Source organism: Frankia sp. Allo2 (assembly GCF_000733325.1).
Lineage (GTDB): Bacteria > Actinomycetota > Actinomycetes > Frankiales > Frankiaceae > Frankia > Frankia casuarinae.
Genome location: NZ_JPHT01000030.1, coordinates 1 through 57,671, shown reverse-complemented (window position 1 = coordinate 57,671; position 57,671 = coordinate 1). Strand labels below are relative to the sequence as shown.

The following is a 57,671-nucleotide window of genomic DNA, read 5'->3' as shown; positions in this document are numbered from 1 at the left end:
GTTCCACGGCGAGTGCCGCGTCATCGCCGTCATGGAGCTCGGCGCGGATGTCCTCCCAGTCATGGAACTCGGTCATGANCCCTCCCGCCGTTTCCGTTCGACGGCCAGCCAGCCGTCGTAGACAACCTCTGCCGCAGGAATCGCAGCCCTGTACCAGTGCGACCAGTCGCCGGCCTTGTTCCCCGCGACCAGCAGCACGGCCTGCGACCATGGATCGAACACGAAGATCACTCGGATGGCCACCTCGCGGCCCGACCGCGGTCGGAGCTCCTTGAGGTTGCTGATCGTTGATCCCTTGAGGGTGTCGACCAGCGGGCGCCCGAGCGCCGGCCCGGCCTCGGCGAGCATGTCGATTGCCGCGTTGACGGATCGGTAGCTGTCCGGCTCCTCCCGGCGCAGCGAACGCAGCCACTCTCGCACCTCGGAGGTGGCCTTGATCGTCCACCGGGCGGGCGTTGCGGCCATTGGTCAACTATAGCTCAAGCTAAACATGGATCCGGGTGAGTGCAGGTGACGATTGATCGAATATTTCCAATCAACACCACTGAGCTCTGGTCGCCGACAGTATGATCGCGTGTGTGATCCGCAACCGTGCTGGTGGGGGTGTTTGTGGTGCGTTGCCGAGCGCACCCTGCTTGACCTGCGGTTTTTCTCCTATTCGATCTTCTTGTGACCTGTCGGGTGTGCGCGGGGTGTGCGCGGCCCGAGTGGGTGGAGTGCGGGGGACGAGTCGGGCGGCGCCTTCGGCGGCTTCCCGGGCGAGTTCTTCCAGGACCGAGGTGTAGGTGTTGACCGTCACCTCGTGGCTGGAGTGGCCGAGGGTCTCCTGGATGACCTTCAGGTCCGCGCCGCCGCCGTGCATGAGGGTGGCGGCGACGTGCCGGGCATCGTGAAGGCGGATCGGGGGTACCCCGGCTCTCGCGATCTGGTCCTGGAACTCGGCGGAGACGGCGGCGGGATGCAGAGGATCGCCGTCGAGGGTCGTGAACACCGGTCCTGAGGGGTCCCAGTCGAGGCCCATGGCGCGGCGCTCGTCGTGCTGCCGTTCCCGATGACGGTTAGAACTCCTCGACAGTGAGGTCGTCGAGGAGCAGTTCCCGCACTCCCGCGTCGGTCTTGGGCCTGGTGCGCTGCACCTTCCAGCCGACGACGACGAGCTGCCACTGGATGAGGATCTTCTTTTGGTCGAGGTCGACGTCCGGCCAGTTCAGAGCGCATGTCTCTTCACGGCGCGGCCCTCTGTAGGTCACGAGGTGATAGTGAAGCGATCCCGGCGGGTAGGCACGGATGTTCCCGCAGCCGCGGTCGAGGGTGAACACGATCCGGTTCTCGGCAACCGCAGCAGCGAGCACCNCCGGATCGGAGCGGCCCGACAGGTTCTCCGCAAGCACGGTATCGGCATCGATCCCGTGCTTGGCGAGTCGCTCGGCAAGGGAGACCGGGAGACCCTCGTCCAGCTTGACCTTCACGGCGCGGTACGAAGCGGCACGAGATCCTCCCGCGCCAGACGCGCCCCGTAGGCAGCGGCCGCACGGATCCCCGACACGGTCAGCGACGGGTACTCCGCGATGATCTCACCGTCGGACATACCGTCGGCAAGGCAGTCGAGCACGACACTCACCGGCACCCGGGTCCCCCGGATACACGCCTGCCCATGACCGACTGTCGGGTCGGCCACGACGAGCGCCAGAAGATCTTCCGCCATGCCTCCCAGTATGCTCCCGGATCTCAGCGTCGAGCGCCCGTCACGTGGTCCAAGCCGTGGCACGAGTGACAGCCAAGTTGACAGCCAAGCCGCTGGACGCGGGTGGACGTCGACGGATACCGGTGGACGGAACGCTCATGGTCAGCAGACAGGGCGGACGTTGACAGACGTCGACGGAAGATCCAAATCTAACTACGGATCAGAAGGTTGGGGGTTCGAGTCCCTCGGCGGTTGCAACGCGTCGGTGTTCGGGCGGTTCGACGTCTGCGAGCCGGCGGGCCAGGCGCTGTTCGGCGCGGGCGAGTGCCTCGTCGCGTGCCGGGAGTACCTGGTGGGCGCCGAGGCGTGCAGGTCTGGCGGAGCGGGGCGTCGCTGGTGGCGAACGCGCAGGGCCGCCGCCGCCCGCAGACCGAGCAGACCGCTTCCGGGAGTGTGAAGCAGTTCACGCAGATGTCGGGCTGGTCGTCGTGCGCGCGCAGACCGGCACCGCCGCGGTAATCACGTCGGCGGGCAGCGACGGGTCGGCGGCCGCGACCGCGGCGGNCACCNCCNCCCNGCGGGCCGCCGCCGTCGCGAGCCGTGACGCCCAGGGGCTGGTCATGACCCGACCCCCGGGCCGGGGATGGCGGTGATGTCGGCGCGCCGGGGCCGGCCCCAATAGGGCTCGACCAGGTCTCCGGGCGCGCAGCCGAGGATGTCGCAGAGCGCGGCGAGTGTGGCCAGCGACAGCCGCTCCGGGATGCCGGTCACCAACCGGTAGACCTGCTCGCGGGAGAGCCGGACACCCCGCTCGGCGAGCAGCGGGACCAGCGCCGTCGTCGCGAACAGCCCACGCTCGGCCATCAGCTTCCGCAGATGCCAGTGGTAGCCGACCTGCGCGCTTCAGTCGGTGGCCAACAGCCCATTCAGTCGCGACAGCGTGGGTTCGTCCGGCACGGTGGAGCTGCCGCCCGCCCAGGCGCCGATGCGCGGCCGCAGCCACTCCCGGAGCTCGACCGCGGCGACGGCGATGCGGTCGAGCTCCTCGGATCCGAACCGGGCAGGCAGCGCCTCTCGTTCGGCCGTGCCGACAAGCCCCGTGAGCTGGAGCCAGCGCAGGTAGCTCCAGCCATCGGCGATCAACTCGATCGGGCCGTCCGCCGAGAAGGCGAGGCTGTTGACGAAGTCCAGCACCGGATGATCGCCCAACCCGATCAGCACGTCCGGGTTCATCGGAGACCTCCCCTCGAGCCGATCACCCAAATAACCACTCCACTTCCTCTTGAGAGGTTACTCCCTCGTCAAAGTAATCGTCTTAGATATCTTTTTTAGATAGCTTTTATGGACCACCGGGGCCGCTGCGCCCGCTGAGCCCCCTGCGCCCGACGGGGCCCGCCGCTGACCGGCGGAAGCCCGTCGGGACGGTCGGTCAGGAGTTGGCCACGTCGGTCAGGAGTTGGCCACGGCGGTCAGGAGTTGGCCACGGCGGTCAGGAGTTGGCCACCGGAAGGTAGATCCGATTGCCGGCGGCGTTGAACTCGGCGGCCTTCTCGCGCAGGCCGGCGGTGACCGCCTCGTCGCCGGCCGGGTCCGCGCCATGCCCGGCCGGGTCCAGCCCGTCCCCGCCCGCGTGTGCCCGCACCTGGTGGGAAATCTTCATCGAGCAGAAGTGCGGGCCGCACATCGAACAGAAGTGCGCCGACTTCGCGGCCGGGGCCGGCAGCGTCTCGTCGTGGAACGCGCGTGCGGTGTCGGGGTCGAGCGCGAGGTGGAACTGGTCGGCCCAGCGGAATTCGAACCGGGCGTCCGACAGGGCGTCATCCCAGGCCTGCGCGCCGGGATGCCCCTTAGCGAGGTCGGCGGCGTGCGCGGCGATCTTGTAGGCGATAACGCCGGCCTTGACGTCGTCCCGGTCGGGCAGGCCGAGATGCTCCTTCGGGGTGACGTAACAGAGCATGGCGGTACCGGCCCATCCGATCATCGCCGCCCCGATCGCGGAGGTGATGTGGTCGTAGCCGGGGGCGATGTCGGTGGTCAGCGGCCCGAGGGTGTAGAACGGCGCGTCGTGGCACAGCTCCCGCTGCAGCTGCACGTTCTCCTCGATCTTGTTCATGGGCACGTGCCCGGGTCCCTCGATCATCACCTGGACGTCGTGCTCCCACGCCACCTGCGTCAACTCGCCCAGGGTGGCGAGCTCGGCGAGCTGGGCCTCATCGTTCGCGTCCGCGATGGACCCGGGCCGCAGGCCGTCGCCCAGAGAGAACGTGACGTCGTACGCGGCGAAGATCTCGCACAGCTCGGCGAAGTGGGTGTAGAGGAAGTTCTCCTCGTGATGGGCCAGGCACCAGGAGGCCAGGATCGAGCCGCCGCGCGAGACGATCCCGGTCCTGCGCCGCGCGGTCAGCGGCACGTAGCGCAGCAGCACCCCCGCGTGGACCGTCATGTAGTCCACACCCTGCTCGCACTGCTCGATCACGGTGTCCCGGTAGACCTCCCAGGACAGCTTCTCCGGCCGGCCACCGACCTTCTCCAACGCCTGGTAGATCGGCACGGTCCCGACCGGCACCGGCGCGTTACGGATGATCCACTCACGGGTCAGGGCGATGTCCGACCCGGTCGAGAGGTCCATCACGGTGTCCGCGCCCCAGCGGGTCGCCCACACCATCTTCTCGACCTCCTCCTCGATCGAGGAGGTAACGGCCGAGTTGCCGAGGTTCGCATTGATCTTCACGAGAAACGCACGGCCGATCGCCATCGGCTCGGACTCGGGATGGTTCACGTTCGCCGGCAGCACGGCCCGCCCCGCGGCGATCTCCGCCCGCACCGTCTCGACGGGAAGACCCTCCCGCAGGGCGACGAACTCCATCTCCCGAGTGATCTGACCGCGGCGGGCGTAGCCCAGCTGGGTTATGGAAGGCCGTCCCGGCACCGCCCGACGGGGCACTCGCACCCGCCCGTCGAGATCCGTCCCGCCGAGACCGAGCGGCCCAGAACCGGGCGTCCCAGAACCGGGCGTCCCAGAACCGGGCGTCCCAGAACCGAGCGTCCCAGGACCCGATGTCCCGGTCCCGGGAACGGTCCGCCGCTCATCCGGCGCGGTGTCGCCACGCTGGGCGATCCAGCTGTCCCGCGTCGCCGGCAGACCCCGGCGCACATCGATCGTCACCCCCGGATCGGTATATGGACCGGAGGTGTCGTACACCACGACGGTGTCACCCGTGGTCAGCACGATCTCCCGCATCGGCACCCGCAGATCGGGATCCGCTCCGACCAGCCAGGTCTTGCGGCTGCCCGTCAGCGGACCCGTCGAGACCGCCGTCATCCCCGCGGCCGAGACGGACGACGAGGAGGACGAGGACGAGACGGACGGGGAGGATGCGGCGGACGACAAGGATGAGGTGGACGGGGACGAGGTGACGGCCTTCGAGGTGGACGAGGACGAACGGTCGGTACGCGACACCATGTAAGACTCCCTACGCCGGCATTACCCGGACAGGTTCCTGCGGTCGGCGGCCCCAGCCGCCCTCTCAGCCCCTTGGCGGAGCTCCCGCGATCAACTTCGACGCTTGTCGACAGTAAGACACCGCCGGCCCGCTCGCCACCCCTTCCGGTTCATCCGACGCATGCCCTACACCATCGGGCGACGTGAAGAGCCCTGTTCCGCCGGACCCCGGTTTCTCTGCGTGGCGGGGAACGCCGGACCAGCTCAGCGGTCCGGGGCCGCCGCCGGCCCGGAACTCCCGCCCAGGTAGGCCGTCTCGATGAGCTCGGGATGCGCGATGAGATCCGCCGCGCTCGCCGACAGCGCGATCCGGCCCCGGTCGAGAACGTAGCCACGGTCGGCCACCTGCAACGCGAGCGAGACGAACTGCTCGACCAGCAGCACGCCGGTCGACGTCTCGAGGGCGATCGTGCGCAGCAGGGCGAGCAGCTGCGGCGCAATCCCGGGTGCCAGGCCGAACGACAGCTCGTCCACCAGCAGCAGACGCGGTCTGCGCACCAGAGCGACGGCCAACGCGAGCCGTTGCCGCTCGCCCCCGGACAGTTCTCCGGCCGACCGGTCGAGCAGGCCGCGCAGCACCGGGAACCAGTCCAACACCCGCCCGATCTCGCCGGATGAGCGCCGGCCGGCCGCCAGGCGCAGGTTCTCGCGGACGGTCAACCGCCCGAGTGATCCTCGTCCCTGCGGTACGACCGCCATCCCCCGGCGGGCGAGTGTGCTCGGCGCGGCCCGGCGCGACCGGTCATCGAGGACCTTGACCCGTCCCCTCGACGGCGTCAGCAGCCCCGCCGCCGTGCGGATCAGCGTCGTCTTGCCCGCGCCGTTCGCTCCGAGCAGCGCCACGATCTCCCCGGCACCGACGGTGAGCGACACGTCCCGGAGCACCGGAACTCCGTCGTATCCGCTCGTGACCCGGTCGAGTACGAGCAGATCGCCCCCGCCTCGGCCGGGGGCCGGCGCCGGGGTGGAGGCGGGCACGGAGTCGAGAGCAGGCACGGAGTCGAGAGCAGGCACGGAGTCGAGAGCAGGCACGGAGTCGAGAGCAGACACGGAGTCGAGAGCAGACACGGAGTCGAGAGCAGAGGCCGAGCCGGGCCCGGGTCCCGGGGCGGTCCCGGCGCGGTCGCCGCCGTCGGGCCCACCACCGCCCAGATAGGCAGCGCGGACCGCCGGATCGGCGCGCACCTCGGCGGATCGACCGCGCGCGACGACGCGGCCCCCGTCCAGGACGAGGACGTGGTCGCATACGTCGAAGACGAGCTTCACGTCGTGGNCAACGAGCAGCACGGCGATGCCGTCGGCGGCGATGCGGCGCAGCCGGTCGGCGAGCGTCCGGCGGGCGGCCGGGNCGAGACCCGCGGCCGGTTCGTCCAGCAGCAGGACCTTCGGCCTGGCGACGAGGGCGCGGCCGAGAGCCACCGAGGACCGCTCGTCGTGGGAGAGCGTCGACGGCAGGCGATCGGCGATCGTGGCGAGCCCGAGCGACCGGGCCGGATCTGGCCCGGTCGCGGGTCCGGGTGCCCGGGGCGTGACGACGGCCAGGTTCTCCCCGACCTCCAGACTGTCGAAGAGTTCCAGCGCCTGGAAGGTGCGGGCGAGCCCCAACCGCAGCCGCTCATGCGCCGGCAGTCCGACGAGCACGGCACCGTCCAGCGTGACGGTACCCGCGCTGATCGACGCAAACCCGGTGAGGGCGTCGATCAACGTCGTCTTTCCGGCTCCGTTGGGTCCGATGAGCCCGGTGATGGTGCCTGCCGACAGAGTGAAGGAGACATCCTCGAGGATGCGCGTGCGGCCCTGGTCGGCGGCGAGCATGTCGACCGCCAGCAACGCCGTCACGGGGCTCCGCCCGGGTTGACCGGATGCGGGGTCAGGCTCGGCCGGCCCTGGTCCGGCGGCTGCGGGTGTCGCACGTGATCTCCTCGACGCGTTCGCTGCCCAGGACCGGTCCGATGCGTGCCACCCGACCGATCCGCGCGGCCCTGATGATCGGCGCGAGCCGTCCGATGCGGTCGGTACGCGAGCCCGGCCGGACGTAGCACCGCCAGCACCACGACGGCGATCCCGCACAGCACGGACTGGTACTTGCCGAGCCCGGCAACCTGGTCCAGCACGATGAACACGATTNCGCCCGGCACCAGCAGACCGCCCAGCAACGCTCCGCCGACACTCGTCACCCCGCCGGCGGCCGCGATCGCCAGGAAGAACAGCGAGGCCGTGACGCCGAACGAGTCGAAGGACAGACGTCCCTGGCCGTAGCCGATGAGGCAGCCGCCGAGACCGGCGATCGCGGCGGAGAGGGTGAAGGCGAGCACCTTCGTACGACGGACGTCGATCCCGGCCGCGGCAGCGGCCCGTTCGTTCGCGCGCACGGCCAGCATGCGCCGGCCCAGGTCCGCGGTGCGCAGCCGGGCGACTCCGTAGCAGCACGCGGCGAGCACGGCCAACGCCAGCAGCCCGTACTGCGGCCGGGGGAACCCGGCACCGGCGAGCCCGAGATCGAGGCCGAAGATCTTCGGACTCGGTACTACCGACCCGGCCAACCCGCCGGTGACCAGCGGGTTTCCGAACACCACCTCCTGGATCGCGACGCCGGCGACCAGAGTGATCAATGCCAGGTCGATTCCACGCAGCCGCCGTGACAGCNCCCCCAGCAGCAGGCCCGCCACGGCGGCGGCACCCGTGGCGAGCAGGGGTGCGATCGGGAACGGCACGCCCAGCTCACCCTGGAGTCTGGCCAACAGGAAGCCGGCGACACCGGCGAGGGTCATCTGTGCCAACGAGAGCTGTCCGACGTACCCGGTCAACACGACGAACGACAGACACACCACGGCGCCGGCAAGGCTGCGTTCGAGGCCGAGCCGGTAGGGGCCGGCCAGCACGAGGATCGCGACCACCCCGAACGGCACACCGACCGCGAGGTGGCGCAGGGGAGACTCCGGCGGGTCGACCACCGGCATCGGAGCCGACACGGCGACGCCCGCGGCGCGACCGGGAATGAGATCCCCGCGCCGGCCCGCCACCGCGATGACCAGAAGCATCGGAAGCAGCGCGCGCAGTCCCGGCTGGTTCAACCAGGAGACGTCCTGTTGCAGCGGGATCAGGACGGCCTGGGTCATGCCGAGGCCGAGAGCTCCGACGACGGTCAGACCGAACGAGGACAGGCCACCGAGCAGAGCGGCGGCGAGCGCGGGAACGACGAACAGCGAGTAGCTCGTCGGATTCAGCGCACTGATCGGCGCCACGAGGATCCCGGCGAGGGCGGCGAGCACGGCCGCCATGACCCAGTTGACGGCGGCGATCCAGCCGGGCCGCCGGCCGAGAAGCGCGGTGGTCTGCTCATCCTCGGCGACGGCGCGGGTAGCCAGGCCGAACAACGTCCAGCGCGACATCGCCCACAGACCGGCGGCGACCACGATGACCGACGCGGCGAGCAGCAGCCGGTCACTCGCCACGGTCACGCCCAGCAGGGACAGCGGTGACTGCGGCAGCACCGGGCTGAGGAACCTGTTGTCAGATCCGAACTGGAGCACGGCGACGGCCTGCAGCGCGATCGTGAGGCCGACCGCCGCCACGACCGTCATCAGCGGCTGGGCACGCCGCAAGGGCCGAAAAACCACCAGATAGGATGCCAGTGCTAGAATTGCCGCCATTGCGAGGGATACTGACAGGGCTAGCCCGAAGGTGGGCGTGTCGGTGAGATGAATTCTTGGCGGNATCCCGACGACGGGCAGTACGAGGTCCCCGACCTCCCGTAGTTCTGCGTACTGGTAGGTGGCGTACATAGCGAACGCCCCATGGGCGATGTTCACCACGCCGGACGCGCGGTAGGTGAGCACGAGCCCTAGCCCGAGCGCCGCGTACACGGCCCCCGGGCCAAGGCCGAGCAGCAATGCTGCTATATACGTTGTCACCGGGCCCCCGTAGACGCATCTATTGCAGATAGAGAGATCCGAACTGCGATGAAGACCGGACGCATGGTCACACAACAGTCCCCGTCCGGCCGGTCGACGGTCAAGCCCCCAGAACTGGACGACAGAAGTGTAGCTTCACGAGCCGTGAGACAAGCCTCCCGCATCCTCCTCGCGTTCTCCGTAGCCTTGTCCGTCGTTGTCGCCGGGTGCACGAGTCAGCGCGGTGGCTCGTCCGGCGCAGCTGCCGGTGGCAGCGCGGCGGCGAGCCGCCTGACCGGGCCTGCGGTCACTGTCGGCTTCGTAACGGTTGAGAACAGCACTGTCGGGTCATACCCGGAGACCCGGAAGGCCGCTCAGGCCGCCGTGGACTACGCCAACACCTCTCTGGGCGGGCTCGACGGTCGACCGCTCCGGCTGATCAGCTGCGCAACCGACGGCTCGCCGGAGTCCTCCCAGAACTGCGCCAACCGGCTTGTCGCCACGAAACCACTCGCGGTGGTCGGCGGGATCGATTTCGGCGCGGAGGCGGCGATGCCGATATACGAGACCGCCCACATCCCGTACGTCACCGGCTCTCCTCAACTGAGCGGAGAACTCGGCTCACACAACGCCTTCGCATTTTCCGGCGGTTCGCTCAGCGAGCTGCTCGGCCTCACCGACTATCTGACGAACATCCGGCATGTGCGCAGCGTGCATGCCCTGTACCTCGACCTGCCCGGCCTGCTGTCCGCCGCTATCCAGGGATCGCAGAACGTCCTGCACCATAAAGGTGTGTCCGACGTCAAACTGGTGCCGGAGAAATCCGACGCGGCAGACTTCGCGCCGGCCCTGACCCAGGTCGCGGCGGGCAAGCCGGACGCGATCATCGTGGTGTTCCAGGCGGCGACGTGCACCCGGATCGTCCAGGCCGCGGCGGCGCTGAACATCCGCAGCGACATCTACTTNATCGGTCCCTGCNCCACCCCCGCGGTGCCGCGCGCGGCCAGCGGCCGGACCGACAACCTCTACTTCGCATCCAGCTACCTACCGGTCGGGACGAGCGATGGTGACGCCGACACGGCGGCGTTCCGTAAGGCGATCCCGGAGGCCGATCGGTCCTCGTCGTCGCAGGGATCCTTCTCCGCCGTCCTCAACATCCGGTCGCTGCTGGCCGGTACCGCCCAGCCGACCTCGGCCGCCCTGCTCACGGCGCTTCGCGCCTCCCACGACCGCCCGAACGTCATGGCCCATCCGTTCACCTGCGACGGCAAGCAGATCGACATCTTCCCGGCGATCTGCAACACGGCGGTGCGGCTGCTGGCGTGGAAGAACAACACGTTCACCGATGTCACCGGCAACTGGCTCGACGGGCGCCAGCTCATCAAACTGATCAACTGACCACGTTCGCCTAACAAGCCGTCCGGCTCGTGCTCATCCCCGCTGTCACACGCACGGGCCGGTGGCGCAACCGCTCACGCAGATCTCGACCGTCAGATCTCGACGGTCAGATCTCGACGACGGCCTGGGCGAACTGGGACTGGTACAGCCGGGAGTATGGGCCATCGGCGGCCAGGAGCTCGGTGTGGGTGCCCTGTTCGACGATGGCTCCGTTCTCCATCACGAGAATGGTGTCCGCGTCCCGGATGGTCGACAGCCGATGCGCGATGACGAACGCGGTCCGCCCCGCCCGCAGGGTCGACATCGCCCGTTGGATGAGGACCTCGGTACGGGTGTCCACCGAGCTCGTCGCCTCGTCGAGAACCAGGATCAGAGGTTCCACGAGGAAGGCGCGGGCGATGGTGATCAGCTGCTTCTCCCCGCCGCTCACGCCGACCCCCTCGTCGTCGAGCACGGTGTCGTAACCCGCGGGAAGAGTGCGGACGAACCGGTCGACGTGCGCGGCGCGGGCCGCCGCCACAATCTGCTCGTGGGTGGCGCCCTCCGCACCGTAGGCGATGTTCTCCGCGATCGTTCCGCCGAACAGCCAGGTGTCCTGCAGGACCATGCCGATGCTGGCCCGCAGTTCATCCCGCGACATCGCCGCGACATCGACCCCGTCCAAGGTGATCCGTCCGCCGGTGACCTCGTAGAAGCGCATCAGCAGGTTGATCAGAGTGGTCTTGCCGGCGCCGGTCGGCCCGACGATCGCGACGGTGTGACCAGGTTCCGCGACAAGTGACAGGTCCTCGATCAACGGCTTGTTCGGTTCGTAGCGGAAGGAGACGCGTTCGAAGGCCACCCGGCCACGAAGCCGCTCCGGATGCGCCGGAACCGCCCGGTCGGGTTCCTGCTCGACGGTGTCGAGCAGGTCGAACACCCGCTCCGCGGAGGCCACCCCGGACTGCACCAGGTTCGCCATGCTGGCAACCTGGGACAACGGCTGGCTGAACTGCCGAGAATATTGGATGAACGCCTGGACGTCACCGATCGACAGCGAGCCGGACGCGACCCGCAGGCCGCCGATCACAGCTACCAGCACGTAGTTCAGGTTTCCGATGAACAACATCGAGGGCTGCATGAGACCGGAGATGAACTGCGCGCGCCAACTNGCGGCGTAGAGCCGCTCGTTCTGCTCACGAAAGATCTCCGCGGATTCCTCCTGCCGGCCGAACGCCCGCACGAGCGTGTGCCCGGTGTACATCTCCTCGATATGGGCGTTGAGACCACCGGTGATCCGCCACTGGGCGACAAACTGGGGCTGAGCCAGCTTGCCGACCCGGGTCGCCATCATGATCGACACTGGCACCGTGACCAGCGCGATCAGGGCGAGGATCCAGGAGATCCAGAGCATCATCGATAGCACGCCCACGATCGTCAGCGTCGACGCGACAATCTGCGACATGCTCTGCTGCAGGCTCTGCCCGAAGTTGTCGATGTCGTTGGTGACCCGGCTGAGCACCTCGCCTCGCGGCTGACCGTCGAAGTAACGGACGGGCAACCGCGAGATCTTCGCCTGGACGTCGCGGCGCAGATCACTGATCACTCTCTGCAGGGCCAGGTTCGCCAGCCGGGCCTGGAGCACACCGCACAATCCGGACACCGCGTAGACGACCACGACCCCCAGCAGCACGACACCGATGGCATCGAAGTCCATGCCATGACCGGGGGTCACGTCGAGCGAGGCGAGCAGGTCCGCCTGGGTACCGTGGCCGGTGGCACGCAGCTGCGCGACCGCCTGTTCCTTCGTGCTGCCGGCTGGCAGCCGCCGACTGAAGATCCCCGCGAACACCAGGTCGGTGGCGTGGCCGAGCAGGCGAGGACCGATCACGCTCAGGCCGACGCTCAACGTCGCCAGGACCACGACGGCGATCAGCAGGTGACGCTGCGGTCGCAGCAGTCCGAGCAGCCGGCGGCTCGACGCGGCGAAGTCCATCGACTTCTCCGTCGCGCCCGGGCCCACGAAGAACCGAGCGGGCCCGGCCGTCGGGGCCGGGCCGCGGCGCGGTGCCGGTACCGGGCTGCTCATGCCGCCTCCTCCTCGGTGAGCTGGGAGAGCACAATCTCGCGGTACGTGGNGTTGTCGGCCATCAGCTGCTGGTGGGTGCCGACGCCGGCCACCTCACCGTGGTCCAGCACGATGATCTGATCCGCATCCCGGATGGTGGCGACCCGCTGAGCGACGATCACCACGGTCGCGGCGGAGGTCTCGTGGGCGAGCGCCCTGCGCAGGCGGGCGTCGGTGGCGTAGTCGAGGGCCGAGAAGGAGTCGTCGAACAGGTAGATCTCCGGGCCGTGAACGAGCACGCGGGCGATGGAGAGCCGTTGGCGCTGGCCGCCGGAGACGTTCGTGCCACCCTGGGCGATCGCGGTGTCGAGACCGTCCGGCATGGNTTCGACGAAGTCCTTCGCCTGCGCGATCTCCAGCGCGCGCCACAGTTCGTCGTCGGTGGCGTCCGGATTTCCGTAGCGCAGATTGGTCGCGACGGTGCCGGAGAACAGATACGGCCTCTGTGGAACCAGGCCGACGGTCCGGGCGAGCAGCGCCGGGTCGAGATCGCGGACGTCGACGCCGTCGACGAGGACGGCGCCCTCGGTGGCGTCGGCCAACCGCGGGACCAGACCGAGCAGCGTTGTCTTGCCGCTACCGGTGCTGCCGATGATGGCTGTGGTCTGACCCGGCCGGGCGCGCAGGCTGATTGCGCGCAGGACCGGCGCCTCCGCGCCCGGGTAGTGGAACCCGACGCCCCGCAGTTCCAGGTCACCGTGGCGGCGCAGCTCCCGCACCGGGTTCTGCGGTGGCAGGACCGTGGAGTCGGTCTCGAGCACCTCCTGGATGCGCTCCGCGCACACCTCGGCGCGGGGAATCATCATGAACATGAAGGTGGCCATCATCACCGACATCAGGATCTGCATCAGGTAGCTGAGGAAGGCTGTCAGCGCGCCGATCTGCATCTGGCCGGCGTCGATACGGTGGGCACCGAACCACAGCACGGCCACGCTCGAGAAGTTGACCACGGTGAGCACGAGCGGGAACATCAACGCCATGAGTCGACCGAACCGCAACGAGATGTCGGTCAGTTCGGCGTCAGCCACCGCGAACCGGCGCCGCTCATAGTCGTCCTGGACAAAAGCGCGGATCACCCGGAGCCCGGTGATCTGCTCCCGCAGGATCCGGTTGACGGCGTCCAAGCGCTCCTGCATCGCCCGGCCCAGCGGCCGCATCCGTCGCACGATCAAGCTGATGATCACTGCGAGGACCGGAGTGATCGCGACGAGCAGGAGCGAGAGCCCGGCATCCTGGTTGACCGCCAGGATGATGCCGCCCAGGCACATGATCGGCGCGGAGACCATGAGCGTGAAGCTCATTAACATCAGCATCTGCACCTGCTGCACGTCGTTCGTGGCCCGGGTGATCAGAGAGGGCGCGCCGAAGCGGCCGACCTCCCGGGCCGAGAACGACTGGACCCGGTCGAACACCGACGCCCGGATGTCCCGACCGAGCGCCATCGCCGTCCGGGCTCCGAAGAAGACGGCGGCGCCGGCACAGACGATCTGCACGACGCTGACACCGAGCATGAGTCCACCGATACGCATGATGTAGCCGGTGTCGCCGATGACCACTCCACGATCAATGATGTCGGCGTTGAGGGTGGGGAGGTAGAGCATGGCGATCGTCGCCACCAGCTGCAGAAGGACCAGTATCGAGATCGGCCGGCCGTAGGGGCCGAGGTGAGCCCGCAGAAGTCGGATCAGCATACGGTCCCTCTCGGTGGCGGCTGGTGGTCGAACCGGTAGATCGCGACAACGGTGGGTAAGCACACTGCAGACGTGTTGCGACCCTACGACGTCAACCCAACATCAGGTCAAGGCATTTTCAGTGCCGCGCACTGGAGAGTCGAGGGTCAGTGCCGCGCACTGGAGAGTCGAGGGTCAGTGCCGCGCACTGGAGACATGGCGGCTACCTCATGTCGGATACCTGCCGGGGATGTCGGCGAGCGGTGCGGGTCCGCCGAAGAGGCTGCCCTGGCCAAGGCCGCAGCCGCTGTGCGCGAGGGTGGCGGCCTGCTTCGCGTCAGCGATGCCGGTGCCCAGCAGTGAAATGCCCAGTCCGCGGATGGTGGCGAGGAACGCCGTGCGCAGCGTGCCGTCGTTTTCTTCTTCCCCGGGGGTGCGGCCGTCGGTCAGCGATTCGGTCAGGTGCCGGGTGGCGGCGGCGTCGAGCACGATGATCTGGACGGGAAGCGGCAGAAGGGGATCGAACGAGAGGTCCTCGGCGTCGGGATAGGTGATCGCGAGCCTGATACCTCGTGCGGCCAGTCCGCGCAGCGCCCGCAGGGCAGCCTGATCGGTGTGGTGCGTCGCGCCGGCGACGCGGAGCACGAGAGCATCGGGTGNCAGGTGGTGGACGGTCAGAGCATTGACCACCTCGGTCGTGAACCGGGCGTCAGCGGCATCGAGGATCGAGACGGGGATGTGGAGGGCCACCTCCGGATGGCCCGTGCTTCGGTATCGGCCGAGGTCACGGCAGGCCCGGTCGAGCAGGATGTGCTCCAGTGCGGGGGCCAGCCCGGTCTGCTGGGCGGTGAGGGTGAGACGGTGGTGGGGAACGGATCGGGAGGACGGGTCGTCCCACCGAAGCGCCGCCTCGACACCGACGGTCCGACCGGTGTGGAGCTCGATGATCGGCTGATAGCTGACGTTGAGGGTACCGCCGCCATCCTCGCCGCGTACGGCGTGGGTGAGGCTGGTGCGCAGGGCGTCCTCGGCGCTGGCGGGGCACAGCTCCGGCCGGTACACCACCAGGGTGCCCTTNCCCCGCCGTTTTGCGGCGTACATGGCGGAGTCCGCCTGTTTCAGCACGCTTTCCGCGGTGGCCTGAGTGCCGGGGTCGACAACGACCAGCCCAATGCTGGCCTGGGTTGTATGAACCGTTCCGGCGAGTACCAAGGGTACGCGGAGTGTTTCCAGGATCCGCCGCCCGATGGACTCGGGGTCGACGCAGCCGCCTTCCAGCAGGACCGCGAACTCGTCGCCGCTGATGCGGGCAACCGTGTCGGTGCTACGGGCGCAACTCGTCAGCCGACCCGCGGTTACGCGAAGCAGGTCGTCGCCGGCCGCGTGCCCGAATCTGTCGTTGACGCTCTTGAAGTCGTCGAGGTCGCAGAACAGTAGTGCAAGCTGCGTGTCGTCCTGCGTATTGTCGTGGAGGCGCCGGGCAAGTCCGCGTTGCAGTCGGGCCGTCAACAGCGTGCGGTTCGCCAGGTCGGTCAGCGGATCGTGCAGGGCCTGGTGGTGCAGCTGTCGTTCGCGGGTGTAGCGGTGGGCGTTGTCCAGGCACAGCGCCGCGCGGGCGGCCAACTCCTCGGCCAGGGCCAGGTCGTCGTCCTCGTAGGGCTCTGGTTGCCGGGAGCGGCAGAAACTGGCCACCCCGAACATCACGTCGCGGGCGCACAGGGGGACGGTGATGAGCGAGTGGATCCCCTGCGCGAGGAGTTGCTCGACGCGTTCGGGGTCCTGGGCCTGCCAACCGGGAGCCGCGTGCAGGTCGGCCTCGAGCACCGCTCGCCCGCTGGCCAGGCACCGAGCCTGCGGCGTGGAGGGCAGGAAGCTGATCTGGTGACCGGCCGGGTAGAGAGCGAGGCCTTCCTGGATGCCGTGCAGGGCGGCGCGGCGCAGCAGTGCGGTCGGACGCAGCGAGTCCTCGCCCCGCAGAACAGACTCCGACAGGTCCACCGTGACGACGTCGGCGAGTTCGGGCACGGCTGCCTGGGCCAGTTCCTCGGCGGTCCGAGTCACGTCGAGGGTGGTCCCGATGTGCATACTGGCCTCGTACAGCAGGGTGAGGCGTCGCCGTGCCGCCACCGCGAGACGGCCGATTCCCTGTTCCCCGATCGCCAGCAGTGACGCGCCGATGGCGGGCTGCCGGCTGGCCGGGTACGCACTGGCCACGGGTGTGCTGGCCGGGCGGGTGGCGTCGGGTGCACCCGCCGGCAGTCGCGGCGTCGGCCTGGGCGCGCTGAGCGCGGCATACGGCAGGAAAAGCCCCGGCGCCGACGGGGCACCGGCGTCGGCCCCCCGCGGCTGGCTGTTGAGGTGTCCTGCCACAGCCGCGGCGCTGGTCATGAGGCGACGGGGCGGCCCGAAGGGAAGGACGACCTCGACGGCCAGCCCGGCCACTGCGGAGTGCGTCCGTACCTCCCTGCACACCAGCGTGGCAGTCTGACCGTGCGGCAGGGATACCTCGATGGCGGTCGGCCGGCCCGCTGCGATCAGTTCAGCGGCCTTCTCCTGCAAAACCAGCCGAGTATCGTGCTTGATCTCGATGCCGGACCCGGCATCGAGATCAAGCGGAAACTGTGCGCCGCCAGCCGGTATCCGCATCCGGTGTTTGGCCTGCCGGTACGCCAGGAGCAAGGCGCGTTCCCGCTCGCTCGCCTGTTCCAGCAGGCGATGTTCGATAGCGCGGCCAGCCTCCCCCACCATGGCTTCCGCCGACGGATTCGCCTCGGCGAGCCTGCAAATGAGGCTGAACACGCCTTCGATACGCCCGCTGAGGGGGTCGCGGACGGGAGCGGATATGCACGCGTCCGGTTGGTAGAGGTCAGCAAAGTGCTCGGCGCCCGAGACGCGGGCGGGGCGCCTTTCCACGAGGGCGAGGGCTACGGCGCTGGTGCCGACCAGGTGCTCGGCGACGCAGAACCCAGGGTGTAGGCCGAAGGATGCCTCACCGACCCGGTGCGCCAGTATTCTTGCCTGGTCGTCGGTGAGACACACGCACACCCAGGTCCCGGCGATCATGGATGCCAGTCGGTCGAGTACCGGGTCGGCCGCGCGGACCAGGCGCGTGTCCAGATCAAGATCCGGATCATAGACGGGGGAGCACCGGTCCGGGCTCACGTTCAGTACCTGGCTGCGCCACCACGAACCCAAAATCGCGTTTTGTGGTCCTTCCGCTACCAGGTCCCCCGTCAGGAATCGTTCCCGCAGGTGAGCGCTGTTACGCTGCGCAAGGTCATCCCAGATGTCCACGATGATTTCACCTCCCTCCTCGGGAGCCCAGAGGTTTCCGCGTCACCCTCCTGGCCTGCGCGCACATTCCACACCATCAAATCTACTACACCATTGTGGGCCTGCTGTCGCCTACGGAATGCTCCGATCTGCGAGCGACGCCCGAGATGAGACCGGTATAAGCACGTATGCGATGCTGGCGACGCTACCGGTGGAGCGGGACGGCATAGTCGATCATGTCGTTGTGATCATGCGGCCGGCATTCTGTTCGCGCGGCGGCGCGGCACGGTCCGAGCACGCTCGACCTGCCGCGGCGGCTCAGAATGCCGCGCGAGCTCCGACCGCGGGGGCGTCGACGTCCACGATCTCCTTACCCAGCGGCAGCAGCGAGACCGGGATCAGTTTGAAGTTCGCCAACCCGAGCGGGATACCGATGATGGTGAGGCAGAGTGCCAGGCCGGTGGTGAGATGTCCCAGTGCCAACCACCAACCGGCCAGCAGGATCCACAGCACGTTTCCGACCAGGGACGCCCCGCCGGCGCCGGGTCGGTCGACAATGCGCCGTCCAAACGGCCACAGGGTGAAGTTCGCCATCCGCAGGGCGGCGATCCCGAAGGGAATCGTGACGATGAGAATGAAGCACACAAGCGCCGCGAGGGCATAGCCGACGGCAAGCCAGAAACCACCGAATACCAACCAGATGACGTTGAGCACGAGGCGCATGAGCTGACCCGCTCTCTCCCGATCCGACACCGGGATCGTGGTGAACGCCGATGGCAAGCCTGCCGGAAGCATCAGCGCCACTGTCGATCGGCCGCCACTCGTCGATCGGCACCGACTTTATCGTACCAATCCAGCCCAGGTCGTCCGAACACGACCGTCCGAACACGGTCAGGTACACCACGATGACACACCGTCAGGTACACCACGATGATCTGCCCCGGGGACGCCATCGCAAACGGAGTGGATGCCACGCGGCCCGGCACGTTCCGGCCCTGCTCGCTACTGTCATGACAGCAGTCCATGCCGGCCGGTCGCGACCGACCGGCCGCGGCCGCACGAACGCAGGTGACGTACGCCGCCGCCTGGCGCAGGCAGCTTCCCGGCCACGGTCGTCGGTATCCAGGAGGTGAGCCGGTTCGGGTAGCCCAACCGGCTCCCGCCCGCCGTGGACACGAGGTGTCGCCCCGGTTACCTCTCTCGAGAGCGGAAGTGATGCGCGGATGACCGATATGCAGGCATTCGACCACGTAATCGATCTTGTCGGAAACACGCCGCTGGTCCGGATCACACCGACGATCGAGACGACGCCGACGCCGGTGCTGGCAAAGCTGGAGTACCTTAATCCCGGTGGATCGGTGAAAGACCGGGTAGCGCTGACCATGGTCTCCGCCGCCGAGGAGGCCGGACTGCTTCCGCCTGGTGGGACCATCATCGAACCTACCAGCGGAAACACCGGTGTCGGCTTGGCCCTGGTGGCGGCCCGGCGGGGCTATCGCTGCGTGTTCACCATGCCCGACAAGATCAGCGAAGAGAAACGAGCCGTCCTGCGCGCCTACGGCGCCGAGGTCGTCATCTGCCCGACAGCAGTGGCACCCGACGACCCCCGCTCCTACTACTCGGTGGCCCGCCGGCTCGTCCGCGAGACTCCCGGTGGTTGGAGCCCGGATCAGTATTCCAACCCGAACAATCCCGCTGCGCACTACGCTACGACCGGGCCGGAGATCTGGCAGGCCACGAACGGTCGCGTCACCCATTTCGTCGCCGGCATCGGGACCGGCGGGACGATCAGTGGAGTCGGCCGTTACCTCAAGGAGGCGTCCGGCGGAACCGTGCAGATCGTGGGCGCGGATCCGGAGGGTTCGGTCTACTCCGGTGGCAGCGGCCGGCCCTACCTCGTCGAAGGCGTCGGGGAGGACATCTGGCCGACGACCTACGACAAGACGGTCGTCGACCGGGTGGAGGCGGTCAGCGACCGCGACTCGTTCCTGATGACGCGCGAGCTGGCCAGGAAATGCGGGCTGCTGGTGGGCGGATCAGGCGGGCTCGCGGTGGTAGTCGCCCTCNGGGTCGCTCGCGAGCTCGGCCCGGACGACGCCGTTGTGGTCCTGCTTCCGGACTCCGGCCGCGGATANCTGTCGAAGATCTTCAACGACGAATGGATGTACGAGTACGGCTTTCTGGAGCCGCCGTCGAACGAGCCGACCGTCTCGGACGTCCTGCGGAACAAGGCCGAACAGACCAGTGGTCCCCCCGATCTGGTGCATGTCCACCCGGCCGAGACAGTCGGTGCCGCCATCTCCTACCTGCGCGAGTACAACGTGTCGCAGATGCCGGTGGTGCGGCACGAACCGCCCCTGCGGGCGGCGGAGGTCGCGGGTTCCGTCATCGAGCGGCATCTGCTCGCGGCGGTCTTCGCCGACCGGTCCGCCATCGACGCTCCGGTCGCCGATCATCTGTCGCCGTCGCTTCCGATGGTGGGTACCGGCGAGCCACTGGCCCGGATCGTCGCGGTGCTCGGGGACGAACCCGCGGTGCTGGTACACGACGAGGGTAATCCCGTCGGCATCCTTACCCGTGCCGACCTGCTGAGTTTCCTGGCCGTCCGCTAGATCGGCACCGATCATCGAGAACGCCCTAGCGTGGCGTCATGCATATGGAGCAGCCCGCTGAGGGATTCGAGACCATCGCGATCCATGCCGGCCAGGAGCCCGATCCCGTCACGGGAGCGGTGGTGACGCCGATCCACCAGTCCTCGACGTTCGCCCAGGATGGCGTGGGTGGGCTTCGGAGCGGTTACGAGTACAGTCGTTCGGCGAATCCGACCCGTACCGCGCTGGAGACCTGCCTCGCCGCACTGGAACGCGGGACGGTCGGCCTCGCTTTCTCCTCCGGCATGGCGGCGGCGGACGCCCTGCTGCGAACCGTCTGCCGGCCCGGAGACCACGTCATCATCCCGGCGGACGCCTATGGCGGCACCTACCGGCTCATCGCCCGGGTGCTCGCCGACTGGGGCGTCGACCACACCAGCATCGATCTCACCGACCTCGATGCGGTGCGAGTCGCGATCCGTCCGGGCACCACGCGACTGGTGTGGTGCGAAACCCCGACCAATCCCATGCTGTCCATCGCCGACATCGTCGCTCTCTCGTCGCTGGCGCATGACGCGGGGGCGCTGCTGACGGTCGACAACACGTTCGCTTCGCCCTACCTGCAGCAGCCACTGACCCTGGGGGCGGACGCGGTGGTGCATTCCACGACGAAGTATCTCGGTGGCCACAGCGATGTCGTCGGCGGCGCGCTCGTGGTCGGCGATCCGGACCTGGGCGCCCGGCTACGGTTCCTGCAGAACGCGGCCGGCGCCGTCGCCGGCCCCTTCGACAGCTGGCTGGTACTGCGCGGTGTCAAGACGCTCCCCGTTCGGATGGACCGGCACTGCGACAACGCTCGGCGTATCGCGGCCGAGCTCGCCACGCACCCCGCTGTCGGGGCCGTCCGCTACCCGGGTTCGACCGGCCATGCGGGTCACGACATCGCCGCGAAGCAAATGCGCGACTTCGGGGGAATGGTCTCGTTCACCCTTCGGGCCGGCCCCCAGGCGGCCGTGGCGGCATGTGGCCGGACCAGGCTGTTCACTCTCGCCGAGTCGTTGGGTGGGGTGGAATCCCTGATCGAACATCCGGCGAGCATGACCCATGCCTCGGTGGAGGGCTCGCCGCTCGCGGTACCCGCGGACCTCGTTCGGCTCTCGGTCGGGATCGAATCAGTGGACGACCTCGTCGCCGATCTGCACCAGGCGCTGCGCGGGCTTTCCGACGGATCCGCGTAGCCCGGCCCCGGTTTCGGGAGTGGTGGCTTCTGGCGCACGCGTCCGGTACGGAAGGGCGAACCAGCGAAAAAAGTCCAAACCTTAACCCGCGGCGGCGACATAGCGCCCCGTACCCGGTTACCGTGACCTTACTGTGTCGAGACCCTCGGGCGGAGAACAGCAATGGTTGCGCGTGCGCATACGCCGGACATGTGCCCAGTCCGCCAGGTCGCGATCGTCAGGAGTACCACATGGACGCATCGACGGACCGCCGAACGATCCTTACCACGAGCGCGCTACTCGGTGTCCTCGGAGCCGCCGAGGCGGTCGACATGACATCCTCGGCGATGGACAGCCGCGCAGCGCTACACCAGGTCGAGGCCGGTCTGGAGTCCCTCGCCCGCCGCTGGGAGACCACCGCGCCGGCCGACTTGGTCGAGCGCCTCGCGACGCTGGAGCACCATGCGCGGACGATCGGCCGATGGCGGTTGGGCTCAGCCCTGCGCCGGGACTGGATACGAGCGCATGGCCGGATTCTTCTCATGACCTCCGTGGCACAGGGTGACAACGGCATGGCCAGGCCGGCCACAGTCTCGGCGCGGGCGGCGCTCGTCCTCGCGAAACATGTAGGAGACGCGACGACCGCCGCCCACGCCGGAGTCGTGTTGGCTGAACTCGCCGCTTATTCCTTCCAGAGCACCCGCGACGGGTTGGCGCTGGCGCGGGCGGCCCAGGCCACGGCACCACACGCGCACACCGCGGTCCTGGCGATGACCACCGAGGCGCACATCATGGCCGCGTGCCACCTGCCTACCGACGATATCGTCGCCGTGCTGCGCTCAGCGGGATCGGTCGCGGCAAAGCTCCCGGCAGGTGCGGTGGGTTACAGCCTGGACGGTATCCATCCTGGGTATCTGCCGACATTCGGCGGTGCGGCACTCGTCGCCGCCGGCGCATTGGACGAGGGAAATGAGCGGCTGAGCGAGGCAGCCGAACTGTTCGACCGTTCCCGGGCGTCCGGTGCTCTCGCCGCCGTCCGCCTTTACCAGGCATCCGCGGCGATGCGCGCACGCGAGCTGGACAAGGCCGAGATCCTCGCGACCAGAGCGCTCGCCGCATCCGCCGTGCGGCCGAGCAGCTGGCTGTCGAACGGAATCCTCTTTCTCGCCGAACGCGCCCGCAGCCAGGGCGCGGACTGGTCCGGACTCGTCATCCAGGCCCAGGAGTGGTCCCCGCTCTGATCGCGTCGTTGACGTCCGGGGGCGGTCACGACGTCATCTGCCGGCACGCCCCCGGCGCCGGGGCCTTCCACCGGGATACCGGCGCACGGCGCCCGATCAGCCATGCCAGCCCTGGCCACAACAGCCCTGGCCACAACACCGCCGGCCGTGAGGACCCCGGCCGTGAGGACGCGGCGTCGAGCCCAGGGACGCACACCGGCGCGGAGTCCATGCAGCAGCAGCAGGCCAGCAACAACCATAATCAGAACAACCAACGGCGACAAGATGTTGGAATAATGCAGTTCATTCGACGGGTTAAGATTTACGGATTTCTGTAGGGCAGTGTTCGAGGCGATCGGCAGCGGCGGCGGTGTCGCCTGAGCGAGAACGGGATAAGGAATAGGCACGGCGGTACATTATCGGGTAGGCGACAATGCGAACCGGGCCGGTGGAGACAAAAGTGCTTCGGCTCGCCCCTCGGTCGTCGCCTTGGTCGCGGCCAGCCGCGCCGGTCCCACACCGGCGGGTTGAAACGCCGGACCCGCTCAGGGATCCGCGCACATCGCGGCATCAGCCTGTTGCTTGGAGCCGAACAGATCGGGAATCACCACAATCGGTCCGGGAGCCGTCGCCGGGCCGCAGTCGTCGCCCCGGCCGTCCGCCCTGCCGCCCCCCGTCGGACCGGCCTGTGCGGGCGGTCCGGGATCGACCGACCCGCCCGCGGGCGCGGGGAGCAGTCCGCCGGACGGCCGCGCTTCCGACGGGTTCGACGACGGACGCGGCGCGGTCCGGCGGCTGGGCACCGAAGGGAGCAGTCTCCTGTCCCCCGGATCGGGTCCGAAGGCATCCGCCCGATCCGATGCGACGGGTGGAACCAATGACACCCGCCGCCCGCCGTCGGCCGACGGCGGGCGCGTGGGCGAAGACGGGGGCCGTGATTCGACGAAAGGTGCGGTCGGGCCCCCGGCGGAATCCGGATCGCCTGAAGGGGCGACGAGGCGTGGCAACGTCCGTGCTCCGTCCGTTCCCGGGACGCCGGGAACGGGGTGGACGGGGTCGGGGTAGGTGGACCGGGTGGGGAAGGACGATCGGCTCTGCTCGCGGCGGCCCGCCCACCGGTCGTCGTCCCGATCGTCATCAGTCCTGGCCCGGACGAGCCGATCGGACGACGGTCGATCGGCCTGGATCAGCACGTCGCCCGGGGTGGGCCCGCCGGGCGCGGCGAGCCCGAAGGCGATGACCGCGACCGTGAATCCAGCCGCCGCGACCGCGCCGCTTCGCCGCCGGTCCAGAATTCCGGCCCAGCCGACCCGCCCACGCAGGATGCCTGTGACACCGATCAGCATCACCATCACCGCAAGCAGAGCGATGATCATCGCAACCGCCGCCATCGGGGCCCCCAGGTCTCAGCATCAGCACGAGAACCCGAACCGTAACTCACTGAAAGTAACGAGACGAATACCAGAACGTCGTGTCGCCCTCCGTGTACCCGGAAAAGCGCGGCAGCCGACAACCTCGAGCGAGAACGATCATCCGTCCGCCGGCCCGGCGGCGACAGCCGGCCGGGCCGAGCCGACCGGCTGCCCGGTCGCCCTGGGCGAGCCCTCGTTCGTGCGCGGCGGAGCGGACGGCGACCCCGCCCCGCTCGCCGACGGTCCACTCGCCGGCCTAGAGACGGACCGATCCCCCGGTTCCCTCGGTTGCCGCGATGCCCCCGCGCCACGACCCGTATCACTCGATCCAGGTGATCCGGGTGAGGGGCGACCGCCGTCGCGTGGTGTCGGGGCCGCGCTCTCGGCTCCTCGGTCGGACCCGGCATGTCGGTCGGACCCGGCATGGTCGCGCCCGGCATGGTCGCGCCCGTCGGACTTCTGACCGGCGGTTCCGCGACCGCCAGCGGTTCCCCGGTCGTCCCCGGCGGTTCCCCGGTCGTCCCCGGCGGTTCCCCGGTCGTCCCCGGCGGTTCCCCGGTCGTCCCCGGCGGTTCCCCGGTCGTCCGGGCGGGTGTCGGGCCGACCATGCGCCGGCGGCGGGGTTCCCGTCGGCCGGGTTCCCGGCGGCGACGTCCCCGCCGGCGACGTCCCCGGCGAGGACGTAGCAGACGGCAGCGTCGGCGCCGGCGACGTCTCCACCGGCAACGTCCCTAGCTGCAACGTCCCCGACGACCGGCTGTCCGCGGGCGACGCCCACGGCGGCCAGGTGTCCCATGTGGGAGGACGCGACTGCTGGGGTCCGCCGCGGTCATCGGACGGCGCCGGACGACGTGCGGCCCTGTCCGCAGCCAGGTCCCGATCCGCGTCGGTGTCCGCGGGCAACGTGGACCCGGGCTCGACGGACGTCGCGGATAGCACTGAAAGTGGCGATGCTGGCGTGGACGGTGATGGGGGAGTCGGTGCGGGCAGGACAGCCTGGCTCACGGGCAGGTCCGGATCGTTGCCGTCGCCGACCCCGACTCCTCGGGATGCGAGCAGCCCGAAAGCGACGAGCGCCGCGGATCCCGCACCGGCAACCGCGCCGGCCGTACGGCGGTTGGGGATCCACGCCCATTCCGCGCGTCCCCGCACCAGGCCGAGCGCGCCCGCGATCAATATCAGCCCGGCGACAGCCAAGCAGAAGAACACCATGGAACCCTCCAGGGCGCAGTCAGTCTCCACCCTAGGGGCACATCCCCCACCCGATGGCGCAGCATTGATTACGGAGAGTTTCTAGTACCTATCCGCCAAGGTCAGGAAACACCGAGCGAATCATCTCAGGCGCCCATCGGTGGAATTCTGCCGAGAATATTTGGCACATCAGCGGCATCGGGCAGGGTACCGAAGGCCAGTCCCCCCTCACCGGCGACTCTCGTGGCGCAGAACGCGTCGGCCACGGCGCTCGGGGCGTAGCGCACCAGCAAGGAGCCCTGCAGGACGACGGCAAGTCGCTCAACGATGCGCCGGGCGGCGAACTCCGCGTCCTTGGACCGGTCCAGGACAGCGCGCAACCGGGCCCAGGCCGCGTCCAGCCTGCGGTCCGCGCCACGCGCCGCGTCGATCTCCGTGGCGAAGGCGGCGAAGCTGGCCGGTTCCCGGGTGAGCGCGCGCAGCACGTCGAGCGCGTTGACGTTGCCCGAGCCCTCCCAGATGCCGTTCAGCGGCGCCTCGCGGTAGAGCCTCGGCATCCCGGACTCCTCCACGTAGCCGTTGCCCCCCAGGCATTCGAGCGCCTCGGCGGCCAGCGCCGGGGAACGCTTGCACACCCAGTACTTCGCGACGGCGATCGCCAACCGTCCGAACGCCTGTTCCTGACGATCGCCACGGGCCGCCCGGTCGACCGCGCCCGCCACCCGGAGCACCAGGGTCGTCGCGGCCTCGGACTCCAGGGCGAGATCGGCGAGCACATTGCGCATCAACGGAGCATCGATGAGCGGTCTCCCGAACGCGCGTCGGTGACGCACGTGGTGGGCTGCCGCCATGACGGCCGCACGCATCCCCGCCGCCGAGCCGAGGCTGGAGTCGAGCCGGGTCATCGCCACCATCTCGATGATGGCCCGGACCCCTGCGCCCTCCTCGCCGACCAGCCAACCGACCGTGTCGTCGAACTCCGGCTCGCCGCTGGCGTTACTGCGATTACCGAGCTTGTCCTTCAGCCGCGCGATGCGAAAGGTGTTGCGGACGCCGTCCGGAAGCACCCGTGGCACCCAGAAGCAGGACAGGCCACCGGGGGCCTGGGCCAAGACCAGGAAGACGTCGTTCATCGGGGCGCTGGTGAACCACTTGTGCCCCCGCAGCCGATAGGTCCCGTCGCCCGCCGGCGTCGCCGTCGTCGTGTTGGCACGGACGTCCGAGCCACCCTGCTTCTCCGTCATGCCCATGCCCGCCAGCAGGCCGGCCTTGCCCTCGGGTGGGCGCAGACCCGGATCGTAGACGCGGCTGGTCAGCAACGGTTCGTAGCGGGCGGCGAGCTCCGGGGCGGCGCGCAGCGCCGGCACCACGGCGTAGGTCATCGACACCGGGCACAGATGGCCCTGCTCGACGGTGCCCCAGACCAGGATGTCCGCGGCGCGGGCGACATGGGCGCCGGGACGCGGGTCGGCCCACGGCGCCCCGGCCAAGCCCTCCCGTACCGCGACCTCCATCAGGGCATGCCAGGAGGGATGGAAGTCCACCTCGTCAACGCGAAACCCGTAACGATCATGAGTGCGCAGTTGCGGCGGGAACCTGTTCGCCTCGTCGGCCTGGCGGGCGGCCTCCTCGCTGCCGGCCAACCGACCGAGTCGGTGCAGATCGTCCATATGCCAGCCGGCCCCCTCCCGCGCGAGGGCCGCCAGCAGCGCCGGATCGGCCGCCGCATCGTGCCCCACGAGGGGCGGAGGCTGGTTCGTCACCTCATGGGTCCGGGACGAACACGTCCCGGGAACCGCCGTTGTCCGGTTGACGGTGGTCGGCGAGATCACCGGCCCTCCTCTCGGCCGGGCCGCACATCGGCCTCGACAGTGCCGCACATCGGCCTCGACAGTGCCGCACATCGGCCTCGGCCGGGCCGCACATCGGCCTCGACAGTGCCGCACATCGGCCTCGGCCGGGCCGCACATCGGCCTCGGCCGGGCCGCACATCGGCCTCGGCCGGGCCGCACATCGGCCTCGGCCGGGCCGCACATCGACAGTGCCGCACATGAGCCGAGCCGCGTCCGAGCACGGCCCGTCGGCACTGGTATGAAGCGTGCCACTCCTGGCCGCGTCGGACCAGTCGCATCGCGCGCTCTCGCCGGATCCACGGGCCGTGTACCCGGCGGGGCCGTGCGGATCACGGCCGCGCCGAAGAGGATCCGCTCCCGCGGCGAAGGCCCACGGCGGACCAGAAAAGATCCCTGCCGCCGGCCCCGAACAGGTGGGCTGTTCCCGGCCGGCGTCCGGCTATTGCGCCCAAAGATTTTTACACATTCGGCATCCAACGCCGGGACGATGTCGTCGCGCCCTGACGTCCGGGCACTAGGCCGGATCGAGAACCAGGTAAATCGACCGGTGGCCACGTCCGGGCGAAGAAATCCGCACGCTCCGGCCCACCCGAGGCGCGGTGAATCTCCGGACCGCCGTCCGGGCTAGAATGCCGTTTCCCGTTAAGCCAGCCACCGGCGGAACGGATCGGAAGCAGCCGACACACTGCTCGACCAAGCCGCCCCGCGCCCTCGCCGACGCCTCGACGAGGAGCCGGCGGGCAGGCAGGGACGGTCACGCGCTCTTATTCACCCGGCGGTCCCGCTGCCACGAAGCCCCGCCGGCTCGAGCAACGCACGCGGTGAGCAGATGATCATCTTCCGCGATACTCGATCGGGCTAGACCGGCCGGGTGTTACGGAGAGTATTGGATAACGCCGAAGGGAACGAGAAGCATGCGGGGACCGGTCGCGGGCGGTACCAACATCACAGCTCCCCAGCTCCAACCAACAGCACCCAGTGCTATACATAGCGTTATACGCAGTAACCCGTAGTCGAGTTGATGCCGCCCATCGACCGACCATCCAAGCCTTAAAGTATTCAGAGCGACACCTCTAGTAGTCGAATCATTCTCGCTCGGCAATCTCCTCCATCCCGCGAACGCGCCGGGTCACCCAGCCCAATACGCCGGTCCGTGTCGGCACAAGCGGTGGAGTTCTGTCACGGGCGGCGGCCGGTGAAACTCGTGGCACAGATACTCGTATGCTCACCCACTACCGGGATGATTCGACGGCACGGAAAACAGAAAGTCTTCACTCACGGTAAGATCCGTCGAGTCCGGGCACGGTTGTCGGACGGGGCATATAGATGATCAGAGGTGGCCGAATCGGTGGGCGGCAAGCGCCCGGGCGAGTCACGGCCGCAATCAGAACCTCGGCGGCCCGGGCCGGATCGCGACTCCGGCGGCGATTCATCCACCCGCTGATCGTCGGACTACTCACGGTTGCGGTCCTCGGTACCATGGCAATCTGGACGGGCTCCGATCTGCTGAGCCGGGAGAAGATCGACCGCCTCAACGAACGTTCCCAGCTGGTCAAGCGGCTCGCGCAGTGGGCGGCGATCGTCGATAACCCGGCGGCGATGCAGTCCGCGACCGATCGGACGCCCTTCCAGCCCGGTGACCCCCTGGGAAACGAAGCCCTGCTCCCGCAGCTCCAGATCGCTCACTCCGGCGATGTCATCCGGGTGGTTGCGCTGCTCGACACCGCGGGCCATACCACGGCCTCCTATCCACGGGGGAACTCCATAGTCCCCGCCGACCTGGGGCAGGCCTGGTCCGCTGCCTGGTCCGGGGTTCCCGCGGTGTCCCCCGTCTTCGCCCTCCACGATGGCCGCGTCAGAGCAACGGTGGTTCCCGTCGGCCGTCCGCGGCCCTGGGCCGTCCTGGTCGCCGTGTCCACCGAAGAGTCCAACCTCCAGTTCACCAACTGGATCACGGCCCTGCTCGGGGTCGGCCGGGGCAGCATGTCGACGGTCGGCCCGGACGGGGTACCGATCGCATCCACCGAGCCGGGCATGCTGGGTCGGCAGGTCCTCTCGACCGCCGATCTCTCCCGCTCCCACGCCCAGCGTGGTGGTGCGCGGATCTGGGAGACGACCGAGAACGGCAGGAGGATCACGAACATCACGGCGGTGCAGCCGACGACGGGGTACCTGACCTACTTCCGGCAGGCCACGGACTCGCTGAACGCCGACCTCCGGGCCCGACGGAACCAACGGAATCTGACGTTGCTGGCCTTCGCGCTGACGTCGGTCCTGAGCATCGTCTTCGTCGGCCTGCTGCGAGAGACGGCGGCTCGGCGCTCCCGGGCCGGGCTGTGCGCGTTGTTCGCGGCGGCCCATGACATCGTGCTGACAACCGACCTCACTGGACGACTCACGTTCATCAGCCCCGCGATCGTCCCGTTACTCGACCATTCCCAGGAAACCTGGCTCGGGCGCAAGGTCGCGGATCTGGTGCACCCGGACGACGCCCACCGGCTCGTACGATTGATCGAGAACCCCGCTGCCGGGTCCCTGCTCAACATTCGGATGACGGCGGCGAACGGCACATCCCGGTGGTTCGACGTCGCGACCCGCCACCTGTCCACCCGGGATGGATCCGGCGAAGTGCTGATCACCTGCCATGCGGTCGGTAAACGGAAGCAGTTGTTGGACCAGCTCGGCTATCAGGCGCGCCATGACGTACTCACCGGACTGTGTAACCGGACCGCCTTCGAGGAGCAGCTAGAGGATGCCCTCGCCGCGGCTGGGGGCGTCGCGGTCCTGTTCATCGACCTCGACAGCTTCAAGCCGGTCAACGACACCTTCGGCCACGCGGCCGGCGACCGGGTGCTGCAGGTCATCAGTGGACGGATCCGAACACTGCTGGGCCCCGACGATGTCGCCGGGAGATTCGGCGGCGACGAGTTCGGGGTCCTGCTGCTGCGCGCGAACGAAATCGCCGCTCGCACCATGGCCGGTCGGGTCATCCGCGCGGTACGGGAACCGATCCTCGTCGACGGCTACGAGGTCTGCGTCGCCGCAAGCGTCGGAGTAGCGCTGGCCGTCAGCCGGCCCAGCCATTCCGGGCGGCTGCTGCGCGCGGCCGACGAGGCCATGTACAAGGCCAAGCAGGCTGGTCCGGGACGATATGCCATGGCGGACCCCCCAGCGGCCGAGACCACCACGCTCAAGGCGCCCGCACCGTCCGCGTCTGTGCTCCTCGCCACCGACCGGATCATGCCGCGATCCCCGGTCACCCGACCGCGCTCGATGTCCTTCCCAGCCTTGCCCAGATCCCCAGGCCCGCCCAGATCCCCAGGCGCATCCGGATCGTCACCCGCGGGCCGGACCGGGCATCCGCTGTCTCCTCGACGCTGGCGGACAACCGTGCGCGAGCAGCTGGGGCGAGCCATCCCACTGCTCGTGCTGGGGACCGTCATCCTGGCCGCCACGGCGGTCACCCTGGAGATCGAGAATGCCAACCGGCGGCGAGACGAGGCCCAACACACCGCCGAGACCCACTCCCTCGTCCTCCGTCTGGCCGAGTATGTCGCGGACCTGGGTCAACCCGTGCGCCTGATCGACCCGATCTCCAGACTTCCCTGGTCGCTGACCGAACCCGCTGTCGACCAGCGGGTGCTGGCGTCGGTCTCCCGATCGGCGCTCGCGGGCCCCGACACCGTTCTGGCACTGGTCGATCTCGACGGCAGGCCGACGGCGGTCCAACCCACCGGCGCAACGATCCCGTTCCCCCCACGGGACCGGATCTGGGCTCTCGCCCGCACCAGCGGAATCAACATCCCTGTTTTCCACCTGGGCGATCGGGTTCGGGCGTACAGCATCGTGCCGATCGTGCGGGACGGACGCAGCGCCGCGTTTCTGGTCATGGGTAGACCGGGAGCCGGGATGCCGGGAGCCGAGATGGTCCGCGTTTTTGGCGGCGGGGGTACCGGGACGAGCGGCACCGGAGAGGACACCCGGATCGTCATCGTCGACGAGGCCGGGCGCATCGCCCTGTCCGACGATCCGTCCGCGGTCGGGATCGCCCTGATTGACGGCACGGAGCTGCGGTCAATCAAGCCAGGCCAGAGCCGGCAGGTGACGGTGCGCAACGGCGGCGGTCACGTCGCCGTCGCCGCCGCGATCCCCGGCCATCCCACGTNGGGATACCTCATCCTGCAACAGAACGGCCCGCTGCCGCGCGACCCGCGAGACAACCATGCCGTCGGCGATCTGCTGCTGCTCGGCATTGTGACCGTCACGTTCTCAGGCCTGACAAAAATGATCTTCCGGGGAGAGCAGGCGGTCCGGCGCGACCGGGCGCGGCTGCAGACCCTGCTGCACGAGTCGCACGACATCATCGTCAACCTGGACCGTGCGGGCCGGCCGACCTTCATCAGTTCGGCGGTCGAAAGCCTGCTCGGCTACCCGGTCAAGGCCATGATCGGGCTGCCGCTCATCGACCTGGTCCATCCCGAGGACCAGGCTGCGACGCGGGCCTTCCTCGCGGACCGGCAGCGTGGTGGACCGGGGTCCCTGCTGGACGTCCGCATGCAGACGGTTAACGGCGACCATCGCTGGTTCGACATCGAGGCCGGCGCCTGGCGGCCCGCGTCCGGGCCGGGCTGCTTCGACGGTGGTGTCCTGCTCACCTGCCACGAGATCAGCGAACGTCGTCAGTTGCAGGAGCAGCTACGGAAACGTGCCACCCACGACCCGTTGACCGGCCTGCCGAACAGGGCGGCGCTTACCGAATTCCTCGATCAACTGGCTCGGGAGCAGACTCCGTTCGCGGTTCTACTCATCGATCTGGATGACTTCAAACCGATCAACGACACGTTCGGTCACCAGGTGGGCGACGATGTGCTGTGCACGGTCGCCACTCGGTTGGCCGACGTCCTCGCCCCGGGCCCGTCGGTGGCCAGCGCGGGACCGGTCGAGCCGATCGGTCCCGCGCTGATAGATCCCGAGACGATCGATCCCGAGATGATCGATCCCGAGATGATCGGTCCCGAGATGATCGGTCCCGAGATGATCGGTCCCGAGATGATCCGACCGGAAGCACATGCTGGGCAGGCGTTCCGACTCGGCGGTGACGAGTTCGTCATTGTGCTGCCCGGGGCCGACCCCCTGACGATGCGCCAGACCGAGCAGCGGGTGCGCGAGTTCGTCGAGGCACCCCTCACCGTGGCCGGCAACACCCTTGTGGTCAAAGCAACGATCGGCCTGGCGTCCTCGCAGGCCGTCGGGGGCGCCGGCTCGCACAGTCCCGAGAGCGTGGTCCGGCACGCCGATACGGACATGTACGAGGCGAAGACGAGCGCCCGGGCCCGACGCTCCATCTCCCCCGCGGCGCGATGACCTCCGCTCTCCCGAGGCCCTCGGTCGCCCTGTCGACGTGCGCGGGATTGTCGCGCTTCACAGCCGGTGAGGTCGAAGTAACCGACACGTCGTCAGTACCCCCCGACCCACAGATCACATGTTCCGGAACACGTTTGCCGGCAGCCTGGTAGGGCCAGCCGCCGGGACCTGCAAGGATGGCGGCGCGAGAAGCCCGGATCGCTCGCCGGCCCGGGATGGGATCCATGATCAGGCGCGAGCCGCCTTATCGTGAAGGAGCACTCTATGTCCGTATTGGACCGTTTCCGATTGGACGGTCGGGTCGCCGTCGTCACCGGGGCGTCCTCTGGTCTCGGGGTGGACTTCGCCCGGGGCCTGGCCGAGGCCGGCGCGGACGTGGCCCTGGGCGCCCGCCGGGTCGACCGGCTCACCGCCACCGCCGAGTTCGTGGAGAAGGAGGGCCGCCGCGCCCTGCCCGTCGCCACCGACGTCACCGACCCCGCCTCCTGCGAACACCTTGTCGCCGCCGCGATGGAGACCTTCGGCCGGGTCGACATCCTGGTCAACAACGCCGGGATCGGCACCGCCGTCCCCGCGCTCAAGGAGACCCCGCAACAGTTCCGCTCCGTCATCGACGTCAACCTGGGCGGCTGCTACTGGATGGCGCAGGCGACGGNGCGGGTCATGCGACCCGGCAGCAGCATCGTTAACATCTCCAGCGTTCTCGGTCTGACGACCGCCGGCCTGCCGCAGGCGGCCTACGCGGCGAGCAAGGCCGCACTCGTCGGCCTCACCCGCGATCTGGCCCAGCAATGGACCGGCCGACGCGGCATCCGGGTGAACGCGCTGGCGCCGGGTTTCTTCCACTCTGAGATGACCGACGCGTACCAGCCCGAGTACCTCGAGACCCAGTTGCCGAGGGTCCTCGGCGGACGCTTCGGTGAACCGGAGGAACTGACCGCNGCGCTGCTCTTCCTGGCCTCCGACGCCGGCAGTTTCGTCACCGGGCAGACCCTTGCCGTCGACGGCGGTTTCACCATCACCTGAGCCCTCCGTCCATATCGTCCGACTCGCCAGAAACGCCCGCCGATCAGGTCTCGAGCGGCATGAGTTCGGCGGCGAAGGCGTCGAAGAAATCCGGCCATCCGCCGGGTGTCGTGACCGGATGAACGACGAACTTACTCATCCCGGCGGCAAGATATTCGGCGATCAACGAACGCGCCGCGTCCCACCCGACCGGGAGGAGTCGCTCGGGGTCGACCTGCGGGTAGCGCCGCCGCAATGCGGCAAACGTCTCCGCGGGCGGCGTGGAGATGGCGATCCGCAGGAGATCAGACCCGGCGGCCGTCGATGCCGGGCACCGTCGCCAGCTCGTGGCGCAGCTCGGCCACCACCTCGGCGACCAGCGGTNCCCGCAGGACGCCGNGGTGGNCCCCGCCGATCCGGCGGATCGCGGCGGGCCCGGTCAGGACGCCCCGCCAGGCCTCGATCTCGTCGTGGTCGTCGGCGAGCCAGACCGTCGTCCGGCCATCGTAGGTGCGGGGGCGGTAGGTCATCGTCAGAATGCGCCCCTGGTTGTAGAAGACGTCGTACTGGTGCATCCCCCGGAAGCGGACCACGCCGGCGAGCGGCAGCTCGACGAGTTGGCGCAGGCGGTCGACCACCACCCGCGGGGTCAGCGTGGGCCCGTCGTCGGCGGCGAGTGGGCCGATCCCCCGACCGGCGTCGGGCGGTGTTGGGGAGTCCGGATGCGCTCCCTCCAACTGACTGGTCGGCACGATCGCCCCGGATCGGGTCAGCCGCGAGGTACCCGGCAGATAGGTGTCGATCAACGCCAGCAGGCCGACCTCGTGGCCCGCCTTCCGGAGGACCTGCGCGGCCTCGAACGCGATCAGTCCGCCGAAGGAGTGCCCGGCCAGCAGGTAGGGACCCGTCGGCTGGAGAAGACGGATCNCCCCCACGTGCCGCCGGGCGGCGGCCGACNCCGACCAGTCGGGGACGCCCCGCCGTTCCAGGGCGTGCGCCTGCATCCCGTAGACTCGCCGTTCGCCCGCGAAGTACCGGGCGAACGGGAGCAGACCGATCGCCGGCCCACCAGCCTCCGGGAAGCAGAACAACGGGGTGCCGGAACCGTCGGGCGTCAGCGGCATCACGGTGGGATGCCCGACGGACTCGCTCTGCCGGGCGGCCCACACCTCGGCGAACGCGGCGGGCGTCGGCGCCTGGGCGACCACGGAGCTCGGCAGCCGGACCCCGAACTCGTCGCACAGGGTCGCCACCAGCTCCTGGGCGGTCGCCGCATCACCGCCGAGATCGGTGAAGTCGTCATGCAGACCGACGGTCTCGAGACCGAGGACGCGGGCCCACAGCAGGGCCGCGGCCACCTGGTACGGATCGGCCGCAGACATGCCCGGCAACGACATCACCCCACAGGACTAGGCGAAGAGCACATTGAACACCACCGGTGGAGATCATCGACACGCCGACCAGGCGTTCGTGGGAACCAGTGGTCGCGGCCTGCGGCGCTGCGCCTGGTTCCGCCGGTCGGCCCGCCCCCGGCGGGAGGGCCCGTACCCCGATGGGGTGCCTGCTACCCGCCGGGGGCATTGACGGCTCGGTATCGGGCGCTCACCGTAGACGTGTGGGTGATGTGGGCAGACCGGAACGGATCGTCGAAGACGAGCCGATCAGCTTTCCCGACTCCGAGCCGCTGACCATCCCGGTCCCGGCCGCGCCGGAACCGGACCTGGAACCGGTTCCCGGGTGAGCCTGCTCGGCTGGCGGCAGTGGGCGGTGGACGCGCGCGGCCAGCTACGCCCTGCCTGGACGCCGTGGTCGCCGTTTCCACCCGGGTTGCTGCTCTGGCGCGCCGACGGCATGACCGAGGCACATTGCCTGCGCACCCGCCGGCCGGACCGGGACGTCGAGCCCGGCGAGCCCGGCGCGGGCCACGGACGGGTCCCGGACGAGCACTGCGCCTGCGGCCTGTATGCCTGGCGGGACCCGAGCATCCTGGCCGCCGCCCGCCCGCCCCGCTGGACCTCCCTGCCGTACGTCGTCGGAGTGGTCCGGCTCGGGGGGCGGGTCATCGTCGGTGAACGGGGCTATCGCGCGGAGCGCGGCTATCCCGTCGCCGTGCTTGACCGCGACGGCGTCGTCTCCGACGACTACGCCGTTGCGCGCTATCGCAGCTACGCCGCGTTGGTGGCGGAATGGGCGGATCCGAGCGCCACGCCCCGCGGCCAGGACCGGGCAGCCGGGTAGTACCGCGCGCCGCACCGGAACGGCCCGGACAGCCCAGCACCGGACAGCCCAGCACCGGGAACCGCCGGACCCGCGGGAACGAACGCGGTCCCGGAAAACCGGCGAGGGTTTCCGCAGCCGGCTGAGGAACTCTCCCCCGGCGGGTATCCCTCCCTGTGCCGTGTCGCGGGTGGACCGTCACCCCATACCGCCAAATCATCACGTTATGTAGCTACGGAGGCAATCAGGGCGACTATGGTCGTGAACGCCCCGTACATCCCGTCCGCAGGGGGCGGATCGGGGTCTACGGGCACACGAGGGGGGCCGTCGTGACGCAATCCGAAACCGCTGGGGCCGCCGAAGGCATCTCCGGTCACGGTACCGATCATGCTCCCGGCCACAGTGCACGCCCGGCGCCGGAGATCCGGTCCTGGCGGATCCAGGTTCCTCCGCCGCTGTTGGTCGCGGTGGGATACCTGGCGGTGGCCATCGGCATCTTCCACTCCGCGTGGGGGAATCTCGGGAACGTCTCCTACGGCGGCAACGACGCCATGCTGTTCGCCTGGTTCCTCGGCTGGACGCCGCACGCGCTCGCCGACGGGCTCAACCCGTTCCTGACGCACCACATCAACGCCCCCGACGGGGCCGACGTCCTGTGGAGCACACCCGTGCTCCTACTGGGCGCGCTGGCCGCACCGATCACGCTGCTGGGCGGCCCCGTGACCACGCTGACGGTGCTGCTGACTCTGGCGCCCGTGATCAGCGGATTCGCCCTGTTCTGGGTGCTGCGCCGATGGGTACGTCCGGGACCGGCGGCGCTGGCGGGCCTGCTGTACGGCTTCGGACCGCACATGATCGGCGCGTCCTACGGTCATCTGCATCTGACCTTCGCGCCGTTCCCGCCGGTTCTCCTGCTGCTCCTCGACGATCTCGTGGTCCGCGGGCGGGGGCCGCGGCGCACCGGCGTCCTGCTCGGCCTGGCGATCATCGCCCAGGCGCTGATCGGCGAGGAGCTGCTCGCCACATCCGCGCTGGCAGCCACGTTCGGCCTTGTGATCCTCGCCGTACGTCATCGCGATCGGATCCGATCGCGGCTACGACCGGCCCTGACCGGCCTCGCCACGGCCGGCGGGGTCGCCGCGGTCGCGCTCGCCTGGCCGCTGGGCACCCAGTTCCTGGGTGCCCAGCGGATCCATGGCTCGATCCAACCCGATGGAATCGCCGTGACGGATCTGCTGACCTTCGTCACGCCGACGCCCATGCAGGCCGTCGCCCCGGACGGCGCGCTGCGCCACAGCCTCGGTTTCACGGGGAACGCGGTCGAGGTCAGCGGTTACCTGGGCGCTCCACTGATCGTTCTGGTCGTCGTGGTCGTCGTCGCGACGGGCGGCGCGCGCCGGCCTCCGCCGGTCGGGGTGTTCGCTCCGCTCGGCGTGGTCATGGCCGTGCTCTCACTCGGTGGTCACCTGCATGTCGACGGCCGGGACACCGGCGTTCCCCTCCCGTGGCTGCCCCTTCAGCACGTGCCGGTACTCGGCAACGTGTTGCCCTCCCGCCTGGCGTTATACGTGATGATGTGCGCGGCCATCGTGGTGGCGACCGGGCTTGACCGGCTGGCGTCGGACCGGANGGTGCCCGCCGATCCGGACCCCGGACGGGAGATCCCCGCTCGGGTCCGGACCAGGACCGTCCGGCTGGGAGCCGGCCTGCTGACACTCGCGGCCCTGGTGGCGCTCGTCCCCGCCCCGATGCTCACCACGTCGATGACGACGCCCGCGTTCTTCACCAGTGACGGGGTGACCCTGATTCCGCAGGGTGCCACCGCACTCGTCGTCCCCTTTCCCCATCCCCAGAACGCCGAGGCCATGCTGTGGCAGGCCAGGGCGAACTTCCGGTTCGTCATCCCCGGCTGCTACTGCACCGTCCCCGGGCCCGATGGCCGGGCGGCGTTCCACAGCCCGCCGGACGCGCTGACGTCCGCCCTCATCGACATCGACAACGGCGCGACGACCGCCGCTGCCATGTCGGGATCGCCGCGGCTGCGGGCGGCCTACAAACGGCTCGCCCCGGACGCCGTCGTGCTGGGACCGGCGCGGCGGACCGCCGAGCTACGCACGCTGCTGCGCGAACTCGTCGGCGCGGCTCCCAGCCGGGTCGGCGGGGTCGACCTGTGGCTCCCAGGCCGGGAAGCCGGACGTTGGCCTCGCCACCGGTGACCCCGTGTCGTCCACCGGACAAGCCCGAAGGCCCGCCGGGAATCGCGCTCCGGAAGAGTTTCCGAGAAGCTGGCAGCGGGGCGCTTTACCACCGCACCCCCGGCTGTGAACCTGCTCTGCCGATTCCTCTACGATTTCCCGCATTCCGCGACCATGGTCGTCAATGATCCACATCCCAGAGCGGAGGATGCGCGGTGTCGACGGACCAACCGGCCGGGTCCCGGCCGGAAAGGCTGACCCGACGGCAACGCCTCACCGTGGTGATCGGTGTGGTTCTCGCCGTCGCCGTCGTCACTTTGCTCATTACCACGTCCGATCGTTCCAGGGCGGCCGCCTGGCCGCCGGCGGGCCGATCCGCCTGCACTTCGGTACAGATCTTCACTGGCAGTGTCGGGTCACCCTACAACCAGTTTGCCCGGGTACTGCGGACCCGGTTGCAAGCCGCCCCGGAACACTTCGACGTGGACGTCGTGGAAACGGCGGGTTCCACGGAGAACATCTATAACCTGGAATCACCCGACAGCCGCGTCTGCGGGTTGGCGATCGCGCAGCTCAACACGACGGTCGACGCGGCGGAGGGGGTCAACCAGTTCGATCCGAACCGCGGTGGCCACCCGGTGGCGGGTCTGCGCACCATCGGACCCGTCCATCAGGACCTGCTGCACGTGATCGTGCGCGACCCCACCAGCAGGTCGGATGACGTCGACATCACCCGCTTCGCCGATCTCTGCCACCGACCCATCGCCGCCGGCCGGTCGGGATCGGGGGTCCGGCAGATCAGCGAGGTGCTCCTGCGGGTGGCCCTGTCCGAGGACTGCCGCGGCGAACTGGACGAATCCTCCATCGACGAGGCCCTGCGCCGCCTGTCCGCCGGGAAGGTGGACGCGGTGGTCTGGGCGGGCGGAGCCGGAACCCGGCAGATCAAGAACGCCATCGCCGGTGGCGCCAGGCTGCGCCTGCTCGACCTGTCCAGCTACCAGGACGGCATCACCGCCGACTGGGACCAGTTCTACCGGTCCCGCGGGCACTTCTTCGCCGGGCCGGTCTTCGGCACCGGAAGCCTCGGACCCGACGACTACCGGGGGATCTCGCCGGTCCGGACCGTCACGATCCCCAACGGCCTGCTCGCCCATGCGGACGCCGATCCGGTGCTGGTCAGGCGGGCGACCGCCGAACTGTTCCGGGATCCGCAGGACTACGCGAAGGAGCTGTGGGGCGACAACCCCGGGGGACGGACGGTCCCGGACGCGCTGTCCGTCTACGAGGGGCCACTTTTCTGCTATATACCGCTGCATCGGGCCGCCGCGGAATACTACGTTCAGAGATTCCGACGGCCACCGGGCTGTGGTGCGACGTGACAGCGCCACCAACGTGACAGCGCCACCAACGTGACAGCGCCACCAACGTGACAGCGCCACCAAAGGCAGTGCCGCCGGGGACAGGGACGCTCGAGGACCAGCCGTGCTACGACCACTGAACGACACCGACCCGCGGGTGATGGGGCCCTATCGCCTGCACAATCGCATCGGCGCCGGCGGCATGGGCGTTGTTTACCTGGGATTCGGACCGGACGACCAGCCCGTCGCGGTGAAGGTGCCGCACGAGGTGCATGCCAGTGACCCCGAGTTCCGTGCCCGCTTCCGTTCCGAGGTCTCGGCTGCCCGGCATGTGCGAGCCGACACCGTCGCCCGGGTGATCAGGGCCGAGGTGGACGGGCCGAAGCCCTGGCTCGCGACCGAATACGTGGCGGGCCCCACCCTGCGCGCCGCCGTCCAGGAGGGCGGCCCGCTCACGGGCCGCCCTCTGGATGGGCTCGCGATCGGTCTCGCCGCGGCCCTCGAGGCGATCCACGCCGCCAGCGTGGTGCATCGCGACCTCAAACCGGCGAACATCGTGATGTCCTGGGCCGGTCCCAAGGTCATCGACTTCGGGGTGGCCCGGTCGGCCGACTACACCGGCTACACCCAGGCGGGCGAACTCGTCGGGACCGTGGTCTGGATGGCCCCCGAGCAGATCAACGGCCAGCAGGCGGGATCGGCCGCGGACGTCTTCGCCTGGGGATGCTGCGTGGTCTTCGCCGCGACCGGGCGGCGGCCCTTCCGCGGCGAGGCGCCGGAGATCGTGGCGCTGCACATCAGCTCGACCGAGCCGGAGCTCGACGGCGTGCCCGAGCGGCTGCTCGGTCCCGTTCGTCAGGCCCTGACGAAGAACCCCGGGCACCGGCCCTCCGCCGGCGAGCTCGTCCGCCTGCTCACCCAGCGGCTCTCCCCCGAGGAGACGGCCGACGCCAGCAACGACGTCCCCCCGGTCACGGGTGCGGAACCGAACCGCGAGCAGACCCGGCCGACCCCGAATCCCGGCCCGCCGGCAACCCCTCCCCCCACACCCTCACCCGTCCCGACGCCGTCATTCCCCGCAGTCGGGCCCGCGCATCCGTCACGGCCATCCCCGTCCTCGTCACGGCCATCGGTCCTGACCGCGCTGCTCGCCCTGACCGGTCTGGCCGCCACGGTCGGGGTCTGGGCCGCCGAAACCGAGCGGACCGGCCATGCCGTCGTGGGGCCGGTGGCCGCCGCGATAATCGGCCTCATCTGCGGGCAAATGATCTTCCTGAGCGACCGGCGGATCGGTGTCCTGACGACCGTGGCCGCGGCGGTGAGCGGGTCGGGGATCGGTCTGCTGCTCGCGCGCGTCCTGGATGTTGACGAGCCGAATCGCGTGCTGCTGTCGGTCGCCGGCGCCCTGATCGTCGCCACGGCCTTCGCGGGCGCCATGGCGCCGTCCCGGCCGGCCCCGGGGGATCGGCCTGGAACCGACGGACCGGGTGAGCCGGTGGGGTCACACCGGCTCCTGGAACCGACCCACCCGGTATCCCGTACGAACACCGGTGGGGAAGCCGGCACGGACGCCGCCGGGGCGACCCTGCGCCTGCACGGCGCCGCGGCCCCCGGCCAGCACCTCGTGCCGGAACGCCCCGACCCGTCCTGACCGACCCAACCCCGGCCCAGCCCGGGGTCACCCGACCCGACCCCGGCGAGCGGGCTGCTCGGCAGCGTCTCGATATTTCCGTCCACCTGGGAAGCTGTCCTGCGACAATGGAGGAAGCCAAGGGGGTGTCGTGGCTACCGTTCCGGTAGGCAACCGTATGGTGGCGGGCCGATACCGACTCGTCGCGCGGCTGGGTGCGGGTGCGATGGGGACGGTGTGGCGTGCCTTCGACTCCGTACTGGAGACCGAGGCGGCCCTCAAGGAGATCGAGTTCGCCGGCGGAGTCGCCGAGGCCGAACGCGCAGACCGGGTCGAACGCGCCCTGCGGGAGGCGCGCCATGCGGCCAAGCTTCGCGGCCATCCGCATGTCGTCACCATCCTCGACGTGCTCCTGGAAAACGGCCTGCCCTGGATCGTAATGGAGCTCGTGCCGTCCCGGTCCCTGTTCGAGGTGGTCCGGTCCGACGGGCCCCTGCCCGTTGCCGAGGTCGCCCGGATCGGGACCGCGGTGCTCGATGCCCTCGTCGCGGCACGGGCGCATGGCATCGTTCACCGTGACGTCAAGCCGTCGAACGTCCTGATCGGGACCGATGGACGGGTCGTGCTCACCGACTTCGGCATCGCCACCGGCGACGGCGACCCGACCCTCACCGTCACCGGTGTCCTCGGGACCCCCCTCTACATGGCGCCGGAGCGGCTGAACAACCAGCCCGCCACCTTCGAGGCGGACCTGTTCAGCCTGGGCGGCACGCTGTACTTCGCCGTCGAGGGCCGGCCGCCGTTCGAGCGGGACACGTTCGGCGCGATGCTCGCGGCCATCCTGCTGCAGCCGCCCGCCCAGGCGCACCGGGCCGGCGAGCTGGCCGCGGTGCTCGACGGCCTGTTGGAGAAGGACCCCGGCCGGCGGATGACCCCGGCCCGGGCGCACGAGCTGCTCGCCCGGGCGGCCCAGGCCGATCCGCCGCGTCGGGCGGCCCACGTTGACGAGCTGTCCTGGCATCCAGGGCCCACCGCCAGAGCGGCGCCCAGCCAGGTGCCCGGCCAGGCGCCCAGCGGACACGTCGATCCCGGCGCGCCGCAGACCGGCCGTCCTGCCGCCCCGACGGAGCTCACCGCGGTGGAGCAGGACGGCGCGGTCCTGCTCCGATGGGAACCATCGACCACGCAGGGCGCCTCCTACCGGGTGTCGCGTGTTCTTGTCGACCCCACGGCCCCCGGCGGCCGCCGCGAACGCAGCCTGGGCATCACCACGGCCACCGAGCTGTTCGACGCCGGCGTGCCCAGGGGCGTCCCGCACTGGCACGAGGTGGTCACCACGGTGTCCGGCGAATCCGGCCAGCTGCGGTCCGTACCGGTCCGCACCCCGACCCGCACGCTCTTCCCGCCCGTCACGGCGCTGCGGGCGAGCATGATCGACGACGCGGTCGCGCTGTCCTGGCGACCGGTTCCGGGGCAGGGCTGCATCGTCATCGAACGGACCTTCGCCGAGACCTCCCCGCTGTCGGGCGCGAAGCGCCGGTTCCGCGGATCCGACGGCTATTTCCTCGACCAGGACACCGCGCCCGGCGCGATCTACCGCTACCAGGTGTGGGTCGCCGNAGCGGACGCCTCGGATAGTCTCGTCGCCCCGTCGGGTGCCGCGGAGGTACTGGTGCGGGTCGTCGCACGGCCGCGCGCGGTGGTGGATCTGGAGGCCCGTTCCACCCTGGGCGGCACCGTCCTGCGCTGGACGACCGTGCCCGGAGCGATCGTGCGGATCTACGTGACCGAGGTTCCCGAGCAGGCCGGGCTGGTCGGTACCGGCCCGTTCGGCCCGGCCGACCACGAGGTGGGCGTGGGGTCGCTGGAGGGCCGGGCCCGTCTTGTCGGGGAGAGCCGCCGCGGACGTCTCGTCGACCGCAATCCCGCCGGCGTGGTGGTGTACACGCCGGTCACCATCACCGAGGACCGCGCGGTGATCGGCGCGGCCGTCACCCATCACGCTCCGTAAACAGGCCCCGGTCGTGACCTGAACGCCCATCCCGAGCGGAGTGGCCGCGGGTCCGGATGCCAGCATGGGTCACCGTGGAAAGTCCAGACAACATCGCCGACAGCACCGGCACAATCGACAGCATCGGCACCACCGGCCCGACCGACCGCACCAGTCCGAGCCACACCGGCCCAAGCCACACCGGCCCAAGCCACACCGGCCCAAGCCACACCGGCCCAAGCCACACCGGCCCAAGCCACACCGGCCCAAGCCACACCGATCAGGACGGTTCCGCGCCGCTGCCGGCCTACGGCTACCGTGACATCGACCCGGACACGGCCCGCCGGGCGAGCCGCTTCTACTGGGACGATGCCGCGGCGGACTACCAGTCGGAGCACGGCGCGTTCCTCGGCGACAGCGACTTCTGCTGGTGCCCGGAGGGACTGCGGGAGTCCGAGATCGGGTTGCTCGGCGACGTCGCCGGCAAGGTGGTCCTGGAAGTCGGCTGCGGCGGCGCGCAGTGCGCCCGCTGGCTGCGCGGGCAGGGCGCCCGGGTGGTGGGATTCGACCTGTCCGGCGGACAGCTGGACCAGGCCCGCGCGCTCGGGATCCGCACCGGTATCGATGTGCCGCTCGTCCAGGCGGACGCCACGGCGCTCCCGTTCGCGGCCGCCAGCGTGGACGTGGCCTGCTCGGCGTTCGGCGCGGTCCCGTTCGTCGCCGACAGTGGCACCGTGATGCGGGAGATCGCCCGGGTGCTGCGGCCGGGCGGCCGCTGGGTGTTCTCCACGACCCATCCGTTCGTCTGGTGCCTGCCGGATGACCCGGACGAGAACGGCCTGCGGGTCTTCCACAGCTACTTCGACCGACGCGCCTACACCGAGCATGACGAGCAGGGCAGCGCGATCTACACCGAGACGCACCGCACAATGGGCGACCGGGTCCGCGAGATCGTCGCCGCGGGATTGATCCTGCTCGACGTCATCGAGCCGGAATGGCCTCCTGGCCAGGAGCGGGCCTGGGGGCAATGGGGACCGATCCGGGGCGGATACGTCCCCTCCACCTCGATCTTCGTAACCCAGCTCCCTTCCGGGGCCTCGGGTGCCGATCAGCATGGATGCGGCGCGTACCAGGCCACCGACTCAACGCCGCGACGGGCTGACACACTATGCGAACAACGCCCCAGGGTGCGGTGAGACGGCCCGATCCCCCCCGTTATGGTGAGCCCCGGATTCGCCGTTAGGGGCAGACCGTGTATCACGCTCACTCCACACCCGGAGATGCCACGTTCAGGCGACGCGGCAATCCGGCCGTCCGCACGTGCGCGGGCGTGGTCATGACAGCGGCGCTGGGGCTCGTGGCCGGGTGCTCCTCCAGCGGCGGCGACACCGCCTCGTTCACTCCGGCGCCACGGGCTACCCGGATCGCGCCTGCCGTCGCGGCTGATCCGTTGCCACCGTTGAGCAAGTTCATCACCCAGCCGGACGGCAGCCAGGTGACGACGGTCAGCGCTGACTACCTGTTCGACTCGAACAGCAGTGAGCTCCGGAGGGAGGCCGTGACCGCGTTGGGGCAGATTCTGCCGTCGATCCGTGAACACCCCGGCCACATCGCGGTCATCGGGTACAGCGATGGGCTGGGTCGGACCGAGGACAACCTGCGGCTGTCGCAGGATCGCGCCAAGGCGGTCGAGTCGTGGCTTGCTACTCAGGGCATCCCCGGCTCGGTGCTGGAGGTCGAGGGCAAGGGCGAGGAAGGCGCGCAGGACGGCGTCGCCGACGCGAGCCGGCGCCGAGTGGAGATCGTGCTGCGATGACGAGCAATGTTCCCGTCGCTGTTCCCGTCGCTGTTCCCGTCGCTCCCACGGTGGCGGCCGAGGATGCCACCGAGGACGATCTGATGGTTGCCGGGCCGCGGCGACGGGCCCGGCGCAGGCGGCTCGCCGGTCTGGTCGCGGCGACGCTGCTCGCGACGCCGATGCTCACCGCCTGCAACACCGGCGGTCTGCTGGGCAGGGCCGACGCCTCCGCTCCGTTGGACTGCACCCGATACCAGGAGAAGGCCCCGGACAACGGCGCACCCCNGCTACTGATCCTTCTCGACCTGTCCGACAACTCGCCCGAGACGGCCGGGCGGGTGACCGCCCGGACCCAGCCCTATCTCGACACCGCGCTGAAGAACGGCGAGTACATCCGGCTGGTCGCCAGCGGCGGCGGCCCGATGACCTACTCGGACTGCTTCCACGGTGACCGGATGTTCCAGATCACTCGGAACAACGACCGACGCGAGGAGAAGGACCGGCTCGCCGCGTCGAAGGTGCTCAGTCAGGAGATCGACCACATCGTCCAAACCGAGCGGGTCAGCCCGAAGGGCAGCGTGACGGGCCTGCTCGCCGGCATCAACGACGAGATCAACGCCGTCCGTTCCACGCCCGATGTGAAGGTCAACGAGGTGACCGTGCTGGTCTGGACGGACCTCCTGGGGACCGGCCAGGAGTCCGACTGCCTCAACGTCGACGGTAAGAAGGCCTCCGTGTCGATCGCCGAGGCACTGGTCAAACGGTGCTTCGAGACGCGGCAGATCACCTCCGTCGGAAACGACAGGGTGCGTTTCATCGGCGTCAACGAGGGATCAGCGGACCGCCCGCAGCAGGACCTCGCCCGTTACCTCAAGGGCGAGCTGTGCCGACGGATCAGCAGTGACTGCAGCTAGGACGGCCCCGCCCCGGCCGGACACCCGGCGTCATCATCCTCATGCCCCCGACCAGCCCGGCCCCATCGAAAGCGGCACTGCACTGACCACTCTCACCGCCACCTCAAGTCCGGCCGCGACCGTCGCCGGAGCACCCGAGATCCCGGAACACCCCGTCCGCATCCGCCGCGGCGCGCACCACGCCGACACGTCCGAGCCACTGATGATCGCGACAGCACCGGTGGAAACCCACGCAAGGAGGCGACCCATGGGTGTTCTTCACGAGCCCGAGGAGCAGCATTTCAGCCCGGCCCTCATGCGCTCGACGGTCGTGATCACCAGCTGTCTGCTCATGCTCGCGGTGCTGGAGATCTGGGTCTGGCTGACCCTGTCGTCGCCGTTCGCGAAGGTCTCCGTCACCGGCTCGATGATCGTGACCGCGCTCAGCTTCTTCATCACCGGGAACACCTTCCGACTGCGCGACATCCGCCGCCGTGTGGGCAACCAGGCCCGGGCCGGCCGGATCGCCCCGATCGACGCGCTGTCCAGGCTGCCGCCGCGGGAGACCATCCAGCGACGGTTCCTGCTGGGGGCCGTCGGTGCGGTCGTCGGGGTCGGCACGCTCGTACTGACCATGGTCTTCTCCGGTGACGAGGCCCAGGGTGCGCGCGAGGCGATGGTCGCCTCGGTGCTCGGCATCGTCTGCGCCATGCTCTGCTTCGTCGGCGGCACCTTCGCCCGTCCGATCGACTGACCGGCCGACCACGCCAACCACACCGACCAGCAGCCGACGAGGCCGACAGCTCCGTGGAACCTCTCGTCGAATGTCCCGTCGAACCCGTCCGGTCGAACCCGGAAGGACCGAGATCGGAAAGTAGGAACCTCCAAGGTGCTGCGTAGGGGAAACCAGCCAGGGCGTCTGGCCAAGCAGCTCATCCGCCGGGTGGGAGACGCCGACATTGCGCTGGCGGGCGCCGAGACCCGCCCGAAGGTCCTCAAGAGCCTCGAGGACGCGGAGGTCCAGGAGGTCCGCGCCGCGGTCCGGGCCGACGGACGGACCCTGGAAGAGCTGATCGCCGAGCTCCGGATGGAGATCGACTCCCGGGCCGAACGCCGAGAGCGGCGGACCGAGCTGATCAAGAACAAGGTCGAGCAGGGCCGGCTGTGGCGCAGCGTCGGGGTGCAGGAACGCATCCCGCAGATGGCACTGGCGGGCCCGGCCCGGGCCGCGGNGCTGACGGTGCTCGCGGCGCTGGACTTCTACGTCTTCGCCCAGTCCTACGCCGTCCTCGCCGACGTCGGCGGGTACGGGCCCGAATGGNGGNTGGGCGGCCTGCTGGGGGNCGCCGTGTTCATCGCCGGGGNGGCGCTCGCCCACGGCATCAAGGCGTCGATCCTCGCACGGGCCCAGAAGCAGATGCTCGCCGACGCCGACGCGGGCCGGTTCAAGATCGATCCGGAGATCCGCGAGCAGCTGGTGGAGTCGAAGTCGTCGCCGCTGGCCTTGACCCTCACCACCGCGATCTTCCTGCTGCTGTCCATCGCCGGAGTGCTGGTGCGCACCCAGGGATCGGCCAGCGAGAGCACCGGCGGCGCGGTGATCGTGTTCCAGGCGTTGATCCCGCTGGTCGCCGTCGCGGTCGAGCTCTACCTGCACGNCCCGACGGAACGGGACGAGCCGATGCCCAACATCGTCGACCGTCGGCTCGAACGGCGGCTGGCCAAGGCCGAACGGCGGCTGCGCATCGTCGCGGCCCAGGTCGAGGCGAAGGTCTCCAGGATCGAGAAGCTCTACCGGGTCGAGGAGGCCATCCTTGACGTGGAGCAGAAGGACATGGGCCTGCGGCACACCACCGACCTCGTCCTCGGCGGTGGCCACATCCCGACCGTCCCGACGAACGGCCGGGTCGCCGAGGTGGACCGCGAGCAGTTGGAGAAGACCCTCAAGATGGCCCGTCGATCCTGATCCGGCTGACGGGTACCGATCCGGCTGACGGGTACCATATGAGACCGCCATCGAAGAGCACGCCGCCCGCGTGCCGGCCCCACAACCGGGGGTGACAATATTCCCATGCTTTCGGATGACGGCCTTTCGGATGACGGCCTTTCGGATGACGACGTAGACGAGATCGTCTTCAAGGCCGCGGGAAACGGCGACCATCGCGGCGCGGCGGCCACTCTGGAGGCCCTGGCCGAACGGAGCGAGACGCACAGCGAACGCGTCACCCGGGCATCCCTGCTGGTCGACGCGGGCAGCCAGTACGGGCTCGCGGACGACTGGGACGAGGCGATCCGCTGCTACCGGGCGGCGGTGGCGGACGGCGGCAAGTGCCCGGTCGATCCCCGCGTCTGGCTGCATGACGGCCTGCTGCGCAACGGTCAGCAGGACGACGCGGCCGCGCTGCGGGCCGAGCTGAAGGCGTCCCGGTCGGTCGATCCGGGCGTCTACGAGGCCGTGGCCGAGAGCCTGGAGTCAATCGGTCTGCTCACCGACGCCCACGCCTGGTTCACCATGGGCTACCACCGCTGCGAGCACGCCACGGTCCCCGACTTCATGCTCGATCTCCTGCTGGTCGGCCGGCGGCGGGTGCGCGTCGCCCTCGGTTATCCGACGGACGATCTCGACGAGGTGGCCGAGGACTACATGGAGACGGTCGGCGGCTGATGGCCCCCGGGGTGCCCGGGGAAGAGCGCGGCCGGATGCTTCGTTATAACCAGCCGTGAGCCCGGCCCGACCTGTCCCCCTGTCCGTGTTGGATCTCGTCCCGGTGGGCACCGGCGTCCCCGCCACCGACGCGGTCCACGGGACACTCGAACTCGCCCGACATGCCGAAAGGCTCGGATACACCCGATACTGGTTGGCCGAGCATCATGGCATCCCGGGGATCGCAAGCTCGGCGACCTCGATCCTCATCGGTCAGGTCGCCGCGGCCACCACCACCCTCAGGGTGGGGTCCGGTGGGGTGATGCTGCCCAACCATGCGCCACTCGCCATCGCCGAACAGTTCGGCACGTTGGGCACCCTCTTCCCGGGACGGATCGATCTGGGTGTCGGCCGTGCTCCCGGCACCGATCCCGCGACCGCCCGGGCTCTACGCCGCACCAGCGATCTGTCAGCCATCGACGACTTCCCCGAGCAGCTCGCCGAACTGACGACCTTTCTGGCCGGGGGGAATTTCCCCGACTCGCACCCGAGGCGCGGCGTCACCGCGTTCCCGCGGGCCGAGGTACCGCCCATCTGGTTGCTGGGATCGAGTGGCTACAGCGCCCAGGTGGCCGGCATGCTCGGCCTGCCGTTCGCGTTCGCGCACCATTTCAGCTCGGTGAACACGGTGCCGGCGTTGGAGCTCTACCGGAAGTCCTTCCGTCCCTCGCCCGGCCGGGAACGACCGTATGCGATCGTCGCCGCCGCGGTGCTCTGTGCCGCCGACGACGAGCACGCGCAGTGGCTGGCCGGACCGCAGCGGCTGGCGATGCTGCGGCTGCGTAGCGGCCGCCCCGGGGTGTTCCCTTCGCCCGAGGAGGCCGCCGCCTACCCGTGGACCTCGCGGGAGCGGTCGATCGCGGAGGCCGCCACCGCCTCGCACATCGTCGGCTCCCCGGTGACGGTTCGCGCGGGGATCGACGCGCTGCTCGACGAGACGGGTGCCGACGAGGTCATGGTCGTCACCAACGTCACCCGGCTGGCGGACCGGATCCGCTCCTACGAGCTGGTGGCCGAACTCGGCGGACTGACATCGACGGGTCCGGCGGCCGCGAGCGGCCGGGGCGCAGTACCCGTTCGGTGATCCGCGCGACCAGTCCGCGCGGCAGCAGCCGGGAGGCGTTGGAGGTCAGGTAGTTCAGCCGTCCGTCGATGACGTACGGCTGGCCGCGGTCGAGGGCACGGAACGCGGTGGCGATCACCTCGTCCGTGGTCCGCAACCGGCCACCGGCGGACATCCGGGTTCCCAGCACCTCGAAGAACTCGGTGTCGGTCGGTCCGGGGCATAACGCGAGGACGCGCACCCCCCGCCGGCGGTACTCGGCCCACAGGCCGATCGAGAACGACAGGACGAAGGCCTTCGAGGCCCCGTAGACGGTCATGTACGGGACGGCCTGGAAACCCGAGGTGGAGGAGACGTTGATGACCGTGCCGCGGCCCCGGGCCACCATGCCCGGCAGGAACAGGTGCGCGACCCGTTCGACAGCCACCACGTTCAGCATCACCTCACGGTGATCCCGGTCGGCGGACAGCTCGTGGTAGGGACCGCGTGTCCCGAACCCGGCGTTGTTGACGAGGATGTCGACCTCCAGGCCCGCTTCGGCGACCGCCTCGGCGAGGCGGTCCGGACCACGCTCGTCGGCGAGGTCGACCGCGATGACGTGCGCCTCGGTGCCGTACCGGGCGCCGAGGCGCTCCGCGACCATCCACAGCCTCGGCTCGGACGGCGCCACGAGGACGAGCCGGGCTCCACGGTCCGCGTATGCCTCGGCGAACGCCGCGCCGATGCCCGAGGATGCGCCGGTGATGAGAGCGGTGCTCATCCGAAGATCCGGGTCGGCGGTCATGCTCCTCCTGCTCAGCCGGGGTTCCGCACGGGCGTCCGCGCCGGGCGCGCCGGGCACGCCACAGGGCGATGTCAGGAAACGCCATCATCGAACACCCGGAAGGAGGAGCACTCACCCGGCACTAGGCGGATTTTCCCTTAGGCGACAGATCGCTCACGCCAAGCATCGACAACCCGGCGAAAATTACTACGGAAAGTCACCATCGCCGTCAGAGTCCCTCACCCGCTCCGCTCGACTCACCCACGAAGAATGACTCCGATGCGCGTCTAATCAACTACAATTTCGCCGCTACCCGGCAACCGCGGCAGGAGGATCGTGTCCCTACGTAGTCGAATGCCGCGACATCCCGGCGCACTCGTCCTCGTCCTCCTCGCCATGAGTGCTGTTCTTGTCGCGACCCTCGGTCACGAACACCGCGGCCGCGACGGCAGCAGCGCGGCCGGGCCCAGTAGCCCGGACAGACCAGGGCCCACCAGCGCGGCCAGCCTTCCCGGCCCACCCGGCGCCCATGCACCACCCGGCGCCCATGCACCACACGATGAAGGGGATCCGCGGCCCGGCCCCTGGGGCCGGGCGCTGGCGGCGGGAATCCGACCCGTCCCGGCGACCCAGCCGGGCAAGCTGCGCTTTGGTCTCGGGCCGGCGCTCGACAGCGCCCTCGCCTCGCCGCTCGCCGGGAACCTGGACTTTCTCACCACCTGGTACAACGGCCCGGGCGACCTGAGCTTTCTACGGAAGTGGCGGGCGGACCTGATTCCCGAGGTCTACCGTTCCGGCCACGGCATTCATCTCGTCGTCTGGCTCGACGGCACCGGCAGCGTGGGGACCTTCCAGACCTCCCATGGCCCCGCCTGCGGCCGGGAGTACCCGTTGTCCGGCGCCTTTCTCACCGACGCCCGCNAGCTCGCCTCGATCTTCGCCGGACCCGCGAACGGCCCGGCGCTCTACGTCACGCTCTTCACCGAACTGCAGACATATCCGTGCCAGTCCAACGAGTGGGCCGCCACACCCGAGACCACGAACTACTACCGGGCTCTGCAGGACCGCTATCTGGCGACCCAGGAGATCTTCCATGCCGGGGCGCCCAACGCCCGGGTGTCGCTGGGCTGGGGCGGTTGGCAGAGCCGCTGGGACGATCCGGTGAAGGGCGGCGGCCGCTCTCTGATCACACACTTCGCGGACGTGCTGCGGGCGTCGGACTTCCAGAGCTTCCAGGCGATGGGGAACGATTCCAACGCCGCCGACGTGCGGAACATGACGAAGCTGCTGGGACAGTACGGCCCGGTCATGGTGGCGCATTTCAAGTCGGGGTCGCAGGCGGCCTGGGACGCGGACATGCACGCCCTGCTCGCCGGTGACGAGGTGCGCAAGCTCAGCCTGGACGGGCTGTTCGCCTTCAGTTTCATGGACCAGTCCAACATCAACTTCTCACCGCAGGCGCTGGCCACCGCCCGGGGGGCGGTGCAGAGCCACGGCGTCCGGTCCTCGTACTAACTGATCTCCTAGAACGATCAGTTAGTACGCGTGCGGAGAGGGTAGTCGGTTAGGACTACGAGGCAGCCGTGGCCCGCGCCCGCCGCACGCGATGATCACGCAATGATGAGGAGGAGGCCGCGCGGATGCGTCTGCCCGCAGCCCGGACCGTCCTGCGCGTGCCGAGCGCCCTCCTGGGGGCGGTGGCCCAGCCGGTTCTCGCCCATACGGTTCTTGCCCATACCCGGACCGGGTGGAGTCCGGATTCAAAGCCCGGTTCCCTCGCACCCGGGCCCCCCACGCCCCGCGGCGTCGATCGCGACGGCGCCGATCGCGACGGCGCCGATCGCGAGATCGCCGGCTCCACGGCGGCCGGCGAACCGCGGGGGAGGGCCGACGCCCACCACCTTCTCAGTCTCGGGATCCGGGGGATCTCCGGGCCTGCCGGCGAATCCCGTCGCCGGCAGCTGGAACGAGTACTGGAGAATCAGCCCGGGGTGGCGTGGGCCCGGGTCAACGAGCCGTTGCAATGTGTCCTGATCGGGCTCGCCGAACCGCCCCCCACCCTCGATGACCTGGTCGCGGCCCTCGGCCGGGTGGAGGGCGTCGCGCTCGAACCGAAGCCGGGAGCGGTGGCGAGGTTCGCGGCGCCGGTCCGCCGGACGGCCGCGGCACTGGCGGCCGACGGGGTCGCGTTCGCGCTGGCGTCGGCGGGCCGGCTCGCCCGGGCGGTGCCACTGCCCATCGAGATCGCATCGCTGGTCACCCTCGTCGACACCCAACCCCGGCTGCGCCGGTGGGTGGAGCAGATGCTCGGCGCGGGCCGGGCCGACGTCGTCCTCGGGCTGGTCAACGCCGGTGCCCTCGCCCTGGCGCAGGGGAATCTCGGTCTCGCGGTCGACGCCGGCTACCGGATGGTCGCGCTGGGCGAGGCGCGTGCGCGCCGGGACGCCTTCATGGCGGCTCGGGACGGGCTGCTCGGTCATCCGGACTGGGCCGCGGCCGAGCCGGTGGTGACCGAACGGCCGCGACCGCTGCCGGACGGTCCGGTGGAGCGCTACGCCGACCTCGCCGTGCTCGGCGGGCTCGGCGGGTTCGCGGCCGCCACCGCCGCCACCGGGAATCCGCGCCGTGCCGTGGCGCTGGCCGCCACCTCGCTGCCACGCCCGGCCCGGGTCGGGCGGGAGGGCTTCGCCGCCCAGTTGACCCGCGTCCTGGCGCGCCGCGGCGTCCACGTCATGGATTCGGCGGCCCTGCGGGTGCTCGACCGCGTCGACACCATCGTCATCGACGCCGACGTCCTGCGCGGAGAGGAACGCATAATCGCCGACGTCGTGCCGCTGGCCGGTGCGAACCGCAGCGACGTCGCGGTCCGCGCGCACGCCCTGTTCCGTCCGGCCGGTATCAGCGCCGTCGCCACCGCGGAGGGCTGGGCCCTCGGGCCGGTGGAACAGCTCGGCCTGCGCGGCCGGACCGGTGTCCGGGAGCGCCGCGAACTGGCCCGGTCCGGGGCGGACACGGTGCTCGGTCTGGCTCAGGGCAGCAGGCTGATGGCCATCGTGTCGGTCGAACCCGGGCGAGCGGAGGGGAGCCNCCNCCTGCTGGCCGCCTGCCGCCGTTCCGGGCGGGCGGTGTTCATCGCCGGTGACCCTCCCGCCGGCGCCGGCGGAACAGTGGAGGACACCAACAACCTTCCCGGGGTACCCGGGGGGGACCGGTTGGTCGGGACGATCCGCGGTCTGCAGGCCGAGCGCGGCGGCGTCCTGGTCGTGTCCCGCCGACGGGCCGCGGTCGGCACCGCGGACTGCGGCGTCGGCGTGAACGGCCACGACGGCTCGCCGGCCTGGGGGGCGCACATCCTGGTTGGGAATGACCTGGCCGCCGCCAGCCTCGTGATCGAGGCGGTCGCCGCGGCCGCCCAGGTGAGCCGGCACGCGGTGCGGCTCGCCCAGGNGGGCTCGGGNGCCGGTGCGTTGGCCATGCTCACCGGGGCCGACCCGCGGCTGGTCTCCCGGGCCATGACAATGGTCACCGCGGCGGTCACCGCCGCCCTCGGCGAGGGGATCTGGGCGGCGCGGGAACTGGGTCGCCGCCCCCCGCCGCCCGCAGTCCCCCGTACCCCGTGGCACATCCTGCCGGCCGAGGACTGCCTGGCTCTGCTGGACAACAGCCGCCCGGGTGGGCTGTCCACCGAGGAGGCGGCGCGACGCCGCCAGGACGGCGCGGTGTCGATGCAGGCGACCGCGCCCAGCCTCGTCCGGGCGTTCGCGGCCGAACTGGCCAACCCGCTCACCCCCGTCCTCCTCGGCGGCGCCGCGCTGTCGGCCGCGACCGGTTCCGTGCTGGACGCCGGTCTGGTGCTCAGCGTCGCGATCGGCTCGGCGTTCGCCGGCGCGGTCCAGCAGATACGGGCGGACCGGGCACTCGCCCGACTGTTCGCCGTCTCGGCGGTTCCGGCCCGGGNGCTGCGGGNCGGCGAGGAGACCAAGCTGCCGGCGGACGACCTGGTCCCGGGCGACATCATCATGGTCGGGGCCGGGGATGTCGTCCCCGCGGACTGCCGGCTCCTGTCGACGACGGGGCTCGACGTCGACGAGTCGTCGCTGACCGGCGAGTCCATGCCGGTCACGAAATCGCCCGGACCGGTGGCAGCCGCCAACCTGGCAGACCGCTCCTCGATGATCTACGAAGGAACGACCGTCGCCGGCGGGCGGGGCGCCGGCGTGGTGGTGGCCNCCGGCNCGGCCNCCGNGGNGGGGCGCAGCATGGCCGCGACCGCCGGTCCCGCCCGGCTCAGCGGCGTCGAGGCGCGACTGTCCACAATCACCGATCTCACCATTCCGGTGGCGCTCGCCGCCGCCGGGGCACTGTTGGCCTCCGGGTTGATCCGTGGCCTGCCGATCCGGGACACGCTCAGCGCCGGGGTGGCGCTCGCCGTCGCGGCGGTGCCCGAAGGGCTGCCCTTCCTCGCGACCGCCGCCCAGCTTTCCGCCGCCCGACGGCTCTCGGCACGGGGCGCGCTGGTACGCAACCCCCGCACCATCGAGACCCTCGGCCGGGTGGACGTGCTGGGTTTCGACAAGACCGGAACGCTCACCGAGGGCAGGATCCGCCTGCACGCCGTCTCGGACGGCACGCACACCGCCGCGGTGACCGAGTTCGGAGCGACGCATCGGCGGGTGCTGGCCGCCGGGCTACGCGCCACGCCGCGCGGCAAAGGAAAGAAGAAGTTGCCGCATCCGACCGATCGCGCGGTGCAGAAGGGAGCGGCCGCGGCGGCGGTGACCCGCGAGTACGGTCTCGCCGTGTGGTCGCCGACGGCCTCGCTTCCCTTCGAGCCGGGCCGCGGCTACCACGCGGCAGTGGGGGATGCCGGCACGACCACGGTGCTGAGCGTCAAAGGGGCGCCCGAGGTGCTGCTGCCACGGTGCGCCCGCATCCGGACCGCCGACGGAACGGCACCGCTGAACGACCGCCGGCGGGCGAGGCTCATCCAGGAGCACAGCCGGCTCGCGGGCGCGGGCTACCGCGTCCTCGCGGTGGCCGATCGCGACCTGGGGTCCGCGCCCCGACCGGCGGACGAGGAACTCACCGATGACAGCGTGGCCGAGTTGGCCTTCCTCGGCTTCCTCGTCCTGTCCGACCCGGTCCGGACCACGGCCGGGGCGTCGCTGGAGGCGCTGCGCGCCGCGGGCGTGCAGGTGCTGATGATGACCGGAGACCATCCGGCCACCGCCAGGACGATCGCCACCGAACTGGGAGTGCTCACCGACGACCAGATCATGCTGACGGGTGTCGAGCTCGAAGCCATGGACGACGAGGCCCTGGACGCGGTCCTGCCCAGGGTGGCCGTGATCGCCCGGAGCACTCCGCTGCATAAGGTGCGGGTCGTGGAGGCCTACCAGCGGCTGGGCAAGACGGTGGCGATGACCGGCGACGGCGCCAACGACGCGCCCGCCATCCGGCTCGCCGACGTCGGCCTCGCGCTGGGCCGGCGTGGCACGCCGGCGGCCCGGGCCGCCGCCGACGTGATCGTGACGGACGACCAGCTGAACACGATCATCGACGTGCTCGTCGAGGGCCGTTCGATGTGGGCCTCGGTCCGCCAGGCCCTGGGCATCTTCGTGGGCGGGAACCTCGGCGAGATCGCGTTCACTCTCCTCGGCTCCATGGCCACCGGGCGGTCGCCACTGTCCGCGCGGCAACTGCTGCTCGTCAACCTGCTCACCGATCTCGCCCCGGCCCTGGCCGTCGCGCTGCGCGAGCCGGATCCGGAGGCGACCGGACAGCTCCTCAGCGAGGGCCCGGAGCGCTCCCTCGGTACCGCCCTGAACCGGGAGATCGCGGTGCGGGCGGTCGCCACGACCCTCGCCGCCACGGGTGCCTGGATCATCGCCCGCCTCACCGGGCGCCGACGGCACGCGAACACGGTCGGCCTCGCCGCGCTCGTCGGCTCGCAACTGGGCCAGACGCTGCTCGTCGGCGGCCGCAGCCGGACGGTCCTGCTGAGCATCGCCGCCTCGGCGGTCGTCCTGGCCGCCATCGTGCAGATGCCAGGCGTCAGCCAGTTCTTCGGTTGCACCCCGCTCGGTCCGGCGGGCTGGTCGATCGCGATCGGCGCGTCGCTGGCGGGGACGTTGCTCTCCTTCCTCCTCCAAGCCTCCGCCGGGCTGCAGTCCGCCGCAGGACACCTTTGGGTACGTGCGAGGTGAGTTGCGAGGTGAGTGGGGTAGGTGCCCGCACAGAAGCGGCCATGATATCGCGATTGAGGAATCTGATATTGAACCTGTGAGGTGACGCCGGTGGCCGACATCCTCGTACGTGACGTGCCGACGCGGTTCTCCCCAAGCTCGACGCTGCCTCCGCCCGAGCCGGAATCTCGCGTGTCGAGTATCCGCGCCGCACGCTTGCCGCCGCAGCCGGCCATCACCGGGCCCCGAGCGTCCCCGATCCGCTGATCGCAGCGACAGCGGAAGCCGCCGGCCTCGGTCGCTCCACTCGACCTGACCGCGTTCCTGGCGGGGATTGGAGAGCTGGGGCGGCCCTGGGCGCCAACGCATACTCGACCGTTACGTGATGGTACAGTCGCAACCGTGCGGGATGTGGCTACTTCGCCGCAGATAGCCGCGATCGACCCGCATCGACGCGTGTTCGCGCTGGCGAACGGGACCCGTCCGCGGATCCCAGCGGCAGCCTGCTCGTGTTCGTCCAGGTTAGCGACCTGCGCCACTCTGCCGAGGAGCGTCCAAGCAGTGACGGCAAAGCAGAACCTGGCCATCGCCTGTGCCGACCATCTGCTAGGCGGAAGTCCGCGTACCCACCTGCCCCACCTGCCCCAGCTCGCCGGCCGCGGCGCACTGGTCACCGGTGCCTCCAGCGGGATCGGGCGCGCCGTCGCCCTTCGGTTGGCGCGGGCCGGCGCATTTGTCATCGCGACCGGTCGCGATGAGGAGGTGCTGGCGAGGATGGTCAAGGAGGCCGACGAGGTCGGTCTGACCATCCATCACCAGGCTGCGGACATCACCGATCCCGCGGACCGCGGCTGTCTGGTCGACATGGTCCGTGATCAGCCCACGGACCTGAAGATCCTGGTGCACTCGGCAGGGGCCTACCACCGCGGCGCGATCGCCGACGCCCCACTGACCGACCTTGACGAACAGCTGGACATCANTGTACGCGCGCCCTATGTGCTCACCCAGATGCTGATTCCGGACCTCGTCCGGACCGGTGGCGACGTGGTGTTCATCAACTCCACCCAGGGCTTGTCCGCCGGCGCCGGCGTCGGCCAGTACGCCGCGGCCAAGCACGCCCTGCGGGCGATCGCCGACAGCCTGCGGGCGGAGGTCTCGGCTGCCGGGGTGCGGGTGTGCACGGTCTTCCCGGGCCGCACGGCGACCCCCATGCAGCAAAAAATCTTCCAGGCCGAGGGGCGGGCGTGGAATGCCGACCTGCTCATCGCGCCCGACGACATCGCCGACGTCGTGACCGGGGCAGTGGCACTTCCCGACCGCGCGAGTATCACCGAGATCGTGATACGCCCCACCTATGGACCCGGACCAGTGGACTCGTTCGTAGCTCGTCCGCAGACGGGCTAGACCTCACAACGCTGTGCGGCGACTGCCGCCCAGGTCCCAGGTTCGCCCGCTACAGATCTTGAATGGTCGGGGTCTGTTTGATCACATCCGG

At 69.9% G+C, this 57,671-nt stretch carries 42 protein-coding genes, 1 pseudogene and 1 riboswitch (1 of these 44 running past the window's edge); of the genes and pseudogenes, 24 read left to right on the top strand and 19 right to left on the bottom strand.

Annotation, left to right across the window (positions count from 1 at the left end; genetic code table 11):
• From ALLO2_RS17770 to thiC, 8 genes are all read right to left on the bottom strand, one after another.
• Nucleotides 1–76 carry the beginning of a helix-turn-helix transcriptional regulator gene (locus ALLO2_RS17770; protein WP_011434855.1) on the bottom strand. It extends 239 nt beyond the left edge of the window, so only the first 76 of its 315 coding nucleotides appear in the window; its start codon is at nt 74–76; its stop codon lies beyond the left edge, outside the window.
• Nucleotides 73–465, bottom strand: coding sequence for a type II toxin-antitoxin system RelE/ParE family toxin (locus tag ALLO2_RS17765; protein ID WP_011434854.1), 393 nt, complete (start codon nt 463–465; stop codon nt 73–75). Before ALLO2_RS17765 ends, ALLO2_RS17770 begins: the two co-directional genes overlap by 4 nt.
• A gap of 70 nt (nt 466–535) precedes the next feature.
• Nucleotides 536–1,021 (bottom strand): tyrosine-type recombinase/integrase, encoded by a 486-nt coding sequence (locus tag ALLO2_RS23535; protein ID WP_011434853.1) that lies wholly within the window; start codon nt 1,019–1,021, stop codon nt 536–538.
• Between the two features lie 37 nt (nt 1,022–1,058).
• Entirely contained in the window at nt 1,059–1,469 is a 411-nt protein-coding gene (locus ALLO2_RS27405; RefSeq protein ID WP_232235172.1) for a DUF5615 family PIN-like protein, read from the bottom strand.
• Complete coding sequence (locus tag ALLO2_RS17750) at nt 1,466–1,705, bottom strand: DUF433 domain-containing protein (RefSeq protein ID WP_011434851.1); 240 nt, start codon at nt 1,703–1,705, stop codon at nt 1,466–1,468. The genes ALLO2_RS27405 and ALLO2_RS17750 overlap by 4 nt, the downstream gene beginning before the upstream one ends.
• Nucleotides 1,706–2,302: 597 nt before the next feature.
• The gene (locus ALLO2_RS17745) at nt 2,303–2,560 is read right to left on the bottom strand and encodes a helix-turn-helix transcriptional regulator (protein ID WP_330218951.1); all 258 of its coding nucleotides are present in this window, start codon (nt 2,558–2,560) and stop codon (nt 2,303–2,305) included.
• A gap of 27 nt (nt 2,561–2,587) precedes the next feature.
• A complete protein-coding gene (locus tag ALLO2_RS17740) occupies nt 2,588–2,917 on the bottom strand; it encodes an ABATE domain-containing protein (RefSeq protein ID WP_011434849.1) in 330 nt (109 codons plus the stop codon).
• A 256-nt stretch (nt 2,918–3,173) separates the two neighbouring features.
• Nucleotides 3,174–5,006, bottom strand: a complete 1,833-nt coding sequence (gene thiC / locus ALLO2_RS17735) for a phosphomethylpyrimidine synthase ThiC (RefSeq protein ID WP_139168527.1) — start codon at nt 5,004–5,006, stop codon at nt 3,174–3,176.
• On the opposite strand from thiC, the gene ALLO2_RS25855 reads away from it, so the two are divergent.
• The gene (locus tag ALLO2_RS25855) at nt 4,903–5,151 is read left to right on the top strand and encodes a hypothetical protein (protein ID WP_162238919.1); all 249 of its coding nucleotides are present in this window, start codon (nt 4,903–4,905) and stop codon (nt 5,149–5,151) included. The genes thiC and ALLO2_RS25855 overlap by 104 nt on opposite strands.
• A riboswitch (TPP riboswitch) is annotated at nt 5,138–5,245 on the bottom strand. (Overlaps the previous gene by 14 nt.)
• 145 nt (nt 5,246–5,390) lie before the next feature.
• Here ALLO2_RS25855 and ALLO2_RS17730 read toward each other — a convergent pair.
• Both ALLO2_RS17730 and ALLO2_RS17725 read right to left on the bottom strand, forming a co-directional pair.
• Entirely contained in the window at nt 5,391–7,025 is a 1,635-nt protein-coding gene (locus ALLO2_RS17730) for an ATP-binding cassette domain-containing protein (protein WP_035733561.1), read from the bottom strand.
• Nucleotides 7,022–9,100, bottom strand: a complete 2,079-nt coding sequence (locus ALLO2_RS17725; protein ID WP_035733559.1) for an ABC transporter permease — start codon at nt 9,098–9,100, stop codon at nt 7,022–7,024. Before ALLO2_RS17725 ends, ALLO2_RS17730 begins: the two co-directional genes overlap by 4 nt.
• A gap of 144 nt (nt 9,101–9,244) precedes the next feature.
• Here ALLO2_RS17725 and ALLO2_RS17720 point away from each other — a divergent pair, with 144 nt between their 5' ends.
• The gene (locus tag ALLO2_RS17720) at nt 9,245–10,477 is read left to right on the top strand and encodes an ABC transporter substrate-binding protein (RefSeq protein ID WP_035733558.1); all 1,233 of its coding nucleotides are present in this window, start codon (nt 9,245–9,247) and stop codon (nt 10,475–10,477) included.
• Between the two features lie 106 nt (nt 10,478–10,583).
• Here ALLO2_RS17720 and ALLO2_RS17715 read toward each other — a convergent pair whose 3' ends face one another.
• From ALLO2_RS17715 to ALLO2_RS17695, 4 genes are all read right to left on the bottom strand, one after another.
• Nucleotides 10,584–12,545 (bottom strand): ABC transporter ATP-binding protein, encoded by a 1,962-nt coding sequence (locus tag ALLO2_RS17715; RefSeq protein WP_011434844.1) that lies wholly within the window; start codon nt 12,543–12,545, stop codon nt 10,584–10,586.
• Nucleotides 12,542–14,275, bottom strand: coding sequence for an ABC transporter ATP-binding protein (locus ALLO2_RS17710; RefSeq protein ID WP_035733556.1), 1,734 nt, complete (start codon nt 14,273–14,275; stop codon nt 12,542–12,544). Before ALLO2_RS17710 ends, ALLO2_RS17715 begins: the two co-directional genes overlap by 4 nt.
• A 207-nt stretch (nt 14,276–14,482) precedes the next feature.
• Entirely contained in the window at nt 14,483–17,548 is a 3,066-nt protein-coding gene (locus ALLO2_RS23530) for a diguanylate cyclase domain-containing protein (RefSeq protein WP_051875363.1), read from the bottom strand.
• Between the two features lie 297 nt (nt 17,549–17,845).
• Complete coding sequence (locus tag ALLO2_RS17695; protein ID WP_011434841.1) at nt 17,846–18,250, bottom strand: YccF domain-containing protein; 405 nt, start codon at nt 18,248–18,250, stop codon at nt 17,846–17,848.
• A 509-nt stretch (nt 18,251–18,759) separates the two neighbouring features.
• On the opposite strand from ALLO2_RS17695, the gene ALLO2_RS17690 reads away from it, so the two are divergent.
• The 3 genes from ALLO2_RS17690 to ALLO2_RS17680 all read left to right on the top strand — a co-directional run bounded on the left by ALLO2_RS17690 (nt 18,760) and on the right by ALLO2_RS17680 (nt 22,576).
• Nucleotides 18,760–20,139, top strand: coding sequence for a cystathionine beta-synthase (locus ALLO2_RS17690; protein ID WP_035733567.1), 1,380 nt, complete (start codon nt 18,760–18,762; stop codon nt 20,137–20,139).
• Between the two features lie 38 nt (nt 20,140–20,177).
• The gene (locus tag ALLO2_RS17685; RefSeq protein ID WP_011434839.1) at nt 20,178–21,356 is read left to right on the top strand and encodes a cystathionine gamma-synthase; all 1,179 of its coding nucleotides are present in this window, start codon (nt 20,178–20,180) and stop codon (nt 21,354–21,356) included.
• Nucleotides 21,357–21,586: 230 nt separating this feature from the next.
• Nucleotides 21,587–22,576, top strand: coding sequence for a hypothetical protein (locus tag ALLO2_RS17680; RefSeq protein ID WP_023840845.1), 990 nt, complete (start codon nt 21,587–21,589; stop codon nt 22,574–22,576).
• 524 nt (nt 22,577–23,100) lie between these two features.
• On the opposite strand, the gene ALLO2_RS25850 is transcribed toward ALLO2_RS17680, so the two are convergent.
• Together ALLO2_RS25850 and ALLO2_RS17670 are read right to left on the bottom strand one after the other, a co-directional pair.
• On the bottom strand, nt 23,101–23,946 hold the full coding sequence (locus ALLO2_RS25850) for a hypothetical protein (protein ID WP_023840846.1): 846 nt from the start codon (nt 23,944–23,946) through the stop codon (nt 23,101–23,103).
• A gap of 1,358 nt (nt 23,947–25,304) precedes the next feature.
• Nucleotides 25,305–26,990 carry an isovaleryl-CoA dehydrogenase gene (locus tag ALLO2_RS17670; RefSeq protein ID WP_011434834.1) on the bottom strand — a complete coding sequence of 562 codons (1,686 nt, stop codon included), beginning with the start codon at nt 26,988–26,990 and terminating at the stop codon, nt 25,305–25,307.
• 1,500 nt (nt 26,991–28,490) lie between these two features.
• Between ALLO2_RS17670 and ALLO2_RS17665 the strand changes: the two genes are divergently transcribed.
• A complete protein-coding gene (locus tag ALLO2_RS17665) occupies nt 28,491–32,375 on the top strand; it encodes a diguanylate cyclase domain-containing protein (RefSeq protein ID WP_232235171.1) in 3,885 nt (1,294 codons plus the stop codon).
• Between the two features lie 264 nt (nt 32,376–32,639).
• Nucleotides 32,640–33,401: an SDR family NAD(P)-dependent oxidoreductase gene (locus tag ALLO2_RS17660; RefSeq protein ID WP_035733551.1), complete on the top strand. Its 762-nt coding sequence runs from the start codon at nt 32,640–32,642 to the stop codon at nt 33,399–33,401.
• A 43-nt stretch (nt 33,402–33,444) separates the two neighbouring features.
• Here ALLO2_RS17660 and ALLO2_RS17655 read toward each other — a convergent pair whose 3' ends face one another.
• Together ALLO2_RS17655 and ALLO2_RS17650 are read right to left on the bottom strand one after the other, a co-directional pair.
• The gene (locus tag ALLO2_RS17655) at nt 33,445–33,636 is read right to left on the bottom strand and encodes a hypothetical protein (protein WP_011434831.1); all 192 of its coding nucleotides are present in this window, start codon (nt 33,634–33,636) and stop codon (nt 33,445–33,447) included.
• A 49-nt stretch (nt 33,637–33,685) separates the two neighbouring features.
• On the bottom strand, nt 33,686–34,762 hold the full coding sequence (locus ALLO2_RS17650; RefSeq protein ID WP_232235170.1) for a thioesterase domain-containing protein: 1,077 nt from the start codon (nt 34,760–34,762) through the stop codon (nt 33,686–33,688).
• A 233-nt stretch (nt 34,763–34,995) separates the two neighbouring features.
• Between ALLO2_RS17650 and ALLO2_RS27840 the strand changes: the two genes are divergently transcribed.
• From ALLO2_RS27840 to ALLO2_RS17590, 13 genes are all read left to right on the top strand, one after another.
• Nucleotides 34,996–35,121, top strand: coding sequence for a hypothetical protein (locus tag ALLO2_RS27840; RefSeq protein ID WP_255361215.1), 126 nt, complete (start codon nt 34,996–34,998; stop codon nt 35,119–35,121).
• Complete coding sequence (locus ALLO2_RS17645) at nt 35,118–35,618, top strand: hypothetical protein (protein ID WP_011434828.1); 501 nt, start codon at nt 35,118–35,120, stop codon at nt 35,616–35,618. Before ALLO2_RS27840 ends, ALLO2_RS17645 begins: the two co-directional genes overlap by 4 nt.
• A gap of 308 nt (nt 35,619–35,926) precedes the next feature.
• A complete protein-coding gene (locus ALLO2_RS17640) occupies nt 35,927–37,813 on the top strand; it encodes a hypothetical protein (RefSeq protein WP_232235169.1) in 1,887 nt (628 codons plus the stop codon).
• Nucleotides 37,814–38,007: 194 nt separating this feature from the next.
• Nucleotides 38,008–39,171, top strand: a complete 1,164-nt coding sequence (locus ALLO2_RS17635) for a TAXI family TRAP transporter solute-binding subunit (protein WP_011434826.1) — start codon at nt 38,008–38,010, stop codon at nt 39,169–39,171.
• Nucleotides 39,172–39,274: 103 nt separating this feature from the next.
• Nucleotides 39,275–40,801: a serine/threonine-protein kinase gene (locus ALLO2_RS17630; protein WP_011434825.1), complete on the top strand. Its 1,527-nt coding sequence runs from the start codon at nt 39,275–39,277 to the stop codon at nt 40,799–40,801.
• A gap of 130 nt (nt 40,802–40,931) precedes the next feature.
• The gene (locus tag ALLO2_RS17625; protein ID WP_035733548.1) at nt 40,932–42,791 is read left to right on the top strand and encodes a serine/threonine-protein kinase; all 1,860 of its coding nucleotides are present in this window, start codon (nt 40,932–40,934) and stop codon (nt 42,789–42,791) included.
• 74 nt (nt 42,792–42,865) lie between these two features.
• Nucleotides 42,866–43,966 (top strand): methyltransferase domain-containing protein, encoded by a 1,101-nt coding sequence (locus ALLO2_RS17620; protein WP_369808177.1) that lies wholly within the window; start codon nt 42,866–42,868, stop codon nt 43,964–43,966.
• Between the two features lie 140 nt (nt 43,967–44,106).
• On the top strand, nt 44,107–44,586 hold the full coding sequence (locus ALLO2_RS17615) for an OmpA family protein (RefSeq protein WP_232235168.1): 480 nt from the start codon (nt 44,107–44,109) through the stop codon (nt 44,584–44,586).
• Nucleotides 44,583–45,482: a hypothetical protein gene (locus ALLO2_RS17610; protein WP_035733547.1), complete on the top strand. Its 900-nt coding sequence runs from the start codon at nt 44,583–44,585 to the stop codon at nt 45,480–45,482. Before ALLO2_RS17615 ends, ALLO2_RS17610 begins: the two co-directional genes overlap by 4 nt.
• Nucleotides 45,483–45,729: 247 nt before the next feature.
• A complete protein-coding gene (locus tag ALLO2_RS17605; RefSeq protein WP_011434820.1) occupies nt 45,730–46,215 on the top strand; it encodes a hypothetical protein in 486 nt (161 codons plus the stop codon).
• A 135-nt stretch (nt 46,216–46,350) separates the two neighbouring features.
• Nucleotides 46,351–47,427: a hypothetical protein gene (locus ALLO2_RS17600; RefSeq protein WP_035733546.1), complete on the top strand. Its 1,077-nt coding sequence runs from the start codon at nt 46,351–46,353 to the stop codon at nt 47,425–47,427.
• Nucleotides 47,428–47,532: 105 nt separating this feature from the next.
• Complete coding sequence (locus tag ALLO2_RS17595; RefSeq protein WP_023840855.1) at nt 47,533–48,126, top strand: hypothetical protein; 594 nt, start codon at nt 47,533–47,535, stop codon at nt 48,124–48,126.
• Between the two features lie 55 nt (nt 48,127–48,181).
• Nucleotides 48,182–49,249, top strand: a complete 1,068-nt coding sequence (locus tag ALLO2_RS17590) for an LLM class flavin-dependent oxidoreductase (RefSeq protein WP_011434817.1) — start codon at nt 48,182–48,184, stop codon at nt 49,247–49,249.
• Here ALLO2_RS17590 and ALLO2_RS17585 read toward each other — a convergent pair.
• Nucleotides 49,137–50,012 carry an SDR family oxidoreductase gene (locus tag ALLO2_RS17585; protein ID WP_011434816.1) on the bottom strand — a complete coding sequence of 292 codons (876 nt, stop codon included), beginning with the start codon at nt 50,010–50,012 and terminating at the stop codon, nt 49,137–49,139. The genes ALLO2_RS17590 and ALLO2_RS17585 overlap by 113 nt on opposite strands.
• A 315-nt stretch (nt 50,013–50,327) precedes the next feature.
• Between ALLO2_RS17585 and ALLO2_RS17580 the strand changes: the two genes are divergently transcribed.
• From ALLO2_RS17580 to ALLO2_RS17570, 4 genes and pseudogenes are all read left to right on the top strand, one after another.
• Nucleotides 50,328–51,506: a hypothetical protein gene (locus tag ALLO2_RS17580; RefSeq protein ID WP_232235166.1), complete on the top strand. Its 1,179-nt coding sequence runs from the start codon at nt 50,328–50,330 to the stop codon at nt 51,504–51,506.
• Between the two features lie 125 nt (nt 51,507–51,631).
• Nucleotides 51,632–56,197 (top strand): cation-translocating P-type ATPase, encoded by a 4,566-nt coding sequence (locus ALLO2_RS17575; protein WP_035733542.1) that lies wholly within the window; start codon nt 51,632–51,634, stop codon nt 56,195–56,197.
• Nucleotides 56,198–56,385: 188 nt separating this feature from the next.
• A pseudogene (locus ALLO2_RS28355) lies at nt 56,386–56,472 on the top strand (VapC toxin family PIN domain ribonuclease); the annotation flags it as partial.
• 265 nt (nt 56,473–56,737) lie between these two features.
• A complete protein-coding gene (locus tag ALLO2_RS17570; protein ID WP_232235165.1) occupies nt 56,738–57,580 on the top strand; it encodes an SDR family oxidoreductase in 843 nt (280 codons plus the stop codon).
• Nucleotides 57,581–57,671: the final 91 nt, after the last annotated feature.

Excerpts from the sequence above, each read along its gene's own strand:
- ALLO2_RS17750 (WP_011434851.1), bottom strand. The coding sequence starts at position 1,705 with ATGGCGGAAGATCTTCTGGCGCTCGTCGTGGCCGACCCGACAGTCGGT.
- ALLO2_RS17695 (WP_011434841.1), bottom strand. The coding sequence starts at position 18,250 with ATGCGCCTCGTGCTCAACGTCATCTGGTTGGTATTCGGTGGTTTCTGG.
- ALLO2_RS17585 (WP_011434816.1), bottom strand. The coding sequence starts at position 50,012 with ATGACCGCCGACCCGGATCTTCGGATGAGCACCGCTCTCATCACCGGC.
- ALLO2_RS17615 (WP_232235168.1), top strand. The coding sequence starts at position 44,107 with ATGACAGCGGCGCTGGGGCTCGTGGCCGGGTGCTCCTCCAGCGGCGGC.
- ALLO2_RS25850 (WP_023840846.1), bottom strand. The coding sequence starts at position 23,946 with ATGGCGGCGGTTGCGATGATCATCGCTCTGCTTGCGGTGATGGTGATG.
- ALLO2_RS23535 (WP_011434853.1), bottom strand. The coding sequence starts at position 1,021 with ATGGGCCTCGACTGGGACCCCTCAGGACCGGTGTTCACGACCCTCGAC.
- ALLO2_RS17685 (WP_011434839.1), top strand. The coding sequence starts at position 20,178 with ATGCATATGGAGCAGCCCGCTGAGGGATTCGAGACCATCGCGATCCAT.
- ALLO2_RS17605 (WP_011434820.1), top strand. The coding sequence starts at position 45,730 with ATGGGTGTTCTTCACGAGCCCGAGGAGCAGCATTTCAGCCCGGCCCTC.
- ALLO2_RS17595 (WP_023840855.1), top strand. The coding sequence starts at position 47,533 with ATGCTTTCGGATGACGGCCTTTCGGATGACGGCCTTTCGGATGACGAC.
- ALLO2_RS17680 (WP_023840845.1), top strand. The coding sequence starts at position 21,587 with ATGGACGCATCGACGGACCGCCGAACGATCCTTACCACGAGCGCGCTA.
- thiC (WP_139168527.1), bottom strand. The coding sequence starts at position 5,006 with ATGACGGCGGTCTCGACGGGTCCGCTGACGGGCAGCCGCAAGACCTGG.
- ALLO2_RS17740 (WP_011434849.1), bottom strand. The coding sequence starts at position 2,917 with ATGAACCCGGACGTGCTGATCGGGTTGGGCGATCATCCGGTGCTGGAC.